The following is a 57,671-nucleotide window of genomic DNA, read 5'->3' as shown; positions in this document are numbered from 1 at the left end:
ACCCCGAGCAAGCCGCGCAAAACGCCAAGGCCATGGACGTGCAGCTGAGCTTCGAGGAAATTGATTTCATCAATAAGCAGCTGGCTACCTTACAATTGAGCTAAGCTATTCCGGTCGCCCTGCAGAGCGTAGCATTGCGACTAGGAATTAGAAATCCCCTTTCACTAAAAAAGGCCGGCCGCCCCTTCACGGAGCAGCCGGCCTTTTTTAGTAGCGAAGCAGGGCTAGCCCACACGCACCACAATCTTACCGAAGTGCGCGCCGCTGCCCATGTGGGCCAGGGCATCGGGCACTTTATCGAAGTCAAACACTTCGCTGATAACCGGCTTTACCTGATTGGTGTCGAAGGCTTTGAGCAAGTCGGCTAGCATTTGGGTGCTGCCCACGTAGATGCCTTGCAGGCGCTGCGTGAGCAGCGGCACCATGCGCAGGTTGGGCGCCTCGTCGCTGGGCGATACCTGGCCAATCTGAAACACGGTGCCACCGGCCTTGAGGGCGCGCAGCGAGCGGGCTAGCTGGCCGGCCACCTCCAGGATGTAGAGGGCGCCTTCGCCCTGGGTCAGCTCGCGCACCTTATCCTCCCAGTTGGGGGTGGTTTTGTAGTTGATAAGGTGGTCGGCTCCGAGCGCTTTGGCCTGGGCTAGCTTCTCATCCGAACCCGACGTAATAATGACCTGGGCTCCAAAGAGCTTGGCGATTTGGAGGCCGAAGATGGATACGCCGCCCGTGCCTTGCAGCAGCACCGTATCGCCGGGGCGCAGCTGCGCCTGCTCTACCAAGGAGTGCCAGGCCGTGACGCCCGCGCAGGGAAACGCCGCGGCTTCCTCAAACGAGAAGGAGTCGGGCACTTTCACTACGGCGCTTTCGGGGAAGGCCACGTACTCGGCCAGCACGCCATCGGTGCTGCCGCCCAGCGAGCGGTGCACCTTGGCGGCCGTGAAGGCGCCATCGGCCCAGTCGGGGAAGAAGTTGACAGCCACACGGTCGCCGAGCTGAAACCGGGTTACGCCCTTGCCCACCTCGGTCACCACGCCGGCGGCGTCGCTGAAGGGAATCATGGGCAGTTTTTCGCCGGGGTAGCCAAACCAGCCGTTGGCCAGGGCCCAGTCGCGGTAATTGAGCGACACGGCTTTTACTTGAATTTTTACCTCGTAATCGAGGGCCGTGGGCTCGTCAAACTCACCCAACTTGAAGTTGGCGAGGCTTTTGGGTTCGTGCAGTTTATACTCTTTCATGGAGAATAAGCGGGGCCAGGCGGCCCCGGTAGGAGGATAGCAGTAACAAGGCAAGCCCCAGAAGGTCTAGCGCCGCGGGCATATTTGCGCGCGGCGCCGGGGCCACGGCTAGCCAGCCAAGTTGCGGCTAGCCGCTAGTTTTGGCTATTGCCCTGCTTTGTATCATGCCCCTGCCCTACCGCCGCCTCGTCGTTAAAATCGGCTCCAACGTCCTCACCCAGCCCAACGGCCTGCCCGATGAGGCGCGCATGGCCCAGCTGGTAGCCCAGATAGTGGGCCTCAAAAACCAGGGCTGCGAAGTCATCCTGGTATCGTCGGGGGCGGTGGCGGCGGGGCGCAGCCTCATCACGCTGCCGCCCAAGGCCGACGCCGTGCGCAGCCGCCAGTTGCTAGCCGCTGTGGGCCAGGTAAAGCTGCTGAGCCTCTACGCGGCGCTGCTGGCTCCGCACGGCTTGCTGGGCGCCCAGGTGCTGGTGACCAAGGAAGACTTCCGCGACCGCCAGCACTACCTGAACATGCGCAACTGCTTCCAGGAACTGCTGCAACAAAACGTCATTCCGATTGTGAATGAGAACGATGTGATTTCGGTAACCGAGCTCATGTTTACCGACAACGACGAGCTAGCTGGCCTGGTGGCTAGCATGCTCAATGCCGATGCGCTCATCATTCTGAGCAACGTAGACGGCATCTTTGACGGCGACCCTAGCCAGCCGGGCGCGCAGGTCATCCGGCAGATTGCGCCGCACGATACCAGCTTTGCCGAGTTCATCACGGCCACGCGCTCGCAGTTTGGGCGCGGCGGCATGCTCACCAAGTGCTCCATTGCGCACAAGGTGGCCGGGCTGGGTATCAGCGTGCACATCGGCAATGGCAAGACGCCCGACATCCTACCCAATATCTTGAATGAAAGCGCGGTAAACACGTGGTTTCAGCCCAGCAAAAAAGCTTCGGGCACCAAAAAGTGGCTAGCCCACGCCCAGGCGGCCCAGGCCACTGTGCACATCAATGCGGGCGCCCGCGCCGCCCTGCTAGCCCCCGCCAAGGCCACCAGCCTGCTGCCGGTGGGCGTGACTAGTATCGAGGGTGATTTTCAGAGAGGCGACCTCATTCGGCTTGTCGATGAGGCCGGCCACGCGCTGGGGCTGGGCCTGGCCGAGTACGGCGCCGACAAGGCCCGCGAGCGCCTGGGCCAGCACGGCCAGCGCCCGCTGGTGCACTACGACTACCTATTTTTAACGACTGATAATTAAGCAGCTGCGCCACCCGGCTACGCTCATGCTGATGACTGACTACTCCGCTTACTTCCGCGCCGCCCAGCAGGCTAGCCGCCGGCTAACCACCGTGGCGCCCGCCGCCATCGATGCCGTGCTGCGCGACCTCGCCGACGCGCTGCTCGCCCACACCGACTTTGTGCTGGCCGAAAACGCCAAGGACCTGGCCCGCATGCCCACCGCCGACCCACGCCACGACCGCCTGCGCCTCACGCCCGAGCGCCTCGCCAGCATGGCCGACGACCTGCGCAATGTGGCTAGCCTACCCTCGCCGCTCGGCGGCGTGCTCAGCGAAAAGGAGCTAGCCAACGGCTTGCAGCTGAAGAAAGTGCGGGTGCCGCTAGGGGTGGTCGGCATCATCTACGAGGCGCGGCCCAACGTGACCTTCGACAGCCTGGCGCTGTGCCTGAAAACCGGCAACGCCTGCCTGCTAAAAGGCGGCTCCGACGCGGCGGCCTCCAACACGGTGCTTATCGAAGTGGCCGGGCCGGTGCTGCTGCGCCACGGCCTGCCGCTGGGCGCCGCCACGCTGCTGCCGCCCGAGCGCGCCGCCACCGAGGCTATGCTGCTGGCGGTGGGGCTAGTAGATGTGGTTATCCCGCGGGGTAGCCAGGGGCTGATTGACTACGTGCGCCAGAATGCGCGCGTGCCCGTCATCGAAACTGGGGCCGGCGTGGTGCACACCTACTTCGACGCCACCGGCGACCTGGCCAAGGGCCAAGCCATCATTGCCAATGCCAAAACGCGCCGCGTGAGCGTGTGCAATTCGCTCGACTGCCTACTACTCAATGAGCAACGCCTGACCGACCTACCGGCCCTAGCTGCGCCGCTGGCCCAGGCGCAGGTGCAGCTCTTTGCCGACGCGCCGGCCTACGCGGCCCTGGCTGGCCACTACCCCGCCGCGCTGCTGGCCGAGGCTAGCGAGTCGCATTTTGGCACCGAGTTCTTGGATTACAAGCTCGCCATCAAGACTGTAGCCGACCTCGACGCAGCTCTCGACCACATTGCCGCCCACGGTTCGCGCCACAGCGAAGCCATTATCTCGGAAGATGCCGGGCATATCGACACCTTTTTGCAGGTGGTGGATGCGGCAGCCGTGTACGCCAATGCCTCCACGGCCTTCACCGATGGCGCGCAGTTTGGGCTAGGGGCCGAAATTGGCATCAGCACCCAGAAGCTGCACGCCCGCGGCCCCATGGGCCTGGAGGAGCTAACCAGCTACAAGTGGCTGGTGCGCGGTAGCGGTCAGGTGCGGGCCAGCTAGCCTACGCTCAGCTACCGCTTACGTTTTCTTTCAAGTAAGTAGTCCTATGGAAGTTAATTTCCGCGCTGTGCTCGAAGCCGGAGGCCCAAGCTTTATGCCCACGCAGATTGTGCAGGTGCCTGACCACGCGTGGCTGGCCGTGGGCGGCAAGGCCACCAAGCGCGTCATTGCCACGCTCAATGGCCGCCCAGAGCGCTTGGGCCTGCTGCCGCAGGAGGGCGGCGGGCGCTACCTCATGCTGCGCAAAACGCTGTGTCAACAGCTAGGCCTCGAAATTGGTCAGGAGTTAGAAGTAAGCCTAGCCCCCGACCCCAATCCTGACTACGTAGACCTGCCTGATGAGCTAGCCGAAGCCCTGGCCGCTTGGCCCGAGGCCGAAACGGCCTTTCAGGCGCACACCGGCGCTATGCGCCGGGCCATGGCCCGCAAAGTAGCCGATGCCAAGCGCCCCGACACCCGCGCTCGCTACGCCGTGGAGCTAGCCGAGCGCCTAGCGCGGGGCGGGCACCCATTTCGGGCTAGCTAGGCACTTAATTCCAAGTAGTTATCGAAACGACTTTGCCGGGACCGTTTACGGTAAACTTGCACTCGTCAAACTTGGGCGCGGCGAGGCGCGGGCGCACGTTATTAGAGAAGGCATAAGGCTCGGTCGGGATGCCCAGCATATTCTTGTCGAGCTTGCCGTTGTCGTTGGTGTCCTGCGTGAGGGCCACGGCCCAGTCGCCGGGCGCCAGCTCTACCGGCACCGAAATCTCGGTTTTGCCCTCCGGCTTCACCACCATCCGGAAGGCCTGCTGGTCTTTTTGCAAGAACTTATCGGCCGCGTTGTAAAAATTGAGCTTGACCTCCGAGTGGTTCGAGGCTAGCGCCCCAATCACCACCGTCACCGTTTGGGTGGCGGGCACGGGTGCGGTGCCCAACGTGAGGCCGCTTAAAAGCAGCGCGGCCAATGGCAAAGCAGTCATAGAGGGAGCGGCTAATAAACAGCGGGTTATGCGGTAAACTAGGCGGTGTACGCAAATCGTTCCGGGCGGGCGGTGCGCTGTTGGGGCCGGGCTGACGGCTACCTTGCCACCTCCCACCCCTTGCCCCTGCACCGTATGCAACGCTACTTCCAGGAATTTCAGCGCATTGCCCAAGCCGGCACCTACCACGAGCTGGACGCCCAGCCGGTGCCCAAGCCCGAATATTTTAATTGGACTACTGAAATTCTGGAAGGCTTGCACGTGGCCAACCAGCCCGACAAGCCCGCGCTGGTACTGGCCGACGATGAAGGCAGCCAGACGATTACCTACGCCGAGCTAGCCGGCCGCGCCAACCAGCTGCTACACTTTTGGCGCGCCGCTGAGGTGCTGCCGCAGCAGGCCGTGCTGCTGATGGTGCCGGTGTGCGCAGAGCTGTGGGCCACCTACGTGGCCGGCATCAAGGGTGGGCAGCTGCTCATTCCGGCAGCGAGCATCCTCAGCGTAAAAGACCTCGAATACCGCTTTGGCCGGCTGCTACCCGCCGTAGTCATTGCCGACCTCGAAAACGCCGCCAAAATCGACGCCGCCGAGCAGGCATTGGGCCAGCGCATCCGGCTCAAGATGCTGGTGGGCGGCCCCACCGCGCAGCGCCCCGGCTGGGTCGGCTTTGAGGGGCTAGCCGACCTGCCCACCGACGCCGAAGCCACCACTACCCGCGCCGACGACCCGCTGTTTTTGTTTTTCACCTCGGGCACCACGGGCCTACCCAAAGTGGTGACGCACACGCACTTTTCGTACCCCGTGGGCCACCTTAGCACCGCCGCCTGGATAGGCCTACGCCCCACCGACCGGCACTGCAATATTGCACAGGCCGGCTGGGCCAAGTTTGCCTGGAGCAGCTTTTTTGCGCCCCTTAGCGTGGGGGCTACCCTGGTGGCCTACCAAGGCAGCGGGCGCTTTGCCGCCGGGCCGCTGCTGACGGCCCTAGCCAGGGAGGGCGTCACCACGTTTTGCGCGCCGCCCACGGTGCTACGGCTGCTGGTGCTCGAAGACCTGGCAGCCTACGAGTTCAACTTTCGCGAATGTGTAAGCGCAGGCGAACCGCTTAATCCCGAAGTAATTGAGGCCTGGCAGCGCGGCACCGGCCGGCTCATCCGCGACGGTTACGGGCAGTCGGAGAGCACCTGCATGGTGTATAACCTGCCCGGCGACGCCGTACGCCTCGGCAGCATGGGCCGGCCCTCGTTTATGTACGACGTAGTCATTGCCGACGACGAGGGCCACGAGTTGCCCGACCTGGCCGAGGGCCACATCGCCGTTTGCACCGATACCGGCCGCCCCAACGGCTTATTCACCGGCTACTTTGGCGAGCCCGAGCGGGCGGCTAGCGTGTTTCGCCACGGCCTCTACTACACCGGCGACAAGGCCTACCGCGACCCCGACGGCTACCTCTGGTTTGTGGGCCGCGACGACGACGTAATAAAATCGAGCGACTACCGCGTAGGCCCCTTCGAGGTCGAGAGCGTGCTCGTCGAGCACCCAGCCGTGGTAGAAGCCGCCGTAGTAGGTTCGCCCCATTCCATCAAAGGCCACGAAATCAAAGCCTTTGTTATGCTGGCGCCCGGCGCCGTGGCTAGCCCCGCGCTGGCCCAGGAGCTGTTTGCCTACGGTCGCGAGCACCTCGCGCCCTACAAGATGCCGCGCATCCTGGAGTTTGTAGAAGAGTTGCCCAAGACTATCAGCGGCAAAATCCGCCGCGTAGAGCTGCGCGCCCGCGAAGCCCAGCAACGCCGTGGCCCGGCCGGCGCGGCCGAGTTCTTTTATGAGAAAAAGCAGGGCTAGCCCCTGCCCGACTGCCCGAGCTGGCCAGCAGATTTCAGGTACCTCACTAGCTACCTATGGCACTTCTTGGCCAAAGAGAATGGGTAAAACCTGGCGCAATCGCATAATAAGATAAAAAGAAATAATATAAATCTACCGGCCGGGCGTCCAGGCTATTGTAGGTTACTCTTTTTTCCTACCTTTGGGCTATCAGCCTTCCCATACTTTCATTATCACTTACTTACAACGATAGCTGTAGGCAGGTGACGAATGTAGTACCGGGTTTTCAAGCTCAGCTGCGAGCTATGCTCGCAGGGCACTGCGCTCGTGTGCCAACTCACTCTCTCCGACGACCAATGTGGGGCTGTCAATGCCCACTTGACTCTAGCCGACAGTATTGCGACCCTAGCGGTGGTTTTATACTGGCTCGCCAGACTCAATACTACTTGTGAGTCAACCTACCCGCTATGAAAAAAAACTACTCAACTATTTTTCTACTTGTTATCGGCCTCCTGCTGTGCATAGTGCAGCAGTCGCTAGCGCAGCGAACACAAATCAAAGGATTTGTGGATGTTGTTTCCTACTACCAAAAGGGGAAATTAAATTTTGGCCTCGGTGAGCAGGATTTATTCATTACCTCCGAAATAACGCAGCGCCTATCCTTTTTGGGCGAAACGGTTTTCAAATACTCCCCCGATTCGCCCACCAGCTTTGATATTAGTATTGAGCGAATTATTCTGAAATATAATTACGCTGGCAATCACAGTATATTAATTGGCAAGCATCACACGCCTATTAATTACTGGAATGATACCTACCACCACGGCCGGGTATTCTTCCCGACGGTCGACCGCCCCCTGCTTTTCTCGCAAAGCTTTATTCCGCTCCACACTACGGGCATCAGCTTGCAGGGCCAAAACCTTGGCCGCCTGCGGTTTGGCTACGATGCCATGCTGGGCAACGGCCTGGGCTCGGGCGATGTAGAAGATAACAACCCCTTCAAATCGCTGACCCTGGCCGTGCACGTGAAGCCCCGGGACGGCATGCGCCTCGGAGCCTCTTTTTACCACGATGTTATTTCAAAAGGGAGCGTCATTCACAACCACTACGGGGGCACCATCCCAGTGGCCCTGACCCGTATAAATCAGAGCATTGTGACCGGCTCGATTGCCTACAACGACTCCGTTTTTTCGAAAAAATTTGAACTGCTCGCCGAGAGCAGTATGGCCATGAACCGCTCCGATAGCCTTGGCACGCAGCGGGCGGTTGCCTCCTATATCTACGCTGGCTTGCGGGTTACGGATAAAATAATACCCTACGTCAGGCTTGATGATATTCAATATGCTAACAGCGAAGTGTATTACATGGACAATAATACCCGCTCTTACATTGGTGGAGTACGCTACGAAATAAGCTATTTAGCAGTGCTGAAGCTTGAATATCAGCACACCAAAAGCTATATGCATAATATCTCCGACAACATCATCTTCCAGATTGCGGTCGGATTTTAAAAGGCCTAGTGATGAAATATCTATACCGCCTTGCGTTCAACGTACTCTTGCTTAGCATTTACGTTCATTTGCCAGTAAAGGCTCAGGATATGAGCCTTACTATTATTGCAAATAATAAGGGGGCACCTCCCGAGATGAAGCTAGCGCAGCTCAAGTCGACAATGAAAGGGGAAAAGCTACGCTGGCCAGATGGTACCAAAGTCGTAATAGCCCTGCTAAAAAGCACTACACTTATCGGGACAAATACCAGCAAAAAAATTTATAATATGAGTTCGAATGAGCTAAATAAATACTGGCTGGCCCTCGTATTTCAAGGAAAGGCAGATGCTCCCAATTTTTTTACTTCCGAATCTGATTTGGAAGAATTTGTTTCGCAAACCGCTGGTGCCATTGGCGTTGTGAATCACCCATCGGCCAGTAATAAAGTAATCCTTATCGACGGGCAAAAGTCTTTGTAAAAAGATTACTTACCTAGCAAACAGTACGCATTATGCAGCATAAGTTACCCAATTCATTTATCCTTTCGAGCTTGCAGCAGATTCGCCTGACTGTTAAGACGAAGATATGGATGACTGTAACGACAATAGTGTTGCTATTTTCTTTCTTTGTATTGTTTTATGTACCAGCTATTCAGGGACGAAATTTATTAAATAACTTTAATAAAGAAGTCCAGAACGACGCAAATACTGTGGCGCTAGGAGTAAAGATTGCGATGACTGAACAAAACTTCCAAGGCATCCAAACTGCCATGGATTATGTCAAGCGAGACCCCTTACTCCGCTTTGTAAGCTTAGTGCAGAGCGATACTACGTGGAATGCGGCCCATACGCAGTACAAACTAACCCAAACCATTTTTAAAACTTATCCGGAAAAGAAGAAGATAGATATCAATGCCACCTCGGATGACTCTACGGTAGTAAAGCGCGCGCCCTTCACCTCAGCCATGATGAAGGGTAATATTCTGCTAGCTTTTTCGACCAAGGAAATTGTACAAAGCAAGCGTCAGATACGGGCAACTTCTTTATTCTTTAGCTTTCTGGTTTTTAGTATTGGGATACTCATTGGCTTTGCGTTGGCCAAAAACATCTCCGTACCCATTCTACAGCTCCGCGACGCCGCTACCAGAGTGGGCCGGGGCGACCTTACCCAGCGCGTACTCAGTAAGTCGCGCGATGAGATTGGGGAGCTCGGGGTCGTCTTCAATGAAATGGTTGCTGACTTAGCAATGGCTCGTAAAGAGTTAGAGAATCGAACTGCTGAGCTGATAGTAGAAAAGAAGAAGTCCGACGACTTATTGGAAGGCTTGCAGAAGACCCTAGCTGACCTGAAGGAAACGCAGGCGCAGCTTATCAGGCAGGAGAAGTTTGCCTCGATTGGCCAGCTGACGAAGGGCCTAGTCGACCGCTTGCTTAACCCCTTGAGCTATATCACCAACTTTGCCGCCGTATCGAATGAGCTTTTGGAAGAAAGCAAAGAAGCGCTAGCCCCAGCTAACTACGCTTCCGACGAACATTTGCAAACCGAGCTGCTGCCATTGCTTTCTCTAATCGAAAGCAATACCGAAAAGATTAAGGAACACGGCTCCAGCCTAACGCGAATAGTAAGAAGCATGGATAAGCTTTTACAAAGTAAGGCCACTGCTTTTATTGAGAGTGATATTAATAGTTTTGTAGAAGCGCAGGTGACGCTGTATAAACGCGAAGCAGATACTGCTTACCAATCCATTCCGCTGGAGCTTAAGAAGGGATATAATAAAAAGCATTCTGCTGTAAAGCTGCTGCCTGCAGAAATGAGCTTTGTACTTGCCAGCCTACTCAATAACGCGATGTATTCTTTAGTTGAGAAATCAGCAAAGAATACTGATTTTAAACCTAAGGTTACAATTGAAACGCTTTTTCATAGTGAGCACGTAGAAATTCGCATTAGAGACAATGGCACTGGTATTTCGGAAGTCGAAAAAAACCAGTTATTCTCTCCTTTTTTCACGACCAAGCCCACTTCTAAAGGAACAGGCCTGGGTCTGTTTATCAGTCAGGATATTGTGCGCGACCATAAGGGTAGCATTTCGGTTGAAACGCAGCCGGAAGCCTATACTGCTTTTATCATCGCCCTGCCGCTAGCCCACGCGGTAGCAGGGCTAGCCCCTTCCTAAACGCAAAGCACCGCCAGCCCGAGAGCTGGCGGTGCGCCAGGCTCTGCTTGAAAAGGCTTTACGACTTTTTCTCGATAGGGAATTTATCCAGAATGTCTTTGGCCGACTTGCTGAACTCGGTGCCCAGGCGAGCGGGGTCATCTACGGGGTCGGCCATGGAGCCGCGCCACACGAGGTTGTTTGTACGGCGGTCGATGAAGTCGATGATGAGCGTGCCCTCGCGGTACTGCTGGGTGCGCGGCTGGCTGTAGTAGGCCGGCGTGTACCAGTAGCCGTAGTTGATGGGCAGGTAGGCGCCCCGGTAGCCCACGGCGTAGGGGTAGGCGTAGTTAGGGCCGGGGTAGGTATCGTATACCGTGCGCTCGGCTTTCTCCACGAAGGTGTGGGTGGTAATAAGCAGGTCGGGGTTGCTTTCTACTTCGCGCAGGCCACGCTTTGCCATTTCGCTCGCAATGGCCTGCTTAATATGGTCCTGGGCGATGGGGCTATTGAGCAGCGGGTTCTGGTCGCCGTTGGTTTTTACTTCTGTATCGGCAAAGTCGAAGGTACGGTACTGGGTGAAGTTCACGTTGGACTGCTGCTCCACGTTTACGGCGGAGCTGCAGGCACTCAGGCCGCCCCCGAGGGCTAGCGCGAGGCCTAACAATATTTTTTTCATGGGAAAAGGATGAGAATGCGGAAGTATGCAGGAAGTACCGCTTTCTGGCTCTAGGGGTTACGTTGAGCTTACTCAGGGCGCCGGGGCCAACGCGGGGGCTAGCCGGGCCGTATGGGCTGGCAGTTGCCGGGCCGTGCGCCCATCCCTACGCATCTTTGGCCTTATGGAGGAAGTAGAAGGACTTACAAAAATTGCCGACCTCGGCAAGCCGCGCGTGGTGATAGTGGGCGGTGGGTTTGGTGGGCTGCAGCTGGCCAAGTCGCTGGCCAATGCGCCGGTGCAGGTAGTACTCATCGACAAGCAGAACTACCACGGTTTCTGGCCTTTACTCTATCAGGTGGCCACGGCCGGCCTCAATGCCGACAGCATCGTATCGCCGTTTCGCAAAATCCTGAACAAGCAGGCCAACTTTTTCTTCCGCATGGCCGAGGTGCGCTGCATCGACCCGGCGGCCCAAGTAGTGGAAACTACCATCGGGCAGGTGCGCTACGACTACCTGGTGCTCGCCACCGGCACTACCACCAACTACTTCGGCGACAAGGCGATGGAGAAAAACTCCATTAGCCTCAAGAGCGTCACCGATGCCATTGAGCTGCGCAATACCCTGCTCTCCAACTTCGAGCAGGCTCTGCAAATCGGCGACCTGGAGCAGCTCAACAGCATGCTCGACTTTGTGATAGTAGGCGGCGGGCCCACGGGTGTAGAGATGGCCGGGGCCCTGAGTGAGCTGCGAGCCAATGTTTTCCCGCGTGACTATCCCGAGCTCGACCTCAAGCAGATGGATATTCACCTGGTGCAGAGCGGGCCAGTGCTGCTCAAGGGCATGTCGGCCGAGGCGTCGGAGCACGCGCTCACGTACCTGAAAGAGCTGGGCGTGCAAGTGTGGCTAGACAACCGCGTGACCTCTTACGATGGGTATATTGCGACGCTCAAAAGCGGCGATAAGCTCATCACGCGCACCCTTATCTGGGCGGCGGGCGTCACGGGCGTGCCCCTGGCCGGCCTCGACCCGGCCGCGCAGCTCAAGTCGAACCGCTACCAGGTAAACGAGTATAGCCAGGTGGCGGGCTACGACAACGTGTTTGCCATCGGCGACATCGCCCAAATGGCCACCAAAGACTATCCCGAAGGCCACCCGCAGGTGGCGCAGCCCGCCATTCAGCAGGGGCGCCTGCTGGGCGAAAACCTTCGCCGCCTGCTGCAAAAGCAGCCTCTGAAGCCCTTCGTGTATGACGACAAGGGCACCATGGCTACTATTGGTCGGCACCGCGCCGTGGGTGATATTCAGCTCTTTGGCAAGCAATACCACATTACTGGCTGGCTGGGCTGGCTAGGGTGGAGCCTCGTGCACGTGCTAGCCCTGGTAAGCTTCCGCAACCGCCTGGCCGTGTTCATTGCCTGGGCCTGGAACTACGTCACTCAGGATAAGGGCATGCGCTACATTATCGGCAAGCCCAAGGCTCCACTCAAGGAGCGCGAGGTGGAAGTAAAGCCTATTGTGTGAACGCCAGGCCGCAACATTACCGCCTGACCACCACTTCTTTACCTGGCTAAATCAGCCAGGTATTTTTTTGCCTGCCTTTTTATTGCCTGCAAACACATTACGGCCCGGCATTGCCGGGCTTATTACGCTTGCTGGCAAAAGCTCACAAAAACCACTCTGCGCCGTCGCTATATTTAGCACCATTCCCAGAAAATATCTGATTTATGGGCAAACCGACTAGCAGCACCGCTTCGTATTTCCACCTTTAAAAAGGCTAATCTATTCTAAAATGAGTACCCAAACTTCGTCTGCCTGCCGCCGCAGCAATGTTACTATTACGGGGGCTAGCAGCACATCTTCGGCCATTGTGTTTTTGCATGGGCTAGGGTCTGACCAGACCAGCTGGCGCCTGCTGGCACCCGCCTTTGAAGACCGCTACCGTGTGGTGCGGCTCGACCTGGTAGGCGCGGGCCAGTCAGATGCCACGGCCTACGACTACGCCCGGCACGGCTCGCTCGCGGCCCACGCCGACGACCTGCTAGCCGTGTTGCAGGAGCTTGATTTGCAAAGCATTATTTTCGTGGGCCACTCGGTCAGCTCCATGATTGGGGTGCTGGCGGCCATCAAAGAGCCGGCCCGCTTTGGCAAGCTCATCTTGCTAGCCCCTTCGCCGCGCTTCATCAATGCCGAGGGCTACGCCGGGGGCTTTGCCCAAAAAGACATCGACGAGCTGCTGGCCGCCATGGAAAACAACTACCCCGGCTGGTCGCAGGGTATTGCCCCGGTGATGATGGGCACCGAGCGCCCCGAGCTGGTGATGGAGCTCACCAACAGCTTTATGCAAACCAACCCGGCCATTGCGCAGCACTTTGCCCGCGTCACGTTTTTCAGCGACCACCGCTCCGACCTGCCGCTGCTCACCACGCCCACCCTCATATTGCAGTGCGCACACGATGTGATAGCACCGCTGGCCGTGGGCACCTATCTAAATGAGAATCTGATGGATAGCCAGCTCGTGGTGATTGATACGCCCGGCCACTGCGCCCACCTCACTGCCCCCGAGCAAACCCTGCGCGAGATAGCGTTTTTCCTGAGCATGCCCGACTACAGCCCGTCGCTGAACTAGGGGCCTGCTGCCCGAAGCACCCTGGCGCGCCCCAGCAGCCCGTAACCTGGGCCGTTGGGGCGCGTTCAGTAGCGGGCTCTTTTGCTGCTCTATTCTCATGGCCAACCTTTCGGGCACGCTGTCCATTCTTTCGGCGATGTTTACGCCGGCCATCCTGGTGTCGGCGTGCGGCTCGCTCATTCTCACTACCTCGCAGCGCCTGAGCCGCAGCCTCGACCGGCAGCGCGAGGTGGCCCAGCTCTTGCGCCAGAACCAGCAGCAGGCCGCCACTTCCACGCCCGACCCGGCCGAGCACGGCCACCTTACGCAGCAGCTGCTGTTTGCCATCCGGCGGGCACGGCTCTTGCAGCGGGCCATGACCAGCTTTCACCTGGCCCTGAGCATTTTTATCGGCAGCATCCTGGCCATTGGTGTGTTTGAGCTGACGAATATCTCGCGGGCCTGGATAATTGCTGCTCTGAGCGTAGCCGGCGCGCTTATCCTACTCTACTCCAGTGTCTTGCTCATGCAGGAATCGCGCCTGGCCCGCGCCGATGTGGCCGAAGAAACAGCCTACCTCACCCAGTTTACCCTAGCCGACCAGGAGCGCGCCGCCAAGCAGTAGCCCCAAGCAAAAGCTTCACGTTACGCCGGGGTAGCTTACAGCCGCACGCTGAAGGCCAGCGGCTGCACTACCCACGCTTGCTGGTAGCTGCTGTAGGATACCCGCACGCCCGCCTCCAGAGGCGTGCGCAGGTGAAAAACGTTGAACAAGGCCATGAAGTCAGCCCCATAGTTCTGGTAGTTCCGGAATACGCGTGTGGGCACGATGGTGCCGCCCGCCGTGCGCAGGCCCACCACGCTGCTGCCCTGGGCAAAGTCGCCAAACGCCGTGGCGCGCAGCCGCTGCACATACAGCACCCGCCCCACCGACCAGTGCACAAAGGCCAGCGGCAGACTGTAATCAACGCTGCCCACGGCTAGCCTGTCAAAGCTTACGTAGCTCGTTTCGGCCCTGGGAAAGGAAATGGCCGAGGCAAAGCTGTACTGGTTTTGCTGCTGATACTGAAAGCCGCCGCGCAGCCGCACGGCATGGTGCCTGGCTAGCCCCGGCAAATACACGCCCGCCTGCACGCCCACCTGGCTAGCCTCCAAGGCCGTGCCAAAGGGCGTGGTGCGGTAGGTGGCCAGCAGCGTAGCCCCGCCGCGCGGCGCCACGTCGCGGGCGCTCTGCTTGAGCTGGCTGGCGTAGGCTAGCGACGTTTGCACGGCGTGCAGCGGCGTGCTGGGGCCCACCTCGGAGAGGTTGCGCAGCGTGGCCGCGTAGTTATACACGCGCTCGTGCAGGTAGTAGGCCCCTAGCGTGAGCGCCTGTAAGTACTTAGACCGCGTGAGCACCAGCGGGATGCGTGCCCCAGCCAGCAGCCGGGCGTACTGCCAGCGGGTGCCGCGCAGGCTGTCGAGCGGCGCGGCCCGGTCGAAGTAGCGCGTAGCGTTGCGCCCGCCGTAGGTGGCTTCCACGTCGAATACCGGGTAGCGGCCCTGGTAGCTGAGCGCGCCGGTAGCGGCTACGGTGCGCTCGGTCTGGTCGTAGCTCAGGCCCGCGAAGAGCTGGGTCGTGCTCAGATAATCCTGCGAGCGCAGGCCCACGCTCACGGCGTTGCCGCTAGGGCTCTGCACTACGCCGTAGCTAAACAACCGGAAGGCGTGGGCTAGCGGCCGGTAGCACCGCACGCCGTAGCGCGGACCGCTCGAATCGGGCGAGGCCAGCAGCGCCTTAATGCTAGGTGCACCCGGCTCGCCGGCTGCCAGGGCGGCCACAAAGGGTTCGGGGGCATCGTCGCGGGCCGGGGCGGGCAGGGCTAGCCAGGCTTCGGGGGCTAGCGGCAGCTCGGCCACACGGGCGCCGGTGGCGCGGTAGTCGTGCAGGGCCAGGCGCTGCCCGCTAGGGCTCACGGCCACGTGGTAGGCACCAAAGGGCCGGTTGGTGACCTGGTAGGTCTGGTGGGTGCTGTAATTGACGGCGTAGATATTATCTACCCCCGACTGCGGCGAGTTGTAGAGCACATACTCGCCCCAGAGCTGCGGATTGGCCAAATTCACATTGGCCACCGGCAAAATATTGACTTCCAGACCACTACTGGGCTCGATGAGCTGCAGGGTCTTGCCGGCTGCGCTCAGCGCCACCGTCACAATAGCCTGGCTGCTCGGCGACCAGCGCGGCTGCTGGTAGAAGTCGTTGTGCGGGTTGGGCAGCGTGCGCACCACCGCGCCGGTAGTGGCGTCGATAATCACCAGCGCGTGGTGGTAGCTTTCGTCGGTGCGCACGGCCACGATGAGCTCACCATTAGGCGAGAGTGCGGCGGCCGCGTAGCGCTGCCCCCGGCCCAGGCGCGTGAGGCGGCCCGTCTTCAAATCCAGCAGCTTCAACTCGGAATAGATGCGCTGGCCCCAGCGAGGGTCTTGCCGATACTCGGGCCACACCACCTTGCCGCCGCCCACCGACAGCATCTCCGGTATATTTTGCAAGCCTAACGTGAACACCTGCTTTTCGCGCCCCTGGCGGCCTAGCAGCACCAGCTGCGGAATGTCGCCGAGGCCGCTTTTGAGGGCCAGCACCGTGCTGTCGTTCACGTACTGCGGGTATTGGTACTGCGTAAATACCCGCGTAGGCGCCTGCCCGGCCAGCTCGCGCACGGGCGTGGGCGCAGGCCTGGCAGCCGCCTGCGCCCGCCAGGTCGAGTCGAGCTCGTGCATGGTGCGGGCGTACAAACCCTCGACCCGCAGGCCGGTGGTGCGCCGAATACTGTTGGAAAACGAAAAAGGGTAAAACGGAAAACGGTAGTACTCATTCAGCACCCGGCGCCACACGTCGGCGCCGTAGTGCGCTTTGGCATAAGACGTTACATAATACCCTAGCACGTACCAGTTGGGCACGTTGTCGCGCAGCGAGCCATTCACTGCCTTTTGGTAGTTGTAGAGCCGGCCTTCCAGCAAGTTGGCCCGCAGGCCCACGCCGAAGTACGGGATGCGCCCGCGCCCGCTGCGCGTGAGGGCCGTTTCGGACCCGACCGCGTCGCCCTCAAAAAACCACTGCGGCACGCCCACCGCGGCCACCCCCAGCCCGCCATCGCCGAGCAGCGGCACCACCACCCGCCCAAAGCCCTGGCGCGCCTTGTCGAACTGGTTGACGTGCCGAAACTCGTGCACCACCAGCCCGTCGAGCCAATCGACGGTGCCGAGCCCCTGGCCCTGGTCGGGCGTGGTAAAGAACTCGGCGTGCCGCGGCAGAAACGTCACGAAGCCATTGCTCACCGTGGTCTGGTTTTGCATTACCACGGCTATGGGCCGCGCCTGCACCCCGAGCGTAGCCCCGTCGGGGCCGTGCACGGCCTCCAGGCGGCTAGCCGTGCGCTGGGCGGCCGTATCGAGGCCTTTGGGATACAGCACCTTGAAGTGCGGGCTGCTGATTTCCTGCCAGCGCAGGCTCGGCGGGTTTTGGCTGAGAATGGGAAGGCTTTGGGCGGCGACCAAGCCCTTGGTGAGCAGCGCCAGGGCTAGCGCAGCGAGCATTTTTTGCATGGAGCAAGTTACGGCCGGCAGCTAGGGTCGGCACAAATGATGTTGATACATCAATTACCAAAAACGCGTGTATATTTGCTTCACTTTTCACCCTTTTTCCTCCTTTGACATGGCTACCACCAAATGGACCCTCGACCCCATGCACTCCGAAGTGCAGTTCAAAATCAAGCACTTGGTTATCTCGACCGTAACCGGCTCGTTCAAAACCTTTCAGGGCTCGGCCCAGAGCGAGGGCGACGATTTTGAGAATGCCCAAATCGAGTTTTCGCTCGATGTAAACAGCGTAGATACCAACCAGGAGCAGCGCGACCAGCACCTGAAGGCCGAAGACTTCTTCAACGCCGCGCAGTACCCGCAGATTAAATTCCAGTCGACGTCGTTCACCAAGACGGGTGGCAGCGACTACAAGCTCGTGGGCGACCTGACTATTAAGGACATAACCAAGCCCGTAACCCTCGATGTAGAATACGGCGGCACGGCCGTCGACTTCTACGGCAACACCAAGGCTGGCTTTGAGGTAACCGGTAAAATCAACCGCAAAGACTACGGCCTGAGCTGGGGCGGCATCACCGAGGCCGGCGCCATCGTGCTCGGCGACGATGTGAAGCTCATCATCAACGTGCAGTTTGCCAAGCAGGCCGCCGCGTAGCTAAACAAAGCGCCCAAAAAGAACGCCATGCTGCAATAAATGCAGCATGGCGTTCTTTTTGGGCGCTAGGCCTATTCTAGACTGGCTTATGCCGTGCGCTTGAGGCCGATAATGCCCACCAGGATGCAGCCGATATAAAAGACGTGCACCCACTGGAAGGCCTCTTTTAGCACCAGCGTGTCCACGATTTTGATGCCCACCAGGGCCATGCCCATCCAGATGGCAAAGGCCGTGGAAGCCGGGATAACATTGAGCGCCTTGGAGAAGAAGAACACGTTGGCCACGCCAAAGCCCACGTAGCCAATGGCCGGCAGCAGCGTCATGACCCCGGCCGAAGCCGTGAAAAAATGCGACCAGTCGATGGCCTTTATTTTGGCCACGCTCGTGTACTTGAGGCTGTAGTTCCAGCACACTTCCATCACGGAAGCGAGCAATAGGTAGAGCCAGGCGGGGTTAAAGCTAAGTGTCAAGAGGCAGCGGTTACGGCAGAGCGAGAAGATTCGGTGGCAACGGCCGGGGCGGCCGTGGGGTTGCCGCCGGGGCGCGGGGCGGGCACGGTTTGATGCACCTCCTCGGGCACTTCCCACCCTTGCAGCACCCTAGCGGCCGGCACGCGCTGGCCGAGCCAGCCCAGCACCCGCCAGCGCACGCCGTGGTAGGCCCGAAAAGCCGCCGAGCGCTCGGCCAGGGCCTTTTCATCGAAGCGCACCACCGAAAAAGCGTGCTGCGAGAAGTAGTCCTTGGGGAACGCATAGGGCAGGCCCCAGCGCTCGGGCTTGCGATTTTGGGGCAAAAAAGCGGTGCCGAAGAGCCAGTCCCAGACCGCAAATTTGGTCGAGAAATTGGCGTAGTACACTTCCTCGTGGTCGGCGTGGTGCCAGAGGTGCATCTCGGGGCCGTTGATAAAATATTGCAGCTTGCCCGATTTCACGTCGATGTTGGCGTGGATGTACATGCCCCACACGGCGTCGATAAGCGCCTTAATGGGCACTACCACGGGGTTGGCCCCTAGCAGGATGATGGGCGCAAACTCGATGGTTTGGTTGATAATAATCTCCATCACGTGCGAGCGCGAGCCGGCCAGCCAGTCTACCTGCTTGCCGGAGTGGTGCGCCTCATGGGTACGCCAGAAAAACGCGCTGCTGTGCTGAAAGCGGTGAAACCAGTAGATGTAGAAGTCGTGGGTGACCACAAAAAATGCCACCTGCGCCACCACCGGCCAGTGGTCCATGATGTGAAACTGGGCCCCGAAGTGCTTGGCCAGCGGCGCAATGATGAACCCGAAAATCACGATTTGCAGGAAGTAGCTCTGCACCAGCGTGTACCAGAACAAGTCCACAAACAGCCCTTCGCGGAAGAATGGCAAGCCCTTGCGATACGGAATTTTGCGCTCGAGCACCAGCAACACACCCACTGCCAGCAGCAAGATGGGCGTGGTTATCATCGTGGTGCGGCCTACGGCATCCAGACTTTGATAAAACTTGCTTATCGGCTCCAGCATAGCGTATGTAATAAGTAACTATCTCTGCCCCCTAACTGACCGGCGCGGGTTAATGTTCGTTCGAGCGAGAAGCTAGAGGTGGCTTTCCGTAAAAATAAGACCGTCATGCTGAGCTTGCCGAAGCATCTCTACCGCGCCGCTAGGGCCTCGTTCGGTAGAGATGCTTCGGCAAGCTCAGCATGACGGTCTGAATAAATAATTATGACTTGCCTTACGCGGCCGTTACCTCGCGGCGCAGGCGGCGCAGGGGCTCTTTCTCGCTCTCGTACACCACTTTCACGCCGTCGCCGAGGCCGGCTTCGGTGTCGCGGATGTCGCGCACCATTTTGGCCAGGCCGCCCGGCTCTACGCTAGCGGCGTGGTCGGAGCCCCACATGGCGCGGTCGAGGGTGAAGTGACGCTCCACGAACGTGGCGCCCAGCGCTACGGCCGTTACGGTGGTGCTCAGGCCGGTTTCGTGGCCCGAGTAGCCAATGGGCGTGCCCGGGAACTGCGCTTGCAGGGTTTGAATCATGCGCAGGTTCAGTTCGGCCGGGGGGCAGGGGTAGGCCGACGTGCTGTGCGCAATCATCAGGTTGTCGAGGCCCACGTAGGCCACGGCGTCCGTGATTTCCTGCTGGGTGCTCATGCCGGTGCTCAGCATGAGGGGGCGGCCGGTGGCGCGCACGCGGTCGAGCAGGGGCTTGTCTGTGAGCGAGGCGCTAGCCATCTTGTAGAGCACCGGCTGGAACTGCTCCATAAAATCGACCGACGGCTCATCCCAGCACGAGGCAAACCAGTCGATGCCTTTGGCCTTGCAGTAGTCGTCGATGGCCGTGTATTCGGCCTGGCCAAACTCCGTTTTGCGCTTGTAGTCGATGTAGCTCATGCGGCCCCAGGGGGTATCGCGCATTTTTTCCCATTGGTCCTTGGGCACGCACAGCTCGGGGGTGCGCTTCTGAAATTTCACCGCATCGGCGCCGGCCGTCACGGCCGCGTCGATGAGCTGCTTGGCCAGGTCGAGCGAGCCGTTGTGGTTGATGCCAATCTCGGCAATGATGTAGCACGGCTGGCCAGGGCCAATGGCGCGGTTTTTCTTGATTTGAACGACAGACATAACGAAAAAAGGTGGGCGAAAATGTAAAAGCCTGAATAGGACGAAGAGCAACCTAACAGCGCAGCCGGCAGGTGGTTTTACCCACCTGCTGCCCGCTGACGCGGCTAGCCCGCTTTTATTTTAAGGAAGGTAGCACGGCCGCCTATTCCGAGCCGCGGTCGGGCAGCGGCGTACCGCCTTTGCAACTGATAATCAGCTCGGCCAGCTCGCGGAAGGCGCCGTGGCCGCCCTTGGCCTGGCAGTGGTAGTCGGCGGCATCGCGGGCAAAAACAGTGGCATCGCCGGGGCAGGCCGCTAGCCCCACCAGGCCCAGAATAGCCACGTCGTTGGTATCGTCGCCAATAAAGGCTACCTGCTCGGCCGCTAGCCCCGTGCGGGACAGGATATCGCCCAGCAGCGGCGCCTTGTCCTTGATACCCAGGTGCAACTCAGTGATTTTGAGCTTATCGGCGCGCTTCTGTACCGAGGGCGAGCGCTCGCCGGTCACGATGCCGGTTTCGACGCCCACGGCACGCAGGCGCTCCACGCCCATGCCATCGCGGATGTTGAAGCGCTTGAGCACCTCGCCGCTTTCGCCGTAGTACACGCCGCCGTCGGTTAATACGCCATCGCAGTCGGTGAGAACCAGCTTGATGCGGCTGGCTTTAGCAGCAAGGTCGGCGTGCTTCATAGGAGGGTTTGGTGAAATCCAATCCGAAATTAATACAGAACCAACCAGTAGCGCCGTAGCGCGGACTTTCAGTCCGCGAGTAGTTCAGCGGCTCGAACTCGCGGACTGAAAGTCCGCGCTACTTATATCGCCGTCCAGCCGCCGTCTACCACGAGGTTGGCGCCCGTCATGTAGGCCGAGGCGTCGGAAGCTAGGAATACTACCGCGCCCTGGTAGTCGGTGGGCGCTGCCATGCGGCCTAGCGGCGTTTTAGCGCTATACTGCTTCACGAAGAAGGCATCCTGACTGTTCTCCACGCCGCCCGGCGAGAGGGTATTTACACGCACGCCCTTGGCGCCCCAGTAGGCGGCCAGGTAGCGGGTGAAGTTCACCACTGCGCCCTTGGTAGTGGGGTAAGACGGTGACTTATAAAAAGTTTGCTCGCCGGCCTCGTTGCGATAGATGCTTTGGTCGGGCCCTACCAGGCCGTAGGTGCTAGCCACGTTGATGATGGAGCCGTGGCCCTGCTCGGCCATCGGCGTGCCAAAAACCTGCGCCGCCAGAAAGATGCCCGTCACGTTCACTTCCAGCACCTGCCGGAAGGTGGCGACCGGAAAATTCTCAAACTTGCTGAGGTCGGCGGCTAGGGCCGGATTCTCAAACATGTCGTTGATGGCGGCATTGTTGACCAGTACATCAATGTGGCCAAAGCGCTCGATGATGGTATCGCGCGCGGCGGCCAGCGACTCGGGCGAGGTCACATCTACGGCGAGTGGCAGATGGATGCCACCGGGCAGGCTAGCGGCCACCTCACGGGCCTTGTCGAGGTGCAGGTCGGCCACTACTACGTTGGCGCCGGCCAGGGCCAGGGCTTCGCAGTGCTTCTGGCCGATGAGGCCGCACGCACCCGTGACGATGGCCGTTTTGTTAGTTAAATCGAAGAAATTCATACCAGTAGCGCGAAGTTCTACTTCGCGTATTCGCTGCAAGGCGGCGAAAAAATCGTCAGGAATTGATTAATACGAATAAGCAGGGCCGGACAAATAAGCCCGGCCCCGCCTTTGCCGCTAGGCGTCGCTATACGTAGTGAAACTTGGCTTGCGCCGCGCTTCGGCTAGGGCTACTTTTTTACCGGTGCGGCATTGGTCACCTTGCGGAACACGGCCTCCACGGGCTCGCCCTCAAGGCGGCTAGCCACGTCTTTTTTGTCGATGGCGTCTTTCAGCAGGGTCAGGACTTCCTTGTAAGCGGCCAGGGTTTTGGCGATGTCCTCGTCGGTGTGCGAGAAGCTCATGTTGTGCGAGGCGCTCCACAGGATACCGCGCTTGAACAGCTCCTGCTGCACATAAGCCTTGATTTCGAGCGGATTGCCACCGCTAGGGTCGAAGGTAACGAGCGTGCGGCAGTCGTAGCCATAGCACTTGGTGTATTGGGTCAGACCAAGGTCGGCGGCCAGCTGATTGTAGCCGTCTTTCAGCTTTTTACCTTGCGCGGCCAAGGCGGCGGGCACGTTCTGGTCGCGCAGTTCCTGGATGGTGGCCATCGCGGCAGCCATGCTCAGGGCCTCGCCGCCGAAGGTGGTGAAGAAAAATACGTCCTGCTCAAACAGGCGCATCACGTCTTCGCGGCCGGTGAGCAGCGCGATAGGCATGCCGTTGGCGCAGGCCTTGGAGAAAGTAGCCAAGTCGGCCTTGATGCCGAAATATTCCTGAGCCCCCCCTAGCGCGATGCGGAAACCGGTCCACATCTCGTCGAAAATCAGCAGCGTGCCGTTCTCCTTGCACAGGCGGGCCACTTCGTGCAGAAAGTTGTCCTTGGGCGCGTCGTAGATGAAGGGCTCTAGGATAACGCAGGCCACATCGGGCGTCAGCAGTTGCTTAAAGCCTTCCAGGTTATTGTATTCGAAAGCCGTCACCAGGCTTTTCACTTCCTGCGGAATGCCTTTGTCGCGGCTGGTGGTGCCGATGTACCAGTCGTGCCAGCCGTGGTAGCCGCAGCACAGCACGTGGTCGCGGCCAGTGAAGGCGCGGGCCACGCGCACGGCGGCCGAGGTCACGTCGGCGCCCGTTTTGCTGATGCGGATGCTCTCGGCGTTCGGAATTACTTCGTTAATTAGCTCGGCAAGCTCCACTTCCAGCTCGTGCATCATCGAGAAGGTGATGCCGTCGGCTAGCTGCGCCTTAATAGCCTCATCCACTTTCGGGTAAGCGTACCCTAGCGAAAGCGGACCAATACCCATCTGGTAGTCAATGTACTCATTGCCATCCACATCCCACACGTGCGCACCTTGGCCGCGCTTCACATACTTGGGGCTAGCGCCCTTGGTGTACTGGCCCGGGCCCTTGGCCAGGGTTTGGGTCACGGGGTGCATGATGCGCTGCGCCCGGGCGTAGAGGTCATCCGATTTGGGGAAATTCATAAGGCTGGAATTAGGCAACAATAGTAGAAAGAAAGAACGTCATGCTGAGCTTGCCGAAGCATCTCTACCGCGTCGGCTGGGTTCGTTCAACAACCCGGTAGAGATGCTTCGGCAAGCTCAGCATGACGTCCTTTTAGATTACAAAAATACTTACTCGGCAAATTCGTTTTCGACCACCTTGGTTTTGGCGCCGAAGCTATGGGCACCGTCACCGAGGCGCTCGCCGATGCGGCGGGCAATGTGCTGGCCGGTAAAGCCTTCGTATTCGAGCACTTCGCTCAGCAGGCCGGGCTTGTACCAGCGCTCTTTGAGGGCGAGGGGGAGCACCTTGGCCGTCAGCTCGTTTTCGAGCAGCAGCTCGGCCAGGATGGAGTAGAGGCCGCCGGTCTGGAAATGGTCTTCCAGGGTCACGATGAGACTACCCCCCTTCACCACGTTGAGCACGGCGGCTTCGTCCAGGGGCTTGAGGCTGCGCAGGTTCACAAGGCCTACCGAGTAGCCGGCTTCGGTGAGCAAGTCTTTGGCAATGAGCGCTTGCTCGAAAAGCATGCCGTAGGTGAGGATGGTAATGTCTTTGCCTTCGCTCACGATTTCGGCCTTGCCCAGCACGAACGGCTCGTGCTGGTAGGTGCTGGGCCGGGTGTTCACGCGCAGGTAGGCGGGGTCGGGCGAGGCCCAGATGGCGGGCAGCATGGCCAGCATGTCGGCCTCGTCGGCGGGCGCAAAAACCGTCATGCCGGGGATGCCGCGCATGAGCGAAACGTCCTCAATAGCCTGGTGGGTCGGACCGTTGCCATCTGACAAAAAGCCTGGCACGAATGCGCTGATTTTCACCGGCAAATGCGGAATCCCCACGTCGGTACGAATAAACTCGAAGGCCCGCAGCGTGAGGAACGTGGCTAGGGCGTGCACCACCGGCACGCGGCCGCGCAGGGCCAGGCCCGCGGCCGCCCCAATCATGGTTTGCTCCGTAATGCCCGTGTCGATAAAACGGGGGCCTAGCGGACCGGGCAGGTTGCGGATAAGGGCGCGGTTTTCGGCCGTCATCACCAGCAGGCGCTCGTCGGCCAGGGCAGTTTCGTGGATAAGCTGTTCGTAATTCATCGCTCTAATTATCTAACGGTCAAGGTTTCGCTCGTGAGGTTGGTAGCCTCCTGGCTGTGCAGCTCTTTGAGGAGCGAGGTAATTTCCTCGCTGCTGAAGTTGCAGAACCAGCGGTCGGCGCGGCGCTCGATGCTGGGCAGGCCGCGGCCCCGCACCGTGTCGCAGATGATAACCGAAGGCTTGTCTTCGCTGAAAGGCAGCGCGGTGAAGGCTTCTTCCAGGGCCGTAAAATCGTGGCCATCAATGCGCTTCACGACGGCGCCGAACGCCTCAAACTTGGGGGCTAGCGGCTCCAACGGAATGAGCTCTTCGGTGGCAATGTTGGCCTGGAAGTGGTTGCGGTCTACCACCAGGGTTAGGTTGTTCATCTTCTTGGCGCTAGCCACCAGCACGGCTTCCCAGCAAGTGCCCTCGTTGAGCTCGCCATCGCCGGTGATGACGATGACGTGCTGGTTCTGGCCGCGCAGCTTGGCATCCATGGCCACGCCCAGCGCCACGCTCGGCAGGTGCCCTAGCGAGCCCGAGTGAAACTCGACACCCGGCACGCTGCGGTTGGGGTGCCAGTAGATGCTGTCGTTTGACTTCAGGTGGTTCTGGAGCCGCTCCTTAGGCATGAAGCCCAGCTCGGCAAAGGTGCCGTAGAGGGCCGGCACGTCGTGGCCTTTGCTCAGAAAGAGGTAGTCGCGCTCGGGGTCGGTGAGGTTGCCCGGGTGCACATTGAGGAAGTCGGCGTAGAGGTACACCAGCAAGTCGGCGCAGCTCAGCGAGGCGCCGGTGAAGCAGCCGCCATCGGTGCTGAGGCGAACGATGTGCTCGCGCACGCGCAGAGCGAGCTCAGAAAGTGCTTGTTTTTTTTCGGTAGTCATATAGAAACGTCAAATCAAAATCGTTGTCATGCTGAGCGTAGCGAAGCATCTCGCGTGCTGACGCCGGGGTTATTAACCTAACGGTGCGTGCGAGATGTTTCGCTGCGCTCTGCATGACTGGTAGTTTATAATTGCTTCGTGTTGCCCGCGTCCACCGTTTTAAGTTCGTCCAGGTGATTGCGGTACCAGTTTACGCCGGCCAGGTCGGCATTTAAGGCGTAAATGTCCGGCCTTTGTTTTAATAAAGTCAGAATATCATCCAGGCTAAAGCTGGGGTTAGCGGGGTAAAGCGCTTCGTACACGGCTTTTATAAACTCGTAATCGGCCGCGTAGTCGATGGTGAAGCGGTGCGACATGGAGTAGTTGAGCCCCGTTTCCCAAGTCACATTGGCCAGCCGGAAGCGCTCGGGGTTTTCCCAGAAAAAGGGCGTGGTGTGCTCGCGTTCCAGCGGCCGGCTGGCCTCACGCCACGCCGTTTCGAGCCCGGCAAAGGTCATCACCTCCACGTCGTTGCCGTCGGGGTAGGTGGCGGGGTGCAGGTTGCTCACAAAGTCGTACTGGCCCTTGGTCTGCTCATATACCCCTAGCACTTTGTCAATGATGGCAGGGTCAATGAGCGGACAATCGCTCGGGATTTTCACCACGGCCTCGGTTTCGCCAAAGTGCAGCGCGGCCTGGTAGTGGCGGTCGAGCAGGTCGAGCGCGCTGCCCCGAAACACCTCAATGCCATACTGCGAGCAGAGGTCGGCCAGCACGTCGTCGCTAGGGTCGGTAGTAGTAATAACGGCCACGTGGCCCGCCCGGGCGGCCAGCTGCACCCGCTCGACTTGCCGCACCAGCAGCGGCCGGCCCACGAGGTCGAGGCTGACTTTATCGGGGAGGCGCGATGAGCCGCGACGAGCCTGGATAAGGGTGAGCATAAACTAAAGTATAAAACGTAACACCAGCGGCACAAAGTGTATCAATAATGGCCCAAGAGTTCCAAAGGCAAGCTAGCCGACCTTTTAAGCCAATGTGGCGGTCGGCGGGGGGCTAGCCACCGGCCGGTACTGCTGCAAAAACTGTGGCCCGGTGCCCTTAAACTTGCCAAACTGCCGGCAAATGTCGGCAATGCGCTGGGCACTGGTGCCGCCGTTCTGGATGGGCAGCTTGCGCTTGAGGTCGTCCACATCGAAGTAGGAGTGCACCGGGATGCCCAGCGCTATCCCCACATAAGCCACTGTGCTATATTGTGTTATCAGCTCCACACTATTGGCAATCATCTCCTCGGTATTGCCGCTGGTATAGATGAGCGTGCCGGGTGGCGCATATTTTTTGACCTCGGCGGTGGCGCGCTCCATTTCCTCGTTGGGGTGAAATTTGAAAATCATGGGGCGGCCGGCGGCAATGCGCGTGGCTTCCTTGATAAACTTCTTGCGGTTGTCGGGCCGGAAGGTTTCGCGCATGTCGGTGGTAGCTACCAGCACATAGCCGTGGTGCGGGAAGCTGTTGTTGCGCAATTTCTCCACGTCGTCGAAGTTGGGGATGCCCGTCACCACCAGCTTGCCGGGGTCCACGCCTATCATCTTAAAGTGCTCGGCGTAGCCCGCCGAGGCCACGCAGTAGATGTCGCAGCAGTTGTTCATGCCATTGAGCGAGGTGCCGATGGCCAGGATGGGGAAGCGGGTGAAGCGCTTGACGAGCCGCGCCCACAGGTGCATGGGGTCGGTCATGCCCTCTTGCACGAATACCGACTTGGTGCGGGCCAGCAGCGGCCAGGGCACCACGATGTCGGAGCAGCACACCACCAGGTCGTAGTCGAGCTCTAGCTCGCGGTTTTCGAAGTCGCGGCGTAGCTGGTGCTGCTCGATGTAGCGGTCAGCTTTCTCCTTTACAAGGCCCGTCACAATGGTCTTGTCCAGCACCTTGTTGCGCAGCAGCCACTCATAAAAGCCGCGCATCCAGCCGTCGTAGTAGAGCTGGCTGAAGTAGGGCTCATACTCCTCCTCAAGCAGCTGCGCCACACGGTGCATCTGGGTGGTTTGGTTGGGCGAGCCGATAAGGTACAGCGCTTTTTTCACAGGCAACAAAGTAGGTATCCCTACAAAAATACGACGGCGGCTTACTCGCTCGCTCCAAGTTAATCTTCGATTCATGCAGCCAATAGCTGCCTTTCTCTACTTTCAGGTTTTGTCTGCTGTCCTTGCCCGTCCCTTATGCGCTTGTTTTCCCTGTTTTTTGCCTTAGTCGCGGCCGGCTGGGCTGCAGCGGTTTCGGCCCAAACGCTAGCCCCTAGCGCGCCCTGGGTGCCCGACCTGGGCAATGGCCAGTATAAAAACCCCGTGCTCTATGCCGATTATTCGGACCCCGACGTGGTGCGCGTGGGGGCCGACTACTACCTCACCTCGTCGAGCTTCAACATGGCGCCGGGGCTACCCATTCTGCACTCCAAAGACCTCGTCAACTGGACCATCATCGGCCACGCGCTGCCCGTGCAGCCGCCCGCCAGCCGCTACGACCACGTGCAGCCCGGCAATGGCGTGTGGGCACCCGCGCTGCGCTACCACGCCGGCAAGTTTTACCTCTACTACCCCGACCCCGACCTGGGCATCTTCGTCACGACAGCCACCAACCCCGCCGGCCCCTGGACCGCGCCCGTGTGCGTAAAGGCCGCCAAGGGCTGGATAGACCCCTGCCCCCTTTGGGACGAAGATGGCCGGGCCTACCTCGTCCACGCCTTCGCGGGCAGCCGGGCGGGCATCAAGAGCGTTATCCATGTGAGCGAGATGGCGCCCAACGGCCTGAGCTTGCTCGGCGAGGACAAGTTGGTGTTCGATGGCCATGCCTACCACCCGACCATCGAGGGGCCAAAATTTTACAAGCGCCACGGCTACTACTACATCTTCGCGCCAGGCGGTGGCGTGCCGCAGGGCTGGCAAGTGGCGCTGCGCAGCAAAAACGTCTTCGGCCCTTACGAAGACAAGATTGTGCTGGCCCAGGGCAAGAGCCCCGTCAACGGGCCGCACCAGGGCGCCTGGGTCGATACGCCCGACGGCCGGCAGGATTGGTTTCTGCACTTCCAGGACCAGAATGCCTACGGCCGGGTAGTGCATCTGCAGCCCATGACCTGGCAAAACAACTGGCCCGTGATGGGCCTCGACGCCGATGGCGACGGCACCGGCGAGCCCGTGCTCACCTACCGCAAGCCCGTCGTGCCGGGCAAAGTACCCCTAGCCGTGCCCGCCACCTCCGATGAATTTGCCAGCGGCAAACCCGGCCTGCAATGGCAATGGCAGGCCAACTCCCAGCCGCAGTGGCTAGCCAGCAGCGCGGCGGCCAAGCCGGGCCAGCTAGCCCTCGCCGCCGTGCCCGCCCCAGTCGAGGCCAAGAATCTCTATCTCGTGCCCAATTTGCTGTTGCAAAAGCTGCCCGCCGAGCACTTCACGGCCACGGCAAAGCTCTCGGGGCAAGGCCTGGCCGCGGGCGACCGCGCCGGCCTCGTGGTGCTGGGTATGGACTACGCCACGCTCAGCCTCACCCGCCAGGCCGACGGCCGGCTAGCCCTCACCCAGACCACCTGCCCGCAAGCCGACAAAGGCGCCGCCGAAACCACCACCGCCAGCGCGCCGCCAGGGCCTAGCCAGCTGCTGTACCTGCGCCTGACGGTGCGAGCCGGGGCCCGCTGCCAGTTCAGCTACAGTCCCGATGGCAAGCTGTTTTCGCCGCTAGGGCCCGAGTTTGTGGCCCGCGAGGGCAAATGGGTGGGGGCGAAAATGGGGCTCTTCTGCCTGAGTGCCAGTGCTGCACCTGCGCCTGGCTACGTGGGCATCGACTGGTGGCACGTGGCTCCCTAGCCGGGTTATTTTCCTTGTGCAAACGTTTGCATAGGTCGCCTAGCTGATATTTGCCCTACTTTCGTTTTCCATTCGTTTTTTCCCACTCTATGCACCAGCTGGCTACGCTAGACTACATAGTCTTTTTCGTTTACTTTTTGATAGTTGCCGGCTACGGCCTCTGGATTTATAATCGCAAGACCGGCCACGACGGCACCATCGAAGGCGATTCGAAAGACTACTTCCTGGCCGAAGGCTCGCTTACGTGGTGGGCTATCGGCTCGTCGCTCATCGCCTCCAACATCTCGGCCGAGCAATTTGTGGGGATGTCGGGCTCGGGCTTTAAGATGGGCCTGGCCATCGCCACCTACGAGTGGATGGCCTCCATCACGCTCATCATCGTGGCCGTGTTCTTTATTCCGGTATACCTCAAAAACCGGATTTTCACCATGCCGCAGTTTCTGCACCAGCGGTATAATGGCACGGTGGCCATGATTATGGCCATTTTCTGGCTGTTGCTCTACGTGGTGGTCAACCTGACCTCTATTCTTTACCTCGGGGCCATTGCCGTGAGCAGCATCGCGGGTCTGAACCTGAATTTCTGCATGTACGCGCTGGCCATCTTCGCCGTGATTATCACGCTGGGCGGCATGAAAGTGATTGGTTTTACGGACGTTATCCAAGTATTCTTCCTCATTCTGGGTGGCCTGGCCACTACCTACCTGGCGCTCACGCTGGTGGCCGAGCACAACGGCACCACGGGCATCCTCAATGGCTTTAGCATCATGAAGTCGGCGGCCAACGACCACTTTCACATGATTTTCAAGCGCGATAACCCCAACTACCTCGACCTGCCGGGCCTCACCGTACTGCTAGGGGGTATGTGGATTGTGAACCTCAACTACTGGGGTTGCAACCAGTACATCACGCAGCGCGCCCTCGGCGCCGACCTGCCCACGGCCCGCGGCGGCCTGCTCTTCGCCGCGTTCCTCAAGCTGCTGATGCCGGTTATCGTGGTTATTCCGGGCATCGCGGCCTACGTGCTCTACAAGCAAAACGTGTTCGGCGCGGGCGAATTTGGCTCGGGCGCCGACCTTAACCCCGACCGTGCCTACCCAGTGCTGCTCAACATCTTGCCGGTAGGCTTGAAAGGACTGTCGTTTGCGGCCCTCACGGCGGCCGTGGTGGCCTCGCTGGCCGGCAAGGCCAACTCGATTGCGACCATTTTCACGCTCGACGTCTACAAGAAGGTTATTAACCCCGAGGCTTCGGAGAAGACCCTAGTAGCCACCGGCAAAATCGCGGTGGTTATCGCCATGATTCTGGGCGTGCTCATCGCCCCGCACCTGGGCATCGACAAAAAGGGTGGTTTCCAATACATTCAGGAGTACACGGGCTTCGTGTCGCCGGGCATTTTCGCCATGTTTATCCTGGGCTTCTTCTGGAAGAAAGCCACGTCGAGCGCGGCCTTGTTTGCCACCATCGGCGGCTTTTTGCTGTCGGTGCTGCTCAAGTTTTTGCCCGGCATGATGGATTTGTCGTTCCTGGCGCCGTTCGGCTTTGCCGTGCGGCCCGAAGGCTCTAGTATCTACGAGATTCCGTTCCTCGACCGCATGGGCTTCGTCTTTGTGTTCTGCATTATCGGCATGGTGCTTATCAGCCTGCTTGAAAATGCCCGCGGTGTGAAAACCAACGGCCTCGAAATCGACTCGTCGATGTTCAAGCCCCACGCCACCTTCATTGGCGGCTCGGTGCTCATTATCGGCATCATCGTAGCCCTGTACTCGGTGTTCTGGTAGGCTAGCAGTTACTTTCTTCATGCCCAGAAACGGCGGCTCGCGTGCGGGCCGCCGTTTTTTTAACTCCCTAGGAGAGCACAAGGCTTAGTTGGTCAAATGGCAAGAGCAGGCAGGTGCTAACTACTTATCTTTCGTAGACCTACTGTGCTTAACTGCCTGGCTTTTCCTTGCTCTCTTTACTCATCCCTATGCGCTCCTTGCTTGGCTTTCTATTTCCAGCCCTGCTAGCCTAGGCCGCTTGCAAAAAAGATGACGCAGCAACCGTCGCCACTACGCCAGTACCCGGTGTGTACCAAAAAATCTACGGCGCCACGGCGCTTTACGTGGAGGGCGACTACGTGGTAATCAAGACCAAAGACCTGCCTGACCACAAAAGCTCGTACTACACCGGGGCTAACTACGAAGCCTACAACGGCTCCAACACCGCCTGGCAGCAAAAACCAACTACATTATTGAGCAGAACTTTACCTTCCGCTCACCCCTGCACCCGGCCGAGGCGAGCCGCCAGGCCGCCACGCCGCTAGGGGCCATTGGCGTATAGCTAAACGGGGTGCCGTTTTTCAACCAGTACGCGGCCGGTGGCGTGCCCCTCACCAACGAAATCAACGGCTTCGACCTCGGGCGGGCGGTGTGGATGAAGGGGCTCAATTCACCCTAACAAACGAAAGCAACGGCTTCGACCAGTATAATGGTCAGCCCTAGCAGCGGCGACACCTTAGCCACTACGCCCTTTAGCCAGGCCCGGCCGCACGGGCTGGCCCGCCTGGTACGGCCCCGGCCGCCCCCACGAGCGCCGCCCCTACCAGGCGGGCCACAAGCAGGGCCTAGCCGAGGGCTGGTGGCCCAACGGCCAGCGCCAGTTTCGGCGCGCCTTCCAAGTGGGCGTTTACCAAGGTGAAGTGCTCGAATGGTACCCCAATGGCCAGCTCGGTCGGCGCGCTAACTACCTGGCCGGCCAGGAAGCCGGTCGCCAGCAACTCTGGCAACCCGACGGCTCACTCCGCGCAAACTATGAGGCCCGCGATGGCCAGCAATATGGCTTAATTGGCTCTAAACACTGCATTACGCCCTAGCGCTACGATGCGCGCGCTACCCTGGCTGGCGCTTGCCGCTAGCCTGCTGCCAACCCGCTACCCCACTCGGCAGCGCTGCGCCAGCGGCCCCGCCGGGCAGGGCCGTCACGCGCCTGCCCTACTACCACGAGGCCGGTTTTGCGCCGCACTGGTACCCTACCAGCCAGGCCCCGCCCGATACGCTGCACACCGTAGGCCACTTTCGCTTTACCGACCAGCAGGGCCGGGCCGTCACTAACGCTACCTTGGCGGGCCGCATTTACTTGGCCAACTTTTTCTTCACCGAGTGCCCAGGTATTTGCCCTCGCATGAATGAGCAGGTACTAGCCCACTTTGCCGGGCACCCCGACGTGCAGGCCATATCGCACTCGGTGCTGCGCGAGCAACCAACGCCACAATAGCCCGAGCCAGAAAGCAAAAACGCCACTGCAAATACTTGATTTGCAGTGGCGTTTTATAAGTGGCGCTCCCTCCTGGACTAGGCGGTTTTCCGGTCCCTGCCGCTCCCTGCTGCCACTTTTGACCATCGCTGATAAGTGCTGGGGTTGCTCAAAGTATTGCCAGCACGTTCCGGCACATAGTTACCGTCAAACGGGCACACTAGGCGGGCACACCGGATTAAGATTGCCGGTTACGCAACGTGGCAAATGCCCCGCGGGTAGTGGTGAGCCGGTCCTTTTCACGCGACTTCGTGTACTTGCGTGTGGTGTTGATATCGGCGTGCCCTACAGTATCCTGAATGCTCACGATATCGGCCCCGCCCTCATGCTGGGTGGTAATAAATGTGTAGCGGCCGATGTGAGCCGATACAGTTTGCCAGAGCGGCTGGCGCTCTTCCAGCCGCTTGGCTCCGCTACCCCGCAGCACCTTTACAGTGCGCGTCAGCCCGGCCTCCCGACAGAGCTGCTTGATGGCCTCGTTGAATTTGCCTAGGCTCGGCACCGGCAGCTTCCCGTCGTAGCGCTGCCAGATAGCGTAGGCCAGCTCGTCGAGCGGCACGCGTACTTTTTCCTTGTTGCGCCGGTTCTTATAGGTATAGTACTCCAACACCGGCACCTCGGCCCCGTTGAGGTGGTCGAACACCACGGCATCGGGGCCCACTTCAAGCAGTGAGCCATAGCGCGGGCCCGTCAGACAGATGAAGACGAACACGTCCCGAATGCCGGCGCGCAGGCTGTGCTTGTTGCCGCCCTCCCTCCACTCCACCACCTTGTGCTGGGCCAGCTGGAGCACCTCCGAAAATGTGAGCGGTTCGCGGTCGACGTCCTCGCTGTATTCGTCCTCTATCCACTCGTAGTCATAGCGACCAAACTTGAGCAGCTTACGCAGCCGCTTGAGGTAGGAGCTAATGGTATTGTTGAATAGGCCGACATCGCCAGTGCGGCCCTTGGCCTGCTCCATGCAGTATACGCAGAAGTCCTGCAACACTTCGCAACGGCCCGAGGCATCGGGCTTAAAGTCGAGTGGGGTGAGGCCCGGCCGGAAGCGCTCCAACTGGTCAATCAGGCCCTGCGGCCCACTGAGCGTTTTGGCCGCTCGCCGCCCCCGGTAGGCGTGCTGCCACTCGGCGTAGAGGCTGGCCATCGTGAGGGGGGTCGGTGGGCCAGGGACCGTGCCATCGGTTGATGATCCCGGCTTGGGGAGTGCAGCTGCTTTGCGAGCGGCCGCCGCTGGTTTAAGCAAGACCGTCAGCTGCTCAGGTGTCAGGGTTACGGCGTCGAGTTCCGCCCGGTCGATATGTAGGCCCGCGGCCGCCTCCAGCTTCACCAGCTCATTGTTGGCTTTGGCATAGCCTGGCTCGGCCGACTTGATGCGCTGCCGGTCGGCGTTCCAATTTGCCAGCTGGCAGCTCTGGCCCGTGCTGGTACGCAGACGCGATTCTACTTGGCCGTCGCTGGCTGCTCCACGGCCCCAGCGCGCATCTAGGTAGATGGGCCGCCGGCCATCAGAATAAACTTTGGTGTGCAAGTAGAAGCGGATGGGCATAGCAAAAGACTCAAACGCAACTCAGACATGACTTGGACACGTGTCCAAGTCATGTCTGAGTCAGTGGGAAAATGTAGTGTTAGTTGCTGCGTTGATAGGCTCCGAAGGCAACGGATTCTATAAGCCCCTTGTCTTTTAGAATGGTGAAATCTCTGCTTATTGTTCGAATTGTTACCTGCAGAATTTCAGCTATTTCGGCAGCAGAATACACTTTGCCGTCCTGAAATATTTCTAATTCTTTAGCTAGGCGTAGCTGAACAGTGTCGACATTAGAGAGCTCTCGAGCCAGACTAACGAGTGCTTCTGGTGGGCCATCTTCTGGTTCCTCCTGCACTATCACTTCCTTATACAGAATAACGGTAACAGTGGCATCCGTAATGCGGAATCTGGGCTCGCGCAGTCCTGCCTTCTGCATTTCCTGAAACATGCGCGGCACTCCTTCATTCAACTCCCGCACGTAATCGGTCATCTCGGCCAGGATGCGCGCGATGTGAGGATTGCGAGAGAAGCGAACATTTTTGATGTTCTCTACCCGTACGAGTCCCGGCAAGCGCCCTGGGCTCTGGACCTCTAGGCGGTCTGCAAATTGCCGCACATGGATGCCATCCCCATGGAGGCTGTACGAGCGGTGGGTGAGCGCATTAACGATTGCTTCCAGCCAGGCGAACTGGGGCAGCACCTGCGTCGGCACAAAACGCCCGCTTTTACCTTGCCGAATCACGGTACCAATCTCGTCGAGCAACAACTGCTGGGCCTGTTCTAGGATATCCGGTATTGTTCCCTCGAGCCGAATATCCTCTCGCAGATTAGAACGGCTGCCTGTTTCAACGACCGTTCCGTCGTATTTCTGATATCTGAGGTAAGACCACAAAGGTGGCACCAGGCCAAATAGCAACTGGCCGGCCTGCGTAACACCGGGGCGGCTCCCGCGGTCCATGTAGATGCCTCGGCTGCGCATCAAGGCGTTTAAGTCAGTTGACCGGAGGCGGGCCGCGTAGGCGCGAATACTCTCTAAATGCAAATCGTCCAGCGTGAGGTCTGGCACGATGGTTTTATCATAATTGGCCTCACCCTTATCGAAGGCTAGCTCTCGTTCTTCTGTGCGTCCAAGCAGGCGCGTTTCGTCTCCCACGCGCAGGAAGCACTCCTCTCTTTTGCTGCGATGGATTGTTTCACTGGCTTCTACATCCAGAATCAGCACCTGGTCTGCGGCGCCGGATTCATTCAGGCAGGGCAGGTAGTGGATGCTGTTGCGCACGGGTGGGTCAGCATGGTCCCGCCCGGCCTGAACCCAATCATTGATGCGGATAGATGTCGCGGCGTTGATGCCCTCCACCCGCCCGTTAGCGATGCCCACGACGAGGCGCCCGCCGTCGGCATTCGCGAAACCAATCATGACTTTGGCCAAGTCAGCCGGTGCAATGCGGTTTCCCTTGCGCTCAAACCACTGATTTTCTCCCGTATTGACTAACACCGATACATCGGTGATAGCTTCTACTGGCTCCGTTCCAAATAGAGAAAGCTGGCGTGAAACGGGTGGCGGGGTTCTCATGGTAAAATAAGGGCGTCAGCTTTTTCAATTCAAGTCTACTTAAGGTTTCTTAATCATCCACTTTCGGCCTTCGTCCCCGCTCCCGCTTGGGTAATTCAGTTGGCTCAGGCCTAGATGATAAAGCAGACCCAAACACAACATAAGTGAAATCGAAGTCAGGGAATTTGGAAACAGTATTGTAAAGCAACTCTAGATTAAAATGATAACGCCCTTTTTCGATAGCCGACACATAATTGGGACTCACATCTACTGCCCGCGCCCAGGCTAAATAAGTAGGAAATACTTGTGCCCTTAGTAGGCGGTCCAGCTCAGTGAGGAAACGTTTATCAATCAGAGCTTGGTCGAAAACTGGTAAAATGGAATGGAAAGAAGGTGACAACGAACTATTAATCAGGTTTTTAACTATTCTTAGCTCACTAATTTTGGAATTAGCAAGTATTTGCTCGAATAGCTCCCGCTTTTCACTTAAATCACCTTCAATTTCCGAATTAATATTTTCTATTTTGTATTTTTTTATGGTTAAAGATTTGAAATCATGATGCACTGGTGATTTTTTATTGTTTTCCTCCTCACCCTTGATCAGGCTTCGCTGCCCTGTCAACAGATAGTCTACTGAGACCTCGAACAGCACTCCTAACTTGACCAAGTTCTCTGGTGAGGGAATACTTTTCCCTTTTTCAAAAGAGGAAACAGCGCTTTTTGTCAGCCCTATGGCTGCACCAACCTCTTCTTGATTCTTGTTTGCAGCCTTACGAAGGAAAAAAATTCTTTCTGCAAATCCCTCTATTTCAGCCATATATCAAATAAGCTGGCAAAATATGATCTTGTTTTAAAAGCGGAGGCTTCATTAGTAGGTATTATACCTACTACATTTGCCTCCACCACCAACAAGTCGAAAGGTACAACCCACTTTTTTATGGAAAATTTCGAAAAACCTCCAACTATGCGTCAAGTGCTGGGAGATGGCTGGTTCAGGCCTCTCGCTCAACGATCTGGTGTGAAGGATTCCGGTACGCTCTCACGACTGGTGAACCTAGAGTATTCCACCAGCAAGCACTGGCTGGCTGTGCTTGATTATGCCCGTGAGACCAATCCGATGGGTTTTGCAGCCTGGGCCGCCGCTAACCCTGACAAGGTGCCCGTTGCACTGGCACAGGCTGCTTAACTCCTAATCTAACAACACCTTTTCTTTCACCTTTAGCCCAACCATTTGCACGATGGACAAGCCCCTCATCCCTGCTTTGCACAGCGCTTTGCCAGGCCAGTACAATATCCTCCACGATGTTTCGAACGGTTTCCAGCCGCAACATCCCGTCCTGCACACGCTCATTCCGATTGCTGGCCATCCAGCTAATCTAGCGCTCAATATTTTAGGTCAATGCCTAAGCCGCGAAACGCCTGATTCGCCGGCCTACGCTTTAGTAGCCTATGTAGCCCCCAGTGCCACTGAGCGCGTGGCCTATACTAATCGCTCAGCGGCCCGCTTCGAAGTAGGCCAGCACATTGAACGCTGGTTTGCTGGTGTGCAATTGTATTTCACAGAGATTGACATTACCGACTACGCCGACAGCCTGCGCCTGGAATACCTGGCCCCTATAGTATCTGAGGCTGCACCTGCCACCGAAAGACTTGTTCGCCCGCTTCACTCCATCACTAGCGAAGGCTTGCGCAAAGCTGCTTAGTCATGATGCAGCTAACTATCACTCATAATACGGCCTGCGCCGAACAAGCTGCCGCTGGCCTAGCTGGCAAAGTTAATTTACTGGAACTTCAGCAGGTACGCCGCGACCACTTGCCTTGCGTCGTGATCCGGCTAACGCCTCTATCTGAATTGGAGCGCCGGGCCGCTGAGTTATGCCGCGAGATGCCTCGATATGCTGAAGAGGCGGCTTTCGTAGTCCACGATGAGAAGCTCCGGCGTCAGCGTCTGGCCACTTCTCCCCTGCGAATACTTTAAAGAAAAAGTCCTCAGCCGTTGCACCGACCGAGGACTCATCGCCAAAGGCTCGCTTTGACCTTTTCATTCACCGCCAAATATACTCTACATTTTTTATGATTCGCTTCAACACGGCCAATGGGTTGATTGAGTTCGATGACCGCGAGGCGGTGCTTGACTTGCTCAAAAACCAGCAGGCTGTAGAGGCGCAAGCTAAAGCAGATGCCGTTATGCAATCTGTAGTGTACCGAGTTGATGGTGAGCCTAAGCCAGACCTGCCATTTAACGGCTTGCTTACAGAAAGACTTCAGCTCTCGGAACGCTCAGTACGCGAACTCATTACCACTGGCCGCTTAGGCTATTTCTGCGCTGCGAAGAAAGCATATCGAAGCAGTGAACGCGACGTGCGCCGCTTCGAATCTGACCTTCCTCCCCTACAGGCGAATCAGTAACCAGCCCATTTAAAACACTCTTTAAAAGGCGTCTATATAAACTGCCAGCCTCCTGGCCTTGCCGCTGCTTTGCTCATTTTTTACCTCACTTAATACCAGCATCATGCATCCACCCACTCCCATCTATCCCAAACCAGCCTCTCTATCGCCCTAGCGCAAACTAATCATATTCAAAAAACGAAGCGAGTAGCCCGGCCAGGCCACTCGCTTCGGAAGAGTTTATAAATCAGCAAAACCCCACCACAAAGAAAATGCAAACTCGTCAAACCACCTCCGCTCCTTTAGCGTCTGCTGTCGCTGTTCTTACTTCTCCCCATGCGACTACCGGCACGGGCTGCCACGATACAGCGCCTGAAATGGCGCCTGACTGGATGCTGAAGGCCTTGCGCCACCAGGTGCTCAACTCGCCCGCCGAGTGGCAGCTTTCCAGCAAAGTATGTAAGCTAGTAGACCGGGGCGGCCTTACTATGGCGGAGGCCCTGCTAATGCTCCAGCATATTCAGCAGGAGATTGAAACAACTGATGTCGAAGAGCGGCAGCGCCTTTGCCGCGCGATGGTGGAAACTATCAAGGAGTACCCAGAGCTGTTCACTCAGAAGTGGTACGGTCAACAGTACGTCTCGGATGTGGTAGCAACCATCGAGCATCACGGCGACAGTTGGCGGCATTTGCGACTTGCCCACGAGCGGCTACAAACGGTGGCAGAGGTTTGGAAGCATACGAAGCACCTGGTGGAGTATGCCATTGTTGACGGCGTTAAGCTGGCCTCTGATATCCGCAAGGCCGCTCGTGGAACACACCACACGCACGAGATGGATTGCGCTCGGATGCAGGCACTGGCCTGCAAACTCTTCGGGCCAGCCTCAGATAACTTGTCAAATTTCGGGGCTCGCCAGGCACTAGAGAAAATATTCGAGCTAGTGACTGATTCGTCCCAAGCAGTCGACCTAGTCAGGATAATGCAGCAGGTGCTCACTGCACATGAGTGACGAGCCCTTCCGACTTTTTCCGCCCGAAATACCTGAGCCCCTCCTGTCGCACAAGCAGGGATTTTATCACCTACTCGACGAAGAATCACATGAGTATTTTGGTCTATTTCTCTCCGAAGGGCACGCCCATCACGGACTCGCTGCGCGTAGCCAAGGCCTTCAGCAAGAAGCATAAAAACGTACTCCAATCTATTGACCGGTTGGAATGCGATGCCGAATTCTCGCGGCTGAATTTTGGGCCGTCAACTTACACAGATGGGCGAGGTAAGCAGCAACGCGCCGTTCTCATGACGCGGGCGGGCTTCACTTTCTTGGCGCTGGGTTTCACCGGCCGAAAAGCCGCAGAGTTTAAGCAAGGCTACATCGCACAGTTTGACCGCATGGAAGCCCATTTGCGTCAGCCGCGGCCGGCCGTTACACCCATGCCCGAGTTCATGAACCCCCTAGTGCAGGTGCAGCGCGTGAAGGCGACGGCCGCCCGGCTGCTACGTCTAAATAATGACCCCGGCGACATTATGCGGCACCACCGGGCAGTGATGAAGTGCCTTACCGCGCGCACGCCGGCTCAGTACGTGCGTGACGCCGTAGCGCAGGGACTGCGGGTGGGCTCTTGGTCAGGTCGGCAGGTGCTGCGCCGGCTGGAACCAGCCAAAGCGGCTACAGCAGCATTTTTGGACCAGCAGGTAGCTCATGGTCGCACACTAGAGCAACTCGTCGCAGCTGGGGTTCCGCAAGCGCTGCCAGCGGCATTCGCAGCGATGCTGAGAGCCGGCATTACACCCGCAGAATTACCGCCGACTTGAAGCGATTTAGCCCAACACCTCAAGGCAATTAGCCCACTCTACTCGATTTACTATTCTCAGGCTCAGGCAGCCGCCCAACTCGTTTTCCGCTGCCTAACGCATGCTGCCCATCCGCCAAACGATTAATGCCCTGCCCTGCCTTAAGCGCACCGAGAAAGCGGTACTCATCGAGATATGCCAGCTCGCTGAAAACAGCGAGCTGGTCGGGTGGTGCACAGCTAAAAATGCCTATCTGGTGCAGGCCCTTGGCGGAACCGAGCGCACCATGTCGCGCACGCTCACAGCCTTGGAAAGCCGCGGGCTATTGCTGAGTGCCGGCGCAGGCAAAGCCCGCAAGCTGGCCCCCGCACCAGCGTTGCGAGACTGCTACGCTAGTGACGACAAGGCTGCCTGCCGGGCCGCAATCACACTGCTGAACCTAGACAAAGCGGGTAGCCAACCTAGCCAAACAGAGCCCAACAACCTAGACATTTCGGGCACCAACCTAGACAAAAACGACCCCGAACCTAGACAAAATGGCGAGGTTGAGCCAGCCCAACCTAGACAAAATGGGTCTACTAACCTAGATAAAATGGGCGCTCAACCTAGACAAAATGGGTCGCGCGTATATGGAGACCAGCAATACCAGCAAATAACCAGTACTCCCCCTACCCCCGAAGAGTGGGTGAGTGCTCAAAAAAGAATAGCCGACCTCGAAACCGAGAACGCTTCGCTGAAAGCCGAACTTTTGAAGTTAGCGCCCCCCGTTGCGGCGTCCCCCCAGCGAGCCGCGGCACCCCAACGGCTGACTACCTACCGCGACTACGACGGCGCCTGGCCCGAGCAGTTCCGGCCGCTGTTCGACAGCGCTGGCTTCTTGGCGGCCTGGGCCCTGTGGGGCAAGTACCTCGCGGAGTTGGGCAAGCCCCATCGAGGCCACAGCCACGAGCAAACCGACCTGGCCGAGTTAGGGCGCATGGCCGCCGGCAGCGAGCCGCGGGCCATCGAAATCATCACCCAATCCATCAGCGCCGGCTGGAAGCGCCTCATCGACCACAAGCCGGACGCCAGCGCCGCCACTGGCAAGCCCCGCCCGGGCCAAACTGCTCCAACTCCCACCCGTGCCGGTGGCTCGCCTAGCCAGGCTGCCACCTACCGCCCACGCTAACGATTTTTCTAATGCAACCCGGTATTTCTTCTTCCCCAAGCGCTCGCCGCTTCACGCCGACAGCAGCAGTGCAGAGCTCGGCTCACCTGCCGCCGCAAAAGCTTACTATCGAGGCCGCTGTACTCGGCGCCGCAATGCTCGAAGCGGATGCCGCCCGCATTCTGCTGAGCCTAATTCAGAATCCCAAGATTTTTTACAGTGAAAAGCATCAGGCGATTTTCACCGCTATTGCCCTGCTCTCAGAAGAGCAGAGGCCCATTGACCAGCTCACGGTAGTAGACCGCCTGCGTACGGCTGGCACGCTGGAGCGCGCCGGCGGCGTGGGCTACGTAGCGGGCCTGACGATGTACATCAACGGGGGCGGCCACATCGACGGCCACTGCCGACTCCTGCAGGAAGCCTTCGGCCAGCGCACGGTTATTCAACTTGGTACGCGCGTGGTGCAGTTGGGCTACGATGCGCAGCGTGACCCGTTGGAAATTGTCGCCGAAGCCGAGCGCGAAATTCAATCCTTCTACCGGGCAGTGGAGCAGCGCCCCCCGCTGTCGGTGGCCGATGAGTTCGGCGCCATGTTCGCCCAACTGCGGCTAGACGTGGAGAAGAAAGGCCTGACGGGCGTGCCCACCGGCCTCACCAAGCTCAATGAGTTTACCGGCGGCTGGCAGTGCGGCGACTTGATTGTGCTGGCCGGCCGGCCAGCAATGGGTAAGACGGCTGTCATGCTGCATTTCGCTCGTGCCGCTAGCCTCGACCACCATAAGCGCACGGCCATCTTCTCGCTGGAAATGCCACGCCGCCAGCTCGTGCAGCGCCTAGTGGCCACGGAGGTGCCGCGCTATACCAACTCCGACCTACGCCAAGGCAAGGTAGCAGGCGGCGTGGAGGAAGTTCGGCAACTCGAGCAGCAAGCTGAGCGCCTGCTGCGCCTGGGGGGACGCCTGCTCATTGACGATACGGCAGGCATCAGCATTGCGCAGCTACGAGCTAAGTGCCACCGCCTGCATGCGGAAGAACCACTAGGCCTAATACTGGTCGACTACATCCAACTGATGCAAGGCGAGCAAAAGGCCAAGAGCAACCGGGAGCAGGAAATCAGCAGCATTAGCCGAGGACTCAAAGAGCTGGCCAAAGAGCTTCACGTGCCCGTTATCGCCCTTTCGCAGCTTTCGCGCTCAGTAGAAACCCGCGGGGGGACCAAGCGTCCACAGCTCAGCGACCTACGCGAGTCGGGTGCCATTGAGCAGGATGCCGATGCCATCGTGTTCCTCTGGCGCGGTGAGTATTACAAAATCGACGAGTACGACGATGGTAGCCCGACAAAGGATACAGTGGTGCTTGATATCGCCAAGCACCGCAATGGCGACGTGGGCGAGGTGTTTGCCGGCTGCCAGCTCAAGCACGGGCTTATTTATGATTTTGGCCAAGGCCCTGCTGAGTTTCCCAAGTTGACGGGGGCAGATGATGCCTATCAGCCGAGACGCATTGGCACCAGCACCAGCAGCGACTTCGAGCAGTCTCCCAGGCACCCCATCGCCAAACAAGACCTGCCTTTCTGATACATCCCATGACGCTCCTACAAACCCAGTCCCCAACAGTCGTACTGGTGGTGCTCCGCGCCCAGTACGCCCGTAAGCTGCGCCGCTGTGCTGGGTGCCATAGCCGGCCCGAGCTCATCGTGACGCCTGACCCGTGCTACGGCACCATGTCCAACGCCACCGCCGGCTGGATAGGCTATTACGCTGTGCGCTGCCACAGGTGTCAGGTTCATTTCCCCGGTGATACGTCGGCCAGTAATAGTGCCAACCCAACGCCAACTACGCTCGACGAGCACCGAGCTGCCCTACAAAGCGCTGTGGATAGCTGGAATTCGGTTGCCGCCTAAAGAAACTGTGCCGCAAGCCGGGCCGCAGGGTGCGGAGGCATTCGTCTCCGCACCCTGCGCCAGTGCCTGGCAAAGAGTTATTTAAGCCCGATAGGGTGCGGAGACGAACGCCTCCGCACCCTCCTCCTTCACTTTACCCTGCCAATCTGTGATTAACCTCGCTGCAGAGCACCTCCGCCGCCTTGAATCATTACTGGCCACCGCGCGGGCCGATTATGATATGCTGGACTACATTGTCCTAGAAGGGCCTGTGCAGGTGACCTACCACTCGTTGAATCGCACCGTCGTAGTGCCCATCAGCGGCGATGATGTGGGCCATATCTCCGGTATGCTCGCGGAAACGCTGTTGAATCGTATCGCGGCTCTGGAGAAAGAAATCGTTGAAGGCCACGCCCAAGTAGTCGCCGCGGCCGACGACCAGCTGGTCGACCAGCTGGAGTTGGCTACCTATCGGCAGCAGAAGCGGGCGACGCCTGCCCTGCAGGCGGATAGTGCGCCGGCTGAAGCGAGCCAGCCGTTGACACTAGATGAATATCCCCCTTGATGAGGAACTAAGCGCCCTCTTTACCGCCGCCGCCGACAGAGCCGCTGCTGCCTACTTCGCTTCTCTACCCCCGCCCGATTGTTGGCTTACGCTCCCTGAAGCCGCCGCGTACGCGAAGATGACGCCGGGCCACATGCGCCTGCTGGTGCTAGGCCGCCCCTACCGGGCTGCAAGTGCTGGCAAAGCCGAGCGGCCAGCGGTACTACCCCGCATCGAGCGTGGGGAAACCGGGTTTGCTAAGGGGGCGAGGGTCCGGCAATCGGCAGTAGACGCCTATTTGGAGCGGCATAAGTACCGGCAGTAGTAGGCCTTACGCTCGGGGGCCTCCGCGCTACGGTAAAGCTTGATAATGGCCACGCAGGTGGCCACCACCCCCAACAAGCTTCCTCCCTCAAATGCCCCGGCGAACCCAAGGGCGAATACTCCCAGCCAAAAGAACTGCTTTATCATCTGGTAAAGGGCACACCCTCCGGCTCCGTGAATAATGTTCGTAATTTACGATAATTTAAATTTTTCCTATTCTCTCGACACCCCATGATTACGTCCTCTTCCCTTACGGCCCGCGAGCGAGTATTTACCGAGCAGTTTGCTGCGCACGGTAATGCTGTGGCGGCCGCGCAAGCCGCTGGCTGGCCCGCCGCGCAGGCCGAACTAGTGGCCCAGACCATGCTCGACCAGCCCCACATCAAGCAGCAGCTCCACGTGCTGGCCCTGCTCAACGGCATGTCCGGGCCCGAAGCCACGCTGCGCCTCACGCAGCTGGGGCGCGCCTCGGTGGCCCCGTTCCTGCGCGTCGGTGCCGATGGCCAGGCCCACCTCGACCTGAGCACCGACCAGGCCCGCGCCAACTATCACGTGTTGCGCCGGGTGGTGCAGCGCCGCACCATTACCCAGACGCCGGCCGGGCCGCAGGAGGTGGTAGAAACCGAAATCGAGCTGCACGATGCTATCGGCGCGGTGGATAAGCTCTTGCAGCTGTATGGCGCCTACCCCACCTTCCTCGGGGAGGTCTGCTCGTCGGGCGGGCCAGGTACCAATATCTACCTGCCCGACAACGGCCGGGGTGATATGTAACCAACCTCCTCCACGCCGGCGCCCGAGCACACGCAGCGGTTCGCACCGCTGGACCACGCGCAGGCGACAGACCCAGAATAGCCCAGAAAACCACCCCTATACTTTAGTTTACTTTTTTACCTTTTCAAAAAGTGAGTCCCCCACTTTTCGGGGGCGGGTAATCGGCCAGAAATCAGGCGTTTTTGCGGCAGCATAGCGCCTCAGGCCACATCTGGCCCTGCGCGCACTCGCAGCGGCTGGTATACCGAAAAGGCAAAAGGTATAGGGGCAGGTATACCGAGTCGGCTAGCGCCAGGTGGTGGCCAGCCCTGCCGTAGCACGCCAGCCCCCTCGACCACCCTTATTCAGTAGCTTTTATCCTATCAGCAATGTCCACCGGACAGACCCCAGCCCCCGAGAAAGTAGCCACGCCTAAGCCCCTCAACGCGCAGCAGCAGCGCTTTGTGGTAGAACTGTGCGTGGACTGGAACAAGGCGGCCGCCGCCCGCCGCGCCGGCTACAGCGAGAAAAACGCGAAGCAAATCGGCTACTCGCTCTGGGCCGACCAGCGCGTGAAAGACGCCGTGGCGCTGCGCACCGCCGAGCTGGCCATGTCGGCGGGCGAGGCCACCGTGCGCATGAGTGGCTGGGGCCGCTCCAGCATCGAGGATGTGTTTACCATCGAGGTCGAGGAGTACCGGCCCCGCGTGCAGAAGCCGCTTACCGACGTGATTGCCGAGTTGCGGGCCGACATGGAGGATGAGCAGGAGCTGGCTATTCGGGCCGAGGCACTGCTGAGCGATAAGAAGGTGATAAAGAAGTTTCGGGCGCAGGTGGCCCGGGCGCACCAGCGGCGGCAGGTGCAGCTCTGGCGCTACGAGAAGATGCTGGAGCGCAACCCCGACGCCACGACGTGGGTGCAGGGCCCGCCCCAGGCCCGCGAGGTCGCGCAACTCGACCTAGTGAAGGCCCTGCGCGCCAAGGCGGGCGGGCTGATTAAGAAAGTCACGCCCACGCGCTTCGGTACCGGTGTCGAGCTGCACGACGCCAAGGATGCGACCGATAAGATTCTGAAGTTGCACGGTGCCTACGCGCCCGAGAAGTTTGACCACACCACCAAGGGGCTGCCCCTGCCAGGTGTTCAATTCTACCTGCCTGACAATGGCCGCGATTAAGGGAAGGCCCGCCCCTCAAGAGGAGGCTATCATGCCGCAGCCTGGCTTCCAGGAACGAGCATTGTCCACAAAGGCTGATATCGCTATCATCGGCGGCTCGGCCGGCGGGGGTAAGACGTTTGCGCTGCTGATGGAGGGCGCCCGTCACCTCGACAACGGCGGCTTCGGGGCCGTCTTCTTTCGCCGCACTTATGCCCACATCACCAACGAGGGCGGGCTGTGGGATGCCAGCCACAAGCTCTACCCGGCCCTGGGTGCCACGAGTCGGGAGCAGCAGATGGACTGGCAGTTTCGCAGCGGCATGCGGGTGCAGTTTCGCCACATGCAGCACGAAAACGACCGCATGGGCTGGCAGGGTGCCGAAGTGCCGCTTATCATCTTCGACGAGCTCACGCACTTCACCAGCAAGATGTTCTGGTATCTAATGAGCCGCAACCGCTCGACCTGCGGCGTGCGGCCCTACGTGCGGGCCTCTTGCAACCCCGACCCCGACTCGTGGGTGGCCGAGCTGGTGAACTGGTGGATAGACCAGGAGGAGACGCTGCCCGACGGCTCGCCCAACCCGCGTTACGGCCTGCCCATCCCGGAGCGCGCCGGCGTGCTGCGCTACTTCACCCGCGACAACGACCAAATGATTTGGGGCGATTCGCCCGAGGAAGTGCGGCAGTTGGCGCCGCACCTGTTTCAAGGGGCGCTGGCTGAGGTGCAGCCCAAGAGCCTCACCTTCATCCCAGGCACCGTTTTCGAGAATAAGAAGCTGCTCGACATCAACCCCGAGTACCTGGCCGACCTCATGGCCCAGGACGCGGCTGAAAAGGCGCAGCTGCTCGATGGTAACTGGAAGGTGAAGATTGATGGGCTGGCGCTCTACCAGCCCAATCGCCTCAGCGACCTCTTTACCAACCAGCTGGCCCAACCCCCGAAGCCCCGCCGCTACATCACGTGCGACGCGGCCGGCTTTGGCAAGGACTTCACCGTGATTTTTGTCTGGGAAGGCTGGAAGGTGGTGCAAATCGTCGTCGAGCGCAAAACCGACCCGCGCGCCATTTACGAGGCCATTGAGGCCCAGCGCAAGAAGTGGCAGGTAGCCGAGTCAGATACGCTGGTGGACCAGGACGGCGTAGGCGGTAAAGTGTTCGCCTTCGGCCGCGGCTACAAAGGCTTCAGCGGCGGCGCCCTCCCCATGGCCGACCCGATTACCGGCGAGAAGGAGAACTACGCCAACCTCAAAACCCAGTGCTACTACCGCATGGCCGACCGCGTGAACGAGGCGACGGTGGCCGTGCAGGTCGATGACTACACGGTGGAGGTGGACGGCACGCGGGGCGTCAAGCTGCTGCTAAGCAAGACGCAAACTACCGTGCTGGTGCTGCTCAAAGCCGACCTCAAGTCCGTTAAGCGTGCCCCCAGCGATGCCGAGAAGCGCAAGCTCATCAACTCGAAGCAGGAACAAAAGACGATGCTGGGCGGCCGTAGCCCCGACTTTGGCGACACGTTCATGATGCGCGAGTGGTTCGAGCTGCGCCACGAGGTCAAGCCCTGGTTTATCAAGCGCGCGAACTAGCGCAAAAGCAAAGCGAGGATTTTCCGCTTTGCTTTTGCAAAACATTGTGTATCAAGAATAAAAAACCGGTTTCGATAAATAGTCTTCCACCTTCATTTTTATGCCCACTCTCCAACTCGCCGGCGGCCGCACCTTCCACGTGGCTGACAGCCTACTCGCCCAACCCGCCGACCATGTACGCCGCTACCACGCTGCCCTAGCCCCCGAAACAGCCGAAGAAGAGGCTGTGGAAGAACACATGCAGCGGGCAGTGCCTCAACCGGCACCCAGCGATATGCTAGGTCAAATGGCTCAGCAGGCCCGCTTGGCTGTATTTGCCGCTTCGCCCAAGGCCCGGGCGCTCACCATCTTGGTTGAGCAGGTCGAGCAGCAGCCCGCGGGCGACCTATCGGACCAGGGCCTACGTGACCGGCTGAGCTACTTGCTGGCTTGTGGCCTGACCGAAACGCAGGTGCAGGAGCAGCATGACCGGATAGCAGCCGAATTGCGGGCGCTCACTGCTCCCCTTCTGGCCACGTACCCCGATGCTGAGGCGCGGGCGATTGCCGAGGCCCAGGCCCAGCAGCGCCGGATAATTGCGCTCTGTGATGTCATGCTGGGTGTTGAGGCGCCGGAACTCACCACGCGCACGCAGCTGACGGATGCCCTACTCGACTTGCTGGAGCCCGCCGGCCTCGTGTTGGGCGCGCATTCCAGCATTCACCCGCTGCTGCGGCAGCGCGCCCTTGATTCGCTGTGTCTGCTGCTGCTACGGGAGCAGTACGCCGGCCGGCTTACCCTGCTGCCCACCCCCTGGCAAAAAAAGCCCAACATCTACCTGTTGCCGCTAGGCCTCTTTTTAGAGCACGTGCGGGCCACCAGCGCCCGACTACCCGCCTAAGCAGGTTCGCAAGCAGACTATCTGGCAAGGGTAGTCTGCTTTTTTTGTTCTTAATGTACGTAATTTACGAACATTAATTAAGCCTCCTCTGCCATGGCCGGCCCCATCTCTTATAATGATTTATTTAATCCATTAGGACCGGGTTCGGCCGAGCTGGATGAGTTCGCGAAAGCTGTTCAGGGCCTTAGTCGAAACTATAAAGCCTTCTCGAAAAGCCTGGATGCGGATAGCGACCGGGTGAAAACGGTGATAGGCGCCATTGTGGCCCAGGCCAGTACTATGATGCAGCAGGTGAAGTCCATCAACCTGCTCAACGAAACGGAGCGAGCTGGGATGGCAGCTTTGGCGGTTGAGGCCGAAAAGCTGAAAAACGAGCGCCTACGCTTAGAGACAGTGCTGGCAGCTCAAGCTAAAGCGCAGGCCCGCGTGAAAGATGCGACCACCGAAGCTACCTCAGCACTCCGCGCGCAGCAGAATGAATTGCGTGAGGCCTACGCCGCCCAGGATACGGCCCGCATCGAGAAAGCGGCCGCCGCTATTGTTAAATATAAGGCGGAAACCCTCGACCTCTCCAGGGCCGTCCGTGGGGCGAATTCGGAACTCACCGCCGCGCGTGGTTCCTATGACGCGCTGGTGCTGGAAAACGCCAAGCTTATTGCCTCGTTACGGGCGCTGGGTGGGGGCCTCGAAAACGGCAGTGCAGAGGCCTTGGCGCTGCAAAAGCAGATTGCTGCTAACACGCAGACCCTGAAATCATTTGATGAGTCAATTCTGATTTTTAACAGAAACGTTGGCAACTACAAGGATGGTTTTGGGGGGTTGGTGCAGGAGCTAGCCAAGCTTCAGACCCAACAGAAGGGCCTCAGCGAGGATTCGCAGCAGTACCAGGCGCTGGAGCAAAAGCGCATTGGCTTCCTCACGGCCGCCCAGCGTGCCGCCGCCAACGCGGGGCTTTCCTATGAGCAGGCCAACGCGAAGATTGAGAGCTACACCGCGGCCATTCAGCCCACGGTCAACAACCTGGTACGGCTGGAAAAGGCGCAGCAGGACGTGGCCAAAAGCGCCGGTACTGATTCGGAAGAGTACCGCAAACTCGGTTTTCAGATTCAGTCGACGAAGAAGGAGCTCGAAAGTATTCCTGCAGCGACGGAGGCCGCCGGCAAGGGGTTTGGTGGGGTGCGTGAGCAGCTGGGTTTCTCCAAAGACGGACTCGTGGGCCAGCTCACCCAGCTCGGCGTAGGGCTTATCGGCGTGCAGGCCATTTTCAGCGGCGTAGGTGCGGCGTTCTCCACGGACTCCGAGTTTCAGTCGGCACTTAGCAGCCTCTCGGCCCTAACCGGGGCCACGGGCGAGGACCTGCAATTTCTCGCTGATAAAGCGGAGGAGTTGGGTCCGAAAGTGGGTAAGTCGGCCACCGAAACCCTGAAGGCCTTCGAGTTGATTGGCTCGGCCAAACCTGAACTGCTTGATAGCAAAGAGGCACTGGCTTCGTTTACGGAGCAGGCGCTGTTGCTGGCCGCCGCCTCAGGCGATGACCTACCGGCCGCAGCTGAGGCGCTTACTGGGGTGATGAACCAGTTCCAGGCACCGGCCGAGCAGACGACCCGTTACGTGAACGCGCTGGCGGCTGGGGCCAAAGAGGGTGCCGCCACTATTCCGCAGTCAGCCGCCGCTCTGAAGTACTTCGGGGTGAACGCCGCCACGGCCAACATCTCGGTTGAGAAGTCGGTAGCCCTGATTCAGCTGCTGGCCGAGCGCAGCATCAAAGGTGAGCAGGCCGGTACCCAGCTGCGCAACGTGCTGGCTAAGCTGGCCGCCGGCTCGAAGGAGACCAACCCCGAGGTTGTAGGGCTAGCGACCGCTCTCGACAACCTGGGAAAAAAGAATCTGAGCACGGCGCAGTATACCAAGCTCTTCGGCCTGGAAAATGCCAACACGGCCCGCGTGCTCGTCGAGGGGCGCGAGAAGGTAGAAGCCCTCACTGTCGCTGTTACAGGCACTAGCGTCGCTAATGAGCAGGCCGCCCGGCAGCTCGACAACGTGGCCACCGCCGGCAACCGCTTCGCGGCCACCGTAAAGAATATTGTTATCAATGCCCTCGACCCGCTAAGCCGGGGCCTAGGACGGACGTTGAATGAGTTCTCGGCGCTGCTGGGCAAACTCACTGGCAGTACCAAATCAGTGCAGGAAAATACGGCGGCTACCGCTGCCAACGGCCTGGCTAACCAGCAAACTGCGACCTCGGCCCAGGTGTTGCTCGACCGCTATGTGCAGCTCACTGCCAAGGGGGTGAAGCCGGCCAAGGACGGCAAGGGTGAGTTGAACATCATCACCTTGCAGCTGCGCGATAGCCTCGGGGAGAGCGCCGCCGCCATCGACAAGGAGACGGGCCTACTGGTGTTAAACGAGGGCGCCACGCGCAACCTGATTAAGCAGAAGTTGCTACTTAGTAACCAGGCGGTTTCGACGCTGGTGCTCGAAGCGGACGCGCTAAAGGAGCAGCAGCGGCAGCAGGAGCTTAGCATCAAGGCTCAGGAACTGGAAATTGTCGGTCGGGAAAAGGTGCTGGGCCTCACCCGGGAGCAAGCCCGCGCTCAGGTGGATGATTATGTCAATAACGCGGGCTTCGGCGAACTGAACGAAAATGTGGCCAAGCTCAGCGGAGCCACCATCAACTTGGATGCGTCGCGGGCCAAGTTGGCCCAGACCACGGCCGACTACAATACAAAGCTCGAAGGCCTGGCCAAGCTCAATGCCCGGGCTGCCTATGAAACCGGACTACTGACCAGCAGCACCACTGCCGGCGCCGAAGCTCAGAAGGTACTCGGCGCCGCCGCGGCTGATACCGAGCGCATTCTTGACCGCGCCGCCAAAGCCCGCGCGGCCGATGGGCGCCAGGACTTGCAGTTTCAATTGGCTGATACCGATCGGGCCATTGCTGGTATTAAGAAAACCCAGGACGAGCAGGGCAAGCTCTACGCCGATGGGCAGATTACCCAAGGCATCTTTAAAGCGTCCGTAGCGACGACCCAGGACCAAATCAACGACCTGGAGTATAAGGCGGCTATCATTCGCATCGGCATTGCCCGCAAGGAGCGCGACGAGAAGTTGATTGCTATCAACGACACGGCTACCAAAGCGAAGCGGGCCAAGGGCATCAGTGCAGAGGAGGTAGCCGATATCAACAACGCGGCGGCCATCGAGGCGGAAACCGTGCGCAAGGCGTATAGAAACGCGAAGAAGAAGGTAGAAACCGACTTTTCAGAACGGGTAGAAGTTAAGCCGCTGGAGTTCAAAGTAGCCTACAATGCCGAGTCGGGCGAAGTCGCCTACAAGCGTGCTATTCAGGCCAGCTATCAGCTGGCCGAGCGAGAGACGGCCGACACCAAGGCCCGATTTGAGCAGGGTAAAATCAGTCGCCAAGCCTACGAAGATGAGTTGTTTGCTATCCGGGAGCGCGCAGCGCAGCGGGCCGCCCAGCTGCGCAAAGACTACCCTGAGGATGAGTTGGTAGTCTACCAGCGCAGCCTAGAAGGTATTCGTAATGCGGAGTCGGCCCGTGAGTCGGAGCTGGTGGGCCAGCTGGCCCGCCGCGAGATTACGCAAAACGAGTTCCAGAAGCGGGCTAGCCAGAGCCGGCTCAAGGCCGCCAATGAAGCCCTTGAGCTGGATAAGAAATACCACCGCTCCACCTTGGAATCCCAGAAGGAGGCCAACAATGCGGCCCTGGCGGAAGCAGACCGCCTCAAGGCGGAGCGCATCGCCAAAATCGAGGAGATTGGTCAGTACTCTCAGCAGGCCGAAAGCGCCTTTTTTGCCATTAAAGGCAACCTGATTGATGCCGATATTCAGCGTGAAAACGATGCGTATAGCCAGCAAATCAAGGTGGCCGGCGACAACGCGGCCCTCAAAACGAAGATTGAGGAAGAGCACGATAAGCGGCTCAAAAAGCTCAACTACGATAAGGGGCTAAGGCCGAGCGCGACCAGGCCGCTATTTCAGTCGCTATCAGTACTGCCGTCGCCGTGGCGAAAGCCATTGCCGATTATGGCCTGCCCTACGGTCTAATTCCTGCTGCTATCGCCCTGGCGCTGGGCGCCGTGCAGGAGGCGGTTATTCTCAGCAAGCCGCTACCCTCCTACTATAAGGGCCGCGAAAGTGGTCCCGCCGAATTTGCGAACCTGGCTGAGCAGGGCCCGGAGCTGGTGGGCCAACCCGGCACCTTCCGGGTAGTGGCCAAGCAAGCCGTGGGGTACCTGGCTGCTGGTGACCGCGTGTACACTGCCCCCGAAACCAAGCAGATTCTTGCCGAGAATACCATTTTGGAAGGCCGCATTGTGGAGCGTCAGGTAGCCCACCGGTTGGGCTACTACGACCAGCGAAGCGGTATCGGCCAGGCCTCCTATTCACCTAGGTGGCAAGAGGACGCCATTCAGCAGCAGCGACTTTTCCAGCGCGAATATGCCCGCGATATGAGCTTTCAAACCGAGCGCCTGCGCATGGGCAAGTCAGCCCAGGAAGCTGCCGCTCAGGAGGCCACTCGGAAAGCCGATGCGCGGGTGGTGCAGGAATTACAACACGTGCGGCGGGCCATCGAGGAGCAAGAGTACCTGCGCCGCGGCGAGCTCAATGACATTGTGGGCAACCGCAAGAAAGGAAACACGCGCCAGCAGTTTTTAAATAGCCGCTACCTCGGCGAATAGCCTCCCTATGGTACCCTCTCAAAACAGCATTCTATATCGCTTCACCGCGAACAGTGATATTCTCGGCCCCAGAAGACTCCAGCATGACCCCGTTGGCTGGGATTCGATTGCTGCAACGGCGCGCCGGGATGCCACTCGCCATGGCACCACCATTGACTTTACCTCCGACCTCAACTTTGTCAAGGACGGCCGGGCTTACCTGTTGCGGGCATATCAGGCGGCCGGCGTGCAAGCCAATGTGCGCATCCTCATCGAGCAGTATATCCCCAACGAGTTCCGCTGGGTGCCTTTCTACTCAGGCCGGGTCAATTTTCTGGCCGCTGAAGTCGGCCCGACCCAGATAAAGGTCAACCTAGAGCAGGAAGGTTGGCTGCAAAAATTCCTTTCTCGCAACAGCGTGAAGGTGGACTTATTCAGTGGGGAGTCCGTCGCCGGCTATTCGGGCCGGATGTATACCCCGCTCACGGTGCAGCTACACTCGCGCGCCATCTACCAGCGCTACCAAGCCCGGCAGCAAGCCAAGGCCACCCAAACCGCCTATATGACGGGTGATGAAAACGACCGGTCTCACGAGCAACTCTACTACTTCGGCTTCGATACGCAGGAAGTAAATGAGCTGAAGCTGGGAGCAGTAAGTGGGGGCTGGGTGGCCGGCGACAGGAGCTCGGTCGTTCCCATCTATACGGCCAGCGAGTCGGGCACTTTTGTTATCCAGTTGCAGCTGAATCTGCACGTAGAGGCGCACAACTATGGCCAGGGCCCGGGCTTCGGAACGGTAGATGGGGATTGCTACCTGCGGGTGGTGCAGAATGGAGTAACCACCGAAACTAAACTAGTGCCTGATTTTCAGTCGGGCGGCCTCGACGGGGACTACATTGGCGATATTGTAACGAGGCCGCTGACCTTCAGCTACAACTTGCAGCCGTTCGATGAAATCTACCTCTATGCCCGCTATTTTATTCACAATATTGGGGGGGGCTGGACTGGTATTCGGTACCGTACGCCGCTGACGGGCACTATGATGCCGGGCTCCTACTTTCGCATGACGGCGACCTCCACCACGGCGCCGACCACTACGAAGGGCCTGCTGCTCTACGAAGCGCTGGAGCGCACCTGCCAGGCCCTTACCGATGAGTTTTTTGTATTCAAGTCTGACTTTTTCGGCCGCACCGACCGCGGCTACGCAGTCGATGGCCCCGGCGCGCTGACAATGATAACGGGCGGCTTTCAGGTGCGAGGGTTCCCCTTGCTTACCGGCCCCAAGGCTTCAGCTACTCCCCAAACCATTTCGTTAGATAAGGACTATCAAGCCCGCATCCGGACGGGCTCTACCTTCAACCTCGTGGAAGGGGTAGCCAATGATTCCAACAGCGTAGGCCAGCAGCTTTATTTTGGCTACAATGAGCCGCTTGATAACTCATTAGGGTTGCCGGCGGTAAGCGGGGGCTACGTAGCGGGTACCGAGCAGTCAGTGGTACCGATTTTCGTGGTAAAGAATCCTGGTCAATACACGATTACCCTGGCGTTGAATACGCTCATAAAGGCCTTAAACGACGGTTCCGGCCAGTTCCGCGAGGTGTTCTTTAGTGTGCACCTGCGCATCAATTCCGGCCCCGACCAGTTGCTTTATTCCGCCCACGAAGACAACCTATCGGGTGATTGGCAACGCCTGGTTACGGTGCCCCCGTTCACGCTGAGCCAGACGCTGCAAATCGGCGATGAAATCTACTATTATGGGTTTCTGTACTTCGCAGATGCCACTAGCGGCACCTACCGCTTTAAGGCGCAGGCAACCATGAACGCGGGCAGCTATTTCAACATAGCCGCCAAAGCACAAGTAGTTATTTCCACCTCCGGCACAGGCGAGCTCGACGTGCGCAAAACCCTTACTACGACCTGGGACGAGCTATTTGGCTCGCTGGCGTCGGTCTATGGGCTTGGCTGGGGCCTGGAGTGGGCCATAAGTGACAAAGGCAAGGCCCAGCAGGTCATTCGAGTTGAGCCAATCAGCTACTGGTACCCGGCCGACGTGGTGCTGGACCTGACGGAAAGCGGCAACGTAGATGATACGATAAAGGTGGACCAGGCCCGCCACTACCAGGTGATTGAGATGGGCTACGACAAGTGGCAGGCCGAGCAAACAAACGGCCTTGACGAGTTTAACACGAAGCACCAGTGGACTACCCCGCTGGACGTGACCAACAATACCTACTCCCAGATAAGCCAGCTGGCCACATCGGGCATTTTGCTGGAGACCACCCGCCGCGACCGCTTCGATGCCACCGCGACGACCGATACGAGCCAGGACGCGACCAATTTCCTGGTGTGCCTGCTGCGCCAAGGCGTAAGTGATTATGTGACCGAGCGCAATCAGCTAGCGGCGGTGCTCACCGGCGTACTGTCGCCGGATACGGTCTACAATCTGCGGCTCTCGCCCTCGCGCATGCTGCGCCGGCATGGGCCAGTGCTGCGCGCGGGCCTGCAATACCAGGTGCGCCAGCTAGTGCGCTTTACCTACGGGGAGGGCAACGTGGGCATGGTCAGCCAGCTCGTGGGCGAGCCCGCTCCCATTACTGAGAACGACCACCTGAAGGTGCCCGACTTGGGCGAAAGCCTCTGGCCACCGGAGCGAGTAGAATTCAACGCGCCGGTAACCCAGAAGCAGGCGGCGGCCGTGATGGCCATGCCCATCGGGCGCGTACGCTACCTCGGCAACGACCGCAGAAAGCACGAAGGGTGGATACTCGAATTCAAGCACGACCCCAAGCAGCGAATCGCCACCTTGGCCCTGCTACCCTGTCTACCGTAGTTTTGAGCCGAGCCGGTAGCGCCGGCTCGGCTCGCATTTCACTTCTCCTATGACCCACAGCTTCGACCAGGCCGCCGTCGACCGCCGCTTTCTCGAAGAGGTGTACCGGCTGCACGCGGCCAAAGCCTTCGCCACCTTCACCGAGCTGGCCAAGGTGCTCCAGACCCACCGGGGCATTATCTCGGAGCTAGAGGCGGGCCGCTACCACTGCAACCTGAAGCTTCTCTACCTGCTGCACACGGCTTATCAAGTCGACGTGATGTACGTGCTCACTGGCCAAGGTGAGCAGGCACGCTCAGCGGCAGCAGTGCGGCCCGTAATAAGTCCCGGCCGTCCGGCCCAACCAACCCCCAAGCAATAGCATGGCCAGCGCCCCCTTACAGCTTCTGTTGGATACTACCCAGATTGTATCAGTTACCCTGCATTTGGATGCCATTACCGACCCGCAGTTGCTGCGGGAGATTAAAGAAGCTCAGCGCCGAGGCGAGGAAGCCGCTGAAATAGAGAATCGTAATTACCACATGGGTACTAAACCTACCTCTACTGCTAGCTACGACGACCGTCTAACGGTTCGACTCAATTGCTCTTCTAAAACAGCCTATGTCCACTTGGCTAAGACGGCAGAGCAAGGCGGCTTGGGCCACCGGCGGCTAGGTAAAAAGTACCTTATTACTGAGCGGGCGGTGAGGCGGTTCGAAGCCAAATCAGGCGGGCCCAGTAGTAGCCACTGCACCGACATCGGAAAGAACAGGTTGCCGCGCCGGGTACGGTAGCCATCCTCGCTAAGCTTCTAAGCTATCTGTTATAAAGTGCGCCCTCTACCTAAAGAACAAGCGAACCAGCCGAATAGCCGGTGAGCTAGCCATGAAAGAGTCCCCACAAAGCAGTAAGTCAGGCAAAGTGACGGGTGCATCAGGTTGCCTCACCTTTATCCCATGAAAAAACCAACCATTTGGCAGCAGGAAAGCTTATTGGGCACCCTGGGGCTGCTTGCGGCTAGCCCGGCGTCAACTACGTGGCCACTGACTGGCACGCAGTTCGCCACACCTGCTGCTCTGGCTCCGCTCAGCCAAGAGCAGCCTACTCCCATTCAGCGCACTGAAGCTCAGACTCTGGCGCTTGGCCTAGTCCAGCGCCGGCCTGGCGAGGCCGACAGCACCTTTCTGCGGCGCGTACTGCCGGTGTCATACCCTGCCTCCTACCAGCGGCTGAGCTACGCGTGGAGACCGAGTGCATTTGGGAAGCAACTGTTCTTCGTGGTAGCCGGCACAGGCTCGGATTGGTACTTATCCTTTCTATTCGTACTCTACCCTTTCCAGACGAATACTTACACCGTGCAACAGTTGACACCGGTGGTAGATGCCGCCTGCGACCAGCCGACCAACGTCAGCGCCATCCTGTTTGCCGATGTCAACCAAGATGGCCAGAAGGAGTTGATAGCCTTGGGCTCGTGCAGTTCGCTAGAGCCTTCGGAAGACGACGAGGGCAAGACCATGTATGGCCATGTAGGGCACCAGGGCGCCGTGGTATTCCGCTATGCGGGCCTCGACCACGCCGGACGCCCCCACTACGAAGACGCCCCCACGCCGCCCTACCTTAACGAGTTGGAAACAGCCGGCGAGGTGCGTGCTGAGCTAGCCGCCCACCAACGCCGACGCAAGCTCGCTCCATCTCGGCCAGTTCCGAAGCGTAGGTAGGCCTGGGGGTTTATGAACTACCGACGTGGTGAGAAAGAGTAGACTATCATTGTATCCTGACTGCGTTATTCTTTGCTATCACGTGACCCATTCTGACTTTGAATCCCGCTGGCGGCCAGCCGGTGGAGCTGAACGAGCTAACTACGGCCTATTTCTCACCGAGCTCTGCGACCTGCTGAGCGTGCCTCACCCAGATGCGACCACGCACAACCCAGTTCAGGATGCTTATGTGTTTGAGCGAACCGTCACGTTCGACAATGGTCCCGGTACCAAACCCAGTACCGGCCGGATTGACCTCTATAAAAGAGGATGCTTTGTCTTGGAAACGAAACAGGGCGTAGGTAGTTTTGCCCCATTTTTGGGGGACGAAAACGCAGATATTACACATAATAATATCGCGCACGACCCGCGCACGACCCGCGCACGACCCGCGCACGACCCGCGCACGACCCGCGCACGACCCGCGCACGACCCGCGCACGACC

General features: G+C 59.1%; 54 protein-coding genes (1 of these 54 running past the window's edge). 36 read left to right on the top strand and 18 right to left on the bottom strand.

Annotation, left to right across the window (positions count from 1 at the left end; translation table 11 throughout):
• Positions 1–104, top strand: the 3' end of a protein-coding gene (locus tag J4D99_RS11260) for an aldo/keto reductase (RefSeq protein WP_208131815.1). 889 nt of this gene lie to the left of the window's left edge; only the last 104 of its 993 coding nucleotides appear in the window; its start codon lies beyond the left edge, outside the window; it ends in the stop codon at positions 102–104.
• Between the two features lie 120 nt (positions 105–224).
• On the opposite strand, the gene J4D99_RS11255 is transcribed toward J4D99_RS11260, so the two are convergent.
• On the bottom strand, positions 225–1,235 hold the full coding sequence (locus J4D99_RS11255) for a zinc-dependent alcohol dehydrogenase family protein (RefSeq protein WP_208131814.1): 1,011 nt from the start codon (positions 1,233–1,235) through the stop codon (positions 225–227).
• Between the two features lie 164 nt (positions 1,236–1,399).
• Between J4D99_RS11255 and proB the strand changes: the two genes are divergently transcribed.
• The 3 genes from proB to J4D99_RS11240 are packed head-to-tail and all read left to right on the top strand — an operon-like array spanning position 1,400 to position 4,296.
• Positions 1,400–2,485, top strand: a complete 1,086-nt coding sequence (gene proB, locus J4D99_RS11250; protein WP_208131813.1) for a glutamate 5-kinase — start codon at positions 1,400–1,402, stop codon at positions 2,483–2,485.
• 31 nt (positions 2,486–2,516) lie between these two features.
• Positions 2,517–3,770, top strand: a complete 1,254-nt coding sequence (locus J4D99_RS11245) for a glutamate-5-semialdehyde dehydrogenase (protein WP_208131812.1) — start codon at positions 2,517–2,519, stop codon at positions 3,768–3,770.
• Between the two features lie 46 nt (positions 3,771–3,816).
• Positions 3,817–4,296, top strand: coding sequence for a YdeI/OmpD-associated family protein (locus J4D99_RS11240; protein ID WP_208131811.1), 480 nt, complete (start codon positions 3,817–3,819; stop codon positions 4,294–4,296).
• A gap of 4 nt (positions 4,297–4,300) precedes the next feature.
• Here the strand turns inward: J4D99_RS11240 and J4D99_RS11235 are convergent, their stop codons facing one another.
• A complete protein-coding gene (locus J4D99_RS11235; protein WP_208131810.1) occupies positions 4,301–4,735 on the bottom strand; it encodes a DUF2141 domain-containing protein in 435 nt (144 codons plus the stop codon).
• 135 nt (positions 4,736–4,870) lie between these two features.
• Here J4D99_RS11235 and J4D99_RS11230 point away from each other — a divergent pair, with 135 nt between their 5' ends.
• The 4 genes from J4D99_RS11230 (at position 4,871) to J4D99_RS11215 (ending at position 10,219) form a co-directional block, all read left to right on the top strand.
• A complete protein-coding gene (locus tag J4D99_RS11230) occupies positions 4,871–6,577 on the top strand; it encodes an acetate--CoA ligase (RefSeq protein ID WP_208131809.1) in 1,707 nt (568 codons plus the stop codon).
• Between the two features lie 446 nt (positions 6,578–7,023).
• The gene (locus tag J4D99_RS11225) at positions 7,024–8,067 is read left to right on the top strand and encodes a hypothetical protein (RefSeq protein ID WP_208131808.1); all 1,044 of its coding nucleotides are present in this window, start codon (positions 7,024–7,026) and stop codon (positions 8,065–8,067) included.
• An 89-nt stretch (positions 8,068–8,156) separates the two neighbouring features.
• A complete protein-coding gene (locus J4D99_RS11220) occupies positions 8,157–8,525 on the top strand; it encodes a hypothetical protein (protein WP_208131807.1) in 369 nt (122 codons plus the stop codon).
• A gap of 32 nt (positions 8,526–8,557) precedes the next feature.
• Positions 8,558–10,219 (top strand): sensor histidine kinase, encoded by a 1,662-nt coding sequence (locus tag J4D99_RS11215; RefSeq protein ID WP_208131806.1) that lies wholly within the window; start codon positions 8,558–8,560, stop codon positions 10,217–10,219.
• Positions 10,220–10,277: 58 nt separating this feature from the next.
• Here the strand turns inward: J4D99_RS11215 and J4D99_RS11210 are convergent, their stop codons facing one another.
• Positions 10,278–10,877, bottom strand: coding sequence for a DUF4136 domain-containing protein (locus J4D99_RS11210; RefSeq protein WP_208131805.1), 600 nt, complete (start codon positions 10,875–10,877; stop codon positions 10,278–10,280).
• Between the two features lie 133 nt (positions 10,878–11,010).
• Between J4D99_RS11210 and J4D99_RS11205 the strand changes: the two genes are divergently transcribed.
• The 3 genes from J4D99_RS11205 to J4D99_RS11195 all read left to right on the top strand — a co-directional run bounded on the left by J4D99_RS11205 (position 11,011) and on the right by J4D99_RS11195 (position 14,090).
• Complete coding sequence (locus J4D99_RS11205; protein WP_309509615.1) at positions 11,011–12,381, top strand: NAD(P)/FAD-dependent oxidoreductase; 1,371 nt, start codon at positions 11,011–11,013, stop codon at positions 12,379–12,381.
• Between the two features lie 268 nt (positions 12,382–12,649).
• The gene (locus tag J4D99_RS11200; RefSeq protein ID WP_208131804.1) at positions 12,650–13,486 is read left to right on the top strand and encodes an alpha/beta fold hydrolase; all 837 of its coding nucleotides are present in this window, start codon (positions 12,650–12,652) and stop codon (positions 13,484–13,486) included.
• A 97-nt stretch (positions 13,487–13,583) separates the two neighbouring features.
• Entirely contained in the window at positions 13,584–14,090 is a 507-nt protein-coding gene (locus J4D99_RS11195; RefSeq protein ID WP_208131803.1) for a DUF2721 domain-containing protein, read from the top strand.
• A gap of 35 nt (positions 14,091–14,125) precedes the next feature.
• Here the strand turns inward: J4D99_RS11195 and J4D99_RS11190 are convergent, their stop codons facing one another.
• Complete coding sequence (locus tag J4D99_RS11190; protein ID WP_208131802.1) at positions 14,126–17,047, bottom strand: hypothetical protein; 2,922 nt, start codon at positions 17,045–17,047, stop codon at positions 14,126–14,128.
• 109 nt (positions 17,048–17,156) lie between these two features.
• Here J4D99_RS11190 and J4D99_RS11185 point away from each other — a divergent pair, with 109 nt between their 5' ends.
• The gene (locus J4D99_RS11185) at positions 17,157–17,696 is read left to right on the top strand and encodes a YceI family protein (RefSeq protein ID WP_208131801.1); all 540 of its coding nucleotides are present in this window, start codon (positions 17,157–17,159) and stop codon (positions 17,694–17,696) included.
• Between the two features lie 86 nt (positions 17,697–17,782).
• Here J4D99_RS11185 and J4D99_RS11180 read toward each other — a convergent pair whose 3' ends face one another.
• From J4D99_RS11180 to J4D99_RS11135, 10 genes are all read right to left on the bottom strand, one after another.
• Positions 17,783–18,166, bottom strand: coding sequence for a DMT family transporter (locus J4D99_RS11180; protein ID WP_208131800.1), 384 nt, complete (start codon positions 18,164–18,166; stop codon positions 17,783–17,785).
• Complete coding sequence (locus tag J4D99_RS11175; protein ID WP_236018626.1) at positions 18,163–19,197, bottom strand: sterol desaturase family protein; 1,035 nt, start codon at positions 19,195–19,197, stop codon at positions 18,163–18,165. The genes J4D99_RS11180 and J4D99_RS11175 overlap by 4 nt, the downstream gene beginning before the upstream one ends.
• 211 nt (positions 19,198–19,408) lie before the next feature.
• Positions 19,409–20,293: an N-acetylneuraminate synthase family protein gene (locus J4D99_RS11170; RefSeq protein WP_208131799.1), complete on the bottom strand. Its 885-nt coding sequence runs from the start codon at positions 20,291–20,293 to the stop codon at positions 19,409–19,411.
• A 142-nt stretch (positions 20,294–20,435) separates the two neighbouring features.
• Positions 20,436–20,963, bottom strand: a complete 528-nt coding sequence (locus J4D99_RS11165) for a KdsC family phosphatase (RefSeq protein WP_208131798.1) — start codon at positions 20,961–20,963, stop codon at positions 20,436–20,438.
• 122 nt (positions 20,964–21,085) lie between these two features.
• A complete protein-coding gene (locus tag J4D99_RS11160; RefSeq protein WP_208131797.1) occupies positions 21,086–21,892 on the bottom strand; it encodes an SDR family oxidoreductase in 807 nt (268 codons plus the stop codon).
• Between the two features lie 170 nt (positions 21,893–22,062).
• Positions 22,063–23,361: an aminotransferase class III-fold pyridoxal phosphate-dependent enzyme gene (locus J4D99_RS11155; RefSeq protein ID WP_208131796.1), complete on the bottom strand. Its 1,299-nt coding sequence runs from the start codon at positions 23,359–23,361 to the stop codon at positions 22,063–22,065.
• A 150-nt stretch (positions 23,362–23,511) separates the two neighbouring features.
• Positions 23,512–24,465 carry a transketolase family protein gene (locus tag J4D99_RS11150; RefSeq protein WP_208131795.1) on the bottom strand — a complete coding sequence of 318 codons (954 nt, stop codon included), beginning with the start codon at positions 24,463–24,465 and terminating at the stop codon, positions 23,512–23,514.
• Positions 24,466–24,473: 8 nt separating this feature from the next.
• Positions 24,474–25,331 (bottom strand): transketolase, encoded by an 858-nt coding sequence (locus J4D99_RS11145; RefSeq protein WP_208131794.1) that lies wholly within the window; start codon positions 25,329–25,331, stop codon positions 24,474–24,476.
• Positions 25,332–25,456: 125 nt separating this feature from the next.
• The gene (locus J4D99_RS11140; RefSeq protein WP_208131793.1) at positions 25,457–26,251 is read right to left on the bottom strand and encodes a cytidylyltransferase domain-containing protein; all 795 of its coding nucleotides are present in this window, start codon (positions 26,249–26,251) and stop codon (positions 25,457–25,459) included.
• An 84-nt stretch (positions 26,252–26,335) separates the two neighbouring features.
• Positions 26,336–27,391 (bottom strand): CDP-glycerol glycerophosphotransferase family protein, encoded by a 1,056-nt coding sequence (locus J4D99_RS11135; protein ID WP_309509614.1) that lies wholly within the window; start codon positions 27,389–27,391, stop codon positions 26,336–26,338.
• Between the two features lie 135 nt (positions 27,392–27,526).
• Between J4D99_RS11135 and J4D99_RS11130 the strand changes: the two genes are divergently transcribed.
• The 3 genes from J4D99_RS11130 (at position 27,527) to J4D99_RS11120 (ending at position 31,466) form a co-directional block, all read left to right on the top strand.
• Complete coding sequence (locus J4D99_RS11130; RefSeq protein ID WP_208131792.1) at positions 27,527–29,164, top strand: glycoside hydrolase family 43 protein; 1,638 nt, start codon at positions 27,527–27,529, stop codon at positions 29,162–29,164.
• A gap of 89 nt (positions 29,165–29,253) precedes the next feature.
• Complete coding sequence (locus J4D99_RS11125; RefSeq protein ID WP_208131791.1) at positions 29,254–30,942, top strand: sodium:solute symporter family transporter; 1,689 nt, start codon at positions 29,254–29,256, stop codon at positions 30,940–30,942.
• A gap of 287 nt (positions 30,943–31,229) precedes the next feature.
• Positions 31,230–31,466 (top strand): hypothetical protein, encoded by a 237-nt coding sequence (locus J4D99_RS11120; protein ID WP_208131790.1) that lies wholly within the window; start codon positions 31,230–31,232, stop codon positions 31,464–31,466.
• Between the two features lie 300 nt (positions 31,467–31,766).
• On the opposite strand, the gene J4D99_RS11115 is transcribed toward J4D99_RS11120, so the two are convergent.
• Positions 31,767–31,928, bottom strand: a complete 162-nt coding sequence (locus J4D99_RS11115) for a hypothetical protein (protein WP_208131789.1) — start codon at positions 31,926–31,928, stop codon at positions 31,767–31,769.
• Positions 31,929–32,047: 119 nt separating this feature from the next.
• Here J4D99_RS11115 and J4D99_RS11110 point away from each other — a divergent pair, with 119 nt between their 5' ends.
• Positions 32,048–32,416 carry an SCO family protein gene (locus J4D99_RS11110; protein WP_208131788.1) on the top strand — a complete coding sequence of 123 codons (369 nt, stop codon included), beginning with the start codon at positions 32,048–32,050 and terminating at the stop codon, positions 32,414–32,416.
• 217 nt (positions 32,417–32,633) lie between these two features.
• Here J4D99_RS11110 and J4D99_RS11105 read toward each other — a convergent pair whose 3' ends face one another.
• The 3 genes from J4D99_RS11105 to J4D99_RS11095 all read right to left on the bottom strand — a co-directional run bounded on the left by J4D99_RS11105 (position 32,634) and on the right by J4D99_RS11095 (position 36,349).
• Entirely contained in the window at positions 32,634–34,001 is a 1,368-nt protein-coding gene (locus tag J4D99_RS11105) for a tyrosine-type recombinase/integrase (protein ID WP_208131787.1), read from the bottom strand.
• A 79-nt stretch (positions 34,002–34,080) separates the two neighbouring features.
• Positions 34,081–35,553: an ATP-binding protein gene (locus tag J4D99_RS11100; protein WP_208131786.1), complete on the bottom strand. Its 1,473-nt coding sequence runs from the start codon at positions 35,551–35,553 to the stop codon at positions 34,081–34,083.
• A gap of 49 nt (positions 35,554–35,602) precedes the next feature.
• The gene (locus tag J4D99_RS11095) at positions 35,603–36,349 is read right to left on the bottom strand and encodes a helix-turn-helix domain-containing protein (RefSeq protein WP_208131785.1); all 747 of its coding nucleotides are present in this window, start codon (positions 36,347–36,349) and stop codon (positions 35,603–35,605) included.
• 120 nt (positions 36,350–36,469) lie between these two features.
• Here J4D99_RS11095 and J4D99_RS11090 point away from each other — a divergent pair, with 120 nt between their 5' ends.
• The 20 genes from J4D99_RS11090 to J4D99_RS21810 all read left to right on the top strand — a co-directional run.
• On the top strand, positions 36,470–36,718 hold the full coding sequence (locus J4D99_RS11090) for a hypothetical protein (protein ID WP_208131784.1): 249 nt from the start codon (positions 36,470–36,472) through the stop codon (positions 36,716–36,718).
• A 52-nt stretch (positions 36,719–36,770) separates the two neighbouring features.
• On the top strand, positions 36,771–37,235 hold the full coding sequence (locus tag J4D99_RS11085; RefSeq protein WP_208131783.1) for a hypothetical protein: 465 nt from the start codon (positions 36,771–36,773) through the stop codon (positions 37,233–37,235).
• Positions 37,236–37,605: 370 nt separating this feature from the next.
• Entirely contained in the window at positions 37,606–37,941 is a 336-nt protein-coding gene (locus J4D99_RS11080; protein WP_208131782.1) for a hypothetical protein, read from the top strand.
• A gap of 251 nt (positions 37,942–38,192) precedes the next feature.
• Positions 38,193–38,930: a hypothetical protein gene (locus J4D99_RS11075; protein WP_208131781.1), complete on the top strand. Its 738-nt coding sequence runs from the start codon at positions 38,193–38,195 to the stop codon at positions 38,928–38,930.
• Complete coding sequence (locus J4D99_RS11070) at positions 38,927–39,733, top strand: Rha family transcriptional regulator (protein WP_208131780.1); 807 nt, start codon at positions 38,927–38,929, stop codon at positions 39,731–39,733. Before J4D99_RS11075 ends, J4D99_RS11070 begins: the two co-directional genes overlap by 4 nt.
• Positions 39,734–40,460: 727 nt before the next feature.
• Positions 40,461–40,880, top strand: coding sequence for a hypothetical protein (locus J4D99_RS11065; protein WP_208131779.1), 420 nt, complete (start codon positions 40,461–40,463; stop codon positions 40,878–40,880).
• Between the two features lie 11 nt (positions 40,881–40,891).
• Complete coding sequence (gene dnaB, locus J4D99_RS11060) at positions 40,892–42,436, top strand: replicative DNA helicase (RefSeq protein ID WP_208131778.1); 1,545 nt, start codon at positions 40,892–40,894, stop codon at positions 42,434–42,436.
• A gap of 8 nt (positions 42,437–42,444) precedes the next feature.
• On the top strand, positions 42,445–42,762 hold the full coding sequence (locus J4D99_RS11055; protein WP_208131777.1) for a hypothetical protein: 318 nt from the start codon (positions 42,445–42,447) through the stop codon (positions 42,760–42,762).
• 148 nt (positions 42,763–42,910) lie between these two features.
• Positions 42,911–43,306, top strand: a complete 396-nt coding sequence (locus tag J4D99_RS11050) for a hypothetical protein (protein ID WP_208131776.1) — start codon at positions 42,911–42,913, stop codon at positions 43,304–43,306.
• On the top strand, positions 43,290–43,610 hold the full coding sequence (locus tag J4D99_RS11045) for a hypothetical protein (RefSeq protein ID WP_208131775.1): 321 nt from the start codon (positions 43,290–43,292) through the stop codon (positions 43,608–43,610). Before J4D99_RS11050 ends, J4D99_RS11045 begins: the two co-directional genes overlap by 17 nt.
• Positions 43,611–43,840: 230 nt before the next feature.
• Entirely contained in the window at positions 43,841–44,380 is a 540-nt protein-coding gene (locus J4D99_RS11040; RefSeq protein ID WP_208131774.1) for a terminase small subunit, read from the top strand.
• A 368-nt stretch (positions 44,381–44,748) separates the two neighbouring features.
• Complete coding sequence (locus J4D99_RS11035) at positions 44,749–45,534, top strand: terminase small subunit (RefSeq protein WP_208131773.1); 786 nt, start codon at positions 44,749–44,751, stop codon at positions 45,532–45,534.
• Positions 45,535–45,595: 61 nt separating this feature from the next.
• Positions 45,596–47,098: a terminase large subunit domain-containing protein gene (locus J4D99_RS11030; protein WP_208131772.1), complete on the top strand. Its 1,503-nt coding sequence runs from the start codon at positions 45,596–45,598 to the stop codon at positions 47,096–47,098.
• A gap of 100 nt (positions 47,099–47,198) precedes the next feature.
• On the top strand, positions 47,199–47,978 hold the full coding sequence (locus J4D99_RS11025) for a hypothetical protein (RefSeq protein ID WP_208131771.1): 780 nt from the start codon (positions 47,199–47,201) through the stop codon (positions 47,976–47,978).
• Positions 47,979–48,071: 93 nt separating this feature from the next.
• Positions 48,072–52,046, top strand: coding sequence for a phage tail tape measure protein (locus J4D99_RS11020; protein ID WP_208131770.1), 3,975 nt, complete (start codon positions 48,072–48,074; stop codon positions 52,044–52,046).
• Positions 52,004–52,681 carry a hypothetical protein gene (locus tag J4D99_RS11015; RefSeq protein ID WP_208131769.1) on the top strand — a complete coding sequence of 226 codons (678 nt, stop codon included), beginning with the start codon at positions 52,004–52,006 and terminating at the stop codon, positions 52,679–52,681. The genes J4D99_RS11020 and J4D99_RS11015 overlap by 43 nt, the downstream gene beginning before the upstream one ends.
• A gap of 7 nt (positions 52,682–52,688) precedes the next feature.
• The gene (locus J4D99_RS11010) at positions 52,689–55,490 is read left to right on the top strand and encodes a hypothetical protein (protein ID WP_208131768.1); all 2,802 of its coding nucleotides are present in this window, start codon (positions 52,689–52,691) and stop codon (positions 55,488–55,490) included.
• Between the two features lie 49 nt (positions 55,491–55,539).
• Complete coding sequence (locus J4D99_RS11005; RefSeq protein WP_208131767.1) at positions 55,540–55,851, top strand: hypothetical protein; 312 nt, start codon at positions 55,540–55,542, stop codon at positions 55,849–55,851.
• A 574-nt stretch (positions 55,852–56,425) separates the two neighbouring features.
• Positions 56,426–57,187, top strand: a complete 762-nt coding sequence (locus J4D99_RS11000) for a hypothetical protein (protein WP_208131766.1) — start codon at positions 56,426–56,428, stop codon at positions 57,185–57,187.
• A gap of 82 nt (positions 57,188–57,269) precedes the next feature.
• On the top strand, positions 57,270–57,671 hold a 402-nt coding region (locus J4D99_RS21810; RefSeq protein WP_370551416.1), incomplete at its 3' end, for a type IIL restriction-modification enzyme MmeI.

It is taken from the genome of Hymenobacter sp. BT559 (genome assembly GCF_017571525.1).
Lineage (GTDB): Bacteria > Bacteroidota > Bacteroidia > Cytophagales > Hymenobacteraceae > Hymenobacter > Hymenobacter ginsengisoli.
Note: the sequence above shows the minus strand (reverse complement) of the source record. Positions and strands in the feature narration are given on the sequence as shown.

Excerpts from the sequence above, each read along its gene's own strand:
- J4D99_RS11095 (WP_208131785.1), bottom strand. The coding sequence starts at position 36,349 with ATGGCTGAAATAGAGGGATTTGCAGAAAGAATTTTTTTCCTTCGTAAG.
- J4D99_RS11185 (WP_208131801.1), top strand. The coding sequence starts at position 17,157 with ATGGCTACCACCAAATGGACCCTCGACCCCATGCACTCCGAAGTGCAG.
- J4D99_RS11000 (WP_208131766.1), top strand. The coding sequence starts at position 56,426 with ATGAAAAAACCAACCATTTGGCAGCAGGAAAGCTTATTGGGCACCCTG.
- J4D99_RS11125 (WP_208131791.1), top strand. The coding sequence starts at position 29,254 with ATGCACCAGCTGGCTACGCTAGACTACATAGTCTTTTTCGTTTACTTT.
- J4D99_RS11010 (WP_208131768.1), top strand. The coding sequence starts at position 52,689 with ATGGTACCCTCTCAAAACAGCATTCTATATCGCTTCACCGCGAACAGT.
- J4D99_RS11225 (WP_208131808.1), top strand. The coding sequence starts at position 7,024 with ATGAAAAAAAACTACTCAACTATTTTTCTACTTGTTATCGGCCTCCTG.
- J4D99_RS11045 (WP_208131775.1), top strand. The coding sequence starts at position 43,290 with ATGAATATCCCCCTTGATGAGGAACTAAGCGCCCTCTTTACCGCCGCC.
- J4D99_RS11190 (WP_208131802.1), bottom strand. The coding sequence starts at position 17,047 with ATGCAAAAAATGCTCGCTGCGCTAGCCCTGGCGCTGCTCACCAAGGGC.
- J4D99_RS11210 (WP_208131805.1), bottom strand. The coding sequence starts at position 10,877 with ATGAAAAAAATATTGTTAGGCCTCGCGCTAGCCCTCGGGGGCGGCCTG.
- J4D99_RS11245 (WP_208131812.1), top strand. The coding sequence starts at position 2,517 with ATGACTGACTACTCCGCTTACTTCCGCGCCGCCCAGCAGGCTAGCCGC.
- J4D99_RS11195 (WP_208131803.1), top strand. The coding sequence starts at position 13,584 with ATGGCCAACCTTTCGGGCACGCTGTCCATTCTTTCGGCGATGTTTACG.
- J4D99_RS11025 (WP_208131771.1), top strand. The coding sequence starts at position 47,199 with ATGCCCACTCTCCAACTCGCCGGCGGCCGCACCTTCCACGTGGCTGAC.
- J4D99_RS11230 (WP_208131809.1), top strand. The coding sequence starts at position 4,871 with ATGCAACGCTACTTCCAGGAATTTCAGCGCATTGCCCAAGCCGGCACC.
- J4D99_RS11130 (WP_208131792.1), top strand. The coding sequence starts at position 27,527 with ATGCGCTTGTTTTCCCTGTTTTTTGCCTTAGTCGCGGCCGGCTGGGCT.
- J4D99_RS11085 (WP_208131783.1), top strand. The coding sequence starts at position 36,771 with ATGGACAAGCCCCTCATCCCTGCTTTGCACAGCGCTTTGCCAGGCCAG.
- J4D99_RS11075 (WP_208131781.1), top strand. The coding sequence starts at position 38,193 with ATGCAAACTCGTCAAACCACCTCCGCTCCTTTAGCGTCTGCTGTCGCT.
- J4D99_RS11175 (WP_236018626.1), bottom strand. The coding sequence starts at position 19,197 with ATGCTGGAGCCGATAAGCAAGTTTTATCAAAGTCTGGATGCCGTAGGC.
- J4D99_RS11200 (WP_208131804.1), top strand. The coding sequence starts at position 12,650 with ATGAGTACCCAAACTTCGTCTGCCTGCCGCCGCAGCAATGTTACTATT.
- J4D99_RS11100 (WP_208131786.1), bottom strand. The coding sequence starts at position 35,553 with ATGAGAACCCCGCCACCCGTTTCACGCCAGCTTTCTCTATTTGGAACG.
- dnaB (WP_208131778.1), top strand. The coding sequence starts at position 40,892 with ATGCAACCCGGTATTTCTTCTTCCCCAAGCGCTCGCCGCTTCACGCCG.
- J4D99_RS11090 (WP_208131784.1), top strand. The coding sequence starts at position 36,470 with ATGGAAAATTTCGAAAAACCTCCAACTATGCGTCAAGTGCTGGGAGAT.
- J4D99_RS11155 (WP_208131796.1), bottom strand. The coding sequence starts at position 23,361 with ATGAATTTCCCCAAATCGGATGACCTCTACGCCCGGGCGCAGCGCATC.
- J4D99_RS11160 (WP_208131797.1), bottom strand. The coding sequence starts at position 21,892 with ATGAATTTCTTCGATTTAACTAACAAAACGGCCATCGTCACGGGTGCG.
- J4D99_RS11145 (WP_208131794.1), bottom strand. The coding sequence starts at position 25,331 with ATGACTACCGAAAAAAAACAAGCACTTTCTGAGCTCGCTCTGCGCGTG.
- J4D99_RS11140 (WP_208131793.1), bottom strand. The coding sequence starts at position 26,251 with ATGCTCACCCTTATCCAGGCTCGTCGCGGCTCATCGCGCCTCCCCGAT.
- J4D99_RS11055 (WP_208131777.1), top strand. The coding sequence starts at position 42,445 with ATGACGCTCCTACAAACCCAGTCCCCAACAGTCGTACTGGTGGTGCTC.
- J4D99_RS11220 (WP_208131807.1), top strand. The coding sequence starts at position 8,157 with ATGAGCCTTACTATTATTGCAAATAATAAGGGGGCACCTCCCGAGATG.
- J4D99_RS11165 (WP_208131798.1), bottom strand. The coding sequence starts at position 20,963 with ATGAAGCACGCCGACCTTGCTGCTAAAGCCAGCCGCATCAAGCTGGTT.
- J4D99_RS11215 (WP_208131806.1), top strand. The coding sequence starts at position 8,558 with ATGCAGCATAAGTTACCCAATTCATTTATCCTTTCGAGCTTGCAGCAG.
- J4D99_RS11150 (WP_208131795.1), bottom strand. The coding sequence starts at position 24,465 with ATGAATTACGAACAGCTTATCCACGAAACTGCCCTGGCCGACGAGCGC.
- J4D99_RS11020 (WP_208131770.1), top strand. The coding sequence starts at position 48,072 with ATGGCCGGCCCCATCTCTTATAATGATTTATTTAATCCATTAGGACCG.
- J4D99_RS11005 (WP_208131767.1), top strand. The coding sequence starts at position 55,540 with ATGACCCACAGCTTCGACCAGGCCGCCGTCGACCGCCGCTTTCTCGAA.
- J4D99_RS11240 (WP_208131811.1), top strand. The coding sequence starts at position 3,817 with ATGGAAGTTAATTTCCGCGCTGTGCTCGAAGCCGGAGGCCCAAGCTTT.
- J4D99_RS11040 (WP_208131774.1), top strand. The coding sequence starts at position 43,841 with ATGATTACGTCCTCTTCCCTTACGGCCCGCGAGCGAGTATTTACCGAG.
- J4D99_RS11035 (WP_208131773.1), top strand. The coding sequence starts at position 44,749 with ATGTCCACCGGACAGACCCCAGCCCCCGAGAAAGTAGCCACGCCTAAG.
- J4D99_RS11170 (WP_208131799.1), bottom strand. The coding sequence starts at position 20,293 with ATGTCTGTCGTTCAAATCAAGAAAAACCGCGCCATTGGCCCTGGCCAG.
- J4D99_RS11080 (WP_208131782.1), top strand. The coding sequence starts at position 37,606 with ATGATTCGCTTCAACACGGCCAATGGGTTGATTGAGTTCGATGACCGC.
- J4D99_RS11255 (WP_208131814.1), bottom strand. The coding sequence starts at position 1,235 with ATGAAAGAGTATAAACTGCACGAACCCAAAAGCCTCGCCAACTTCAAG.
- J4D99_RS11235 (WP_208131810.1), bottom strand. The coding sequence starts at position 4,735 with ATGACTGCTTTGCCATTGGCCGCGCTGCTTTTAAGCGGCCTCACGTTG.
- proB (WP_208131813.1), top strand. The coding sequence starts at position 1,400 with ATGCCCCTGCCCTACCGCCGCCTCGTCGTTAAAATCGGCTCCAACGTC.
- J4D99_RS11105 (WP_208131787.1), bottom strand. The coding sequence starts at position 34,001 with ATGCCCATCCGCTTCTACTTGCACACCAAAGTTTATTCTGATGGCCGG.